Below are 56533 nucleotides of genomic sequence, written 5' to 3'. Positions count from 1 at the left end.
GTGACGCGGGGGCTTTCGTTCATGGGGGCAAGGGTCGCCATGGAAATCGTCTCCTTGAGATGCAGAGCGACAGGCGCTTCACCGCCCCTGTCACATCCCCGCCCCTCACCTCCCCTTCCCTTCGCGTGCCGCGATATCGGTTTCACGAGACCCCGACCGGCGGCGGCAGGTACGACGGCGACTTGTATGTTTTACAAATTGGCGTATATGTTCAACGAAAGGAGGCCGTGATGGCGACGAAGCACGAGGATCATCTGTCCCAGCGACATGGAGCGGTCGTGGCCGCTGCCAAGGCGGCGGGTTTGCTGTCGGGCACGAACAGCGCGGTCGGCGCCCGCGTGCCACGCGAACTCATCGATCGCGCCAAGATGCGCAGCGGCATCGCCTCGACCACAGATCTCGTCGAATATGCGCTCGCAAAAGTGGCGCTCGAAGATGATTTTGGAGCCAGGCTTGTGCGCCGAAAGGGCACGATCCCTGCGGATATTGCGCTTGGGATTTGATCGTAAGGCCTCCTTGCGCAGGATCAGGCCGCAGCGATCTGGCGCCAGGCTGTCGCGACGGCCCGAAAAGGAATTGCCGCTGGTTCACAAGGCCGCTGTCATAGGCCGCGAACTTCTGCTCGACACGTGCGTCTATATTGACGTGCTTCAGGGTAAGACACCGGTTGAAGTAGACTGTTTGCTGGAAAACCGGATCGTCAATCATTCCTGCGTGGCGCTTGCCGAAATGACCCATTTGATGGGCGCGCTCGATCCTGCCGACAAGCGCACGGCGTCGGTCCTCAAGACGCTGGGACGGACCATCGACGATATCCCGGAGCATCGCCTCAGCGCGCCCTCCTCCCGCATGTTCGGAGAGGCCGGTATGCTGGCAGGCATGGTCACACGGCTTTGCGGCCAACCCCATTCGATCGCCCTGCTCAACGATGCGCTGCTGTTTCTGCAGGCTGCGGCGACCGGCTGTGACCTGCTGACCGGCAACCGGCGCGATTTCGATTTTTTCGATCAGATCATTCCTGGGACGGGCGTCATCCTGTATTGACCCGTCACATAGGCACGGGAAACCGACCATGATCTCGACCGCCAGGATCGGTCAGGCAACATGCCAGCAGCACCAGCGTTCAGCCGCCTGCCGTGGACTGAGCAGGCCATGATTGCCGGCGCACCATGAACGAAAAGAAGGATCGAGCGCGAGTCCCGGATCGGCGAGCCGGTCGATGACGTCCTGCATGTAGCGATCGACTGGAGCGATGGCGGCCCCGGCTCGAACGTGAGCGACCGCAGCCTGAAGCTGCGTCACCATTTTCTCGGCTTCATCGATCGAAATATCCTCGACGGCGCGCATGCCGCCGCGCGGTCCGCAAATGGCCAATGTTATGATTGCCGTGCCAGACGGAATCCGGCCCAGAGCGTCGATATGGACATGTCGGGACATGCCAATCTCCTATGATGTGAGGCGCGAGAATGTCAGAAGAGGCTCAACTGTCGCGGCATCGATCGCTGCGATGCCCCTGGTTCGTGCGATGGCGGAACGGCGCCTTGCGATGGTGATGTCGCGGCGGTGACGGTGGTCGCGCGTTGGGCGGTCTCAGCCACGGGTTCATGACGTTGGCGAAGGGAGAGCCGAGCGGTCCATCCCCCCAATATATGCGCCGGGGTGAACCAATTGTCCTGCATCTCGCCTGATAGGGAGTTTCCGACCATGAGATGTGCTGGAATATGAAGCAATGAGAGTTGAACATAGGCCATGTGGATCGCACGCGGATCGATATCGATCGCCGTCACATGAAGGTGCCGCTGATAGTTATGCCCGATATCGCGCATGGCCTCGGCAAGCGCGATCACCATAGATCCAGCGCCGCATGCGGGCTCCATGGCGGTCACGAAGCCGTGCTGCGCGATCATCGCTTCCACATTTTCGCGACTCCCCAGAGTGGCCTGCGCCATGCAGCGGCTGAGCGCATAGGGTGTGAAATATTGCCCGCGCGCCTTGCTGTGAAGGTCAAGCTCGTGGAACAGGCTGCCGAGCACGTCGCCAGGCCCGGCCTCGAGAGCCCGGACCAGTTCGGCGAGAAGTTGCGGGAACAATTCGAGGATTTCGCGCGGGTAGCGCCCGACAATATCCAGATAACGAGCCTCGCGCGGTGCGCGAGCGCGCAGGTCGATACTGTTCGCCATGGCGATCGCGATCGCCTCCATACAGTCACCAAAGACGGTATAGAGGTCATAGCGCGGCTGGCTACGGCGCAAGAGCGCCGCCATGGCTTTGACATGCGGCTTGTGCATGAATGCCTCCGCAATTGACGATGAGATGGAACGGCGCCGAAAGGCCGAACAGCGACGGGCTTTCTTCTCAAGCCCTGTTTGCGTCCGACCGGCGTTTCGGCGGAGAGGAAATGGCGCTCAGGAAGCCCTTAGCCATTCGTAGAGAAGATGATCGTCAGGACCATATTGCGAGCCGATGGCGATCCGGATCAGACGGCCGTCGCAGGCGAAGGCAGAGGCCCTGGGAAAGGACAGGTAGGAACGACCTTCGAGGATCAGGTCGCCCGAGCGCACTTTGGTGATGTCGCGGGTCGTACCAAGCAGTCGATGACCAGACGGTGCGTCCAGAAGCTTCAGCCGATCACCTGCTTTTACGCGCTTCTTGAACGCCGCTAATGATAGGACCGTATCGACGGGATTGCGGATACCCTGACGTTTTGCCAATGCCGCCCAATAGGCCTGGCCGATGCGCGCTTCGCTGTAGAAACTGCATGACCAGAAATCCTGCACGGGATTGGTCCGCGTAAAGCCGAACCGTTCCATCTGATCGCGCACCTCGCCAATAAAAGCGTCCTGCGCTTCACGGCGGGTGAGGTCGTCAGGTGTATCGAGGATTTCCGCGATGACCTTGCGTCCGCCCGCAAATGTCTCGGTGCGGATCGCAAAGCTGGTGCCGGTAAAATGCTGGGCGAGATGGCGTTCAATCCGGGAGGCGAGCGATGGCAACGCTTCGCCAGCGCTGTATAGGTCGCCTTCATAATGGAAATTGCCGCGTTCGTCATGGTCGGTCTGGCTATACAGGCGCGCGGACGCGCCCGGCGCGTTAGCGTCGGTCATGATGTCATCCTTATGGCTCGATCAGATTTGGAGGGGCGGGTGCGTCAGGCCGACGGCACTTCCTTTGAAGGAGGCACGCTGTGGTCGGCCTCAGTTCGGGCAAGAGCCCAGTCGAGATAGCCAAGACGCGTGTCGCCGTTGGCGACTTCGGTCTGCCAATCGGCCGAGGGATATTGTGGATAGTCGATCCATGGATCAGGCGGTTCCACCGGTGGCGTCACTGCAGATCGGCCCAACCGACGCGCCAGTTCCTCCTGGGTGCTGGCAAATTCGACATGATCGGCAAATATCGCGCACCATCCTCCGCCAAAGGCGTCGCGACGTGGGCGCGAACAGCCATAGCTCCAGTCGAACCCGACAGGCGCGGTTTGCAAGCTCTCCTGGCAACAGCGTCGGATGAGTTCTGCAATCGGACCAGGCTGGAAGTCGGTCGTGCCATAAATGGCGACAATGCACTCGGCTGCTCCCGCAATCTCGATCTCAGCCCCGAAATGCGGGAAGTCCGGATCATCGAAGATTTCAAGCAAGCCGTTGAACGGATTAGCGAGATCGGTCGGCATGAAGGCGGCGAGGAATTCAGCGCTCGGTTCCCCCGGGGCAAAATCACCCAATAGATCGGACGCGTGCTGCCACGCCTCCTCGATCAGCGCGCTTTCACGGGCCGTGCAGGTGAACGCAAAGGAAGCTTGAACATAATGGTCAGCCATGGACCGGCTCCATCATTGCTTCATCGATCTGTTCTTCATCGATGAGCACCAGCGGCGGCGGGTTCTGGCGTGCAAGCTGATAGTCATTTTCGATTGCCGCGATGCTTCCCAGTTCTCGAATGCGTTCGATCGAGAAGATCTGCTGGTCATCTTCGGTCGTCAGATAGTGTCGTGGTTCGCCATGGCCCTTGTAAATGACGCGGACAGAGGGGAAGCTTCCCGCATATCCGCCTGACCATCGGACGTAGGGAAGGCCAAGACGTCGACAGCATGATTCGATTCTCCCGAAGCATCCATTGGCCACTTCGTGATCCATCAAGGTGAGAGGGTTATTTGCGGGAATATTGGCGGGATCGAAGGGCGTTCCGTCCCAATCGACAGCCGCATTGTCGTTGCCGATCGCCTGAACGAGAACGGAATATTGCGCGCGGGAGAGCACACCGCCTATCATGATATGCGCGGACACACGGTCGGCCATGACATGCCTTTCGTAGTTACTGGACTCCAGTCGGTCTCTCCATCCTCACCCCCTCCCCTTTACCGGACCGTATGACCGTCACTCATTCCCGTCTTGCATGAGCTGCAGATTCCCGCTTAGCTACAGCGCAGTTCCAGTCCGGCGATAACCGGCATCCTCCATTCGTTTCTCAACCAGGAGTCCTTTCGTGGCCGATACCGAGCAGCCTGATTTCACCGCAATGACGGTGCAGTTACTGAGCGCCTATTTCTCCAACAATCAGGTTCCGGCGGGCGACATCGCCGGCATCATCGAAGCGACCCGCGGCGCGCTCGAACGGAAGGCCGACGTGGAAGTGCCAGCGGCACCCGAGCATGTTCCTGCTGTATCGATCCGCAAGAGCCTTGGCTCACGCGAACACATCATCAGCATGCTTGATGGAAAACCGTACAAGACCCTCAAGCGGCATCTGGCAGTCAACGGGCTGACACCCGCCGAATATCGCGAGCGCTATAATCTTCCCAAGGATTATCCCATGGTCGCGCCTGCCTATTCGGAACAGCGGCGCGCCGTCGCGGAAAAGCTCGGCCTTGGACGGCGGGTTGGCGCGAAAGCACAGGATGCAGCTCCGGTGGTGGAAGCATCACCCGTTGTAGAGACGGCACCAGTTGTCGAAGTCGCGCCGGTAAGTACAACTGAGGCAAACCCCAAGCGCGGCCGTGGCAAGTCGGCCGCTGCCAAACCCAGCGTTCAAGCAGAAATCGTATCGTCCGAACCAAAGCCTGAACCTGCGACTGTACCCGCAAAAGCGGAGGCCGCGGCAATAAAGCCTGCCAGGAAGAAGCTGGGCGTACAAACCGCACCGCGAACTGCGAAGGCCCCGACAGCATCCGTGAAGGAGCCTTTGGAACCCGCAGTAGCAGAGCCCGCAAAGGCCAAACCTGCCAAGCCAGCCAACGGGAAAAGGACAGTTGGAAAGACCGCAACGCCAACAGCTGCGGCATCCACGAAGCCGAAAGGTGCAGGGCGGCGGGTATCCGGTGTAAAGCAGAAGAAAGCGCCTGTTCCAGCACCGACATCTACGGAATAATGGTCACCGACGAGATATGGGTTTATCCAACCCATATCTCGTCTGACCGCTGACCTTGCGAGCATCATCGGTCGCGCGATGGGGCGCACCGCGGCGAAGACTAGCTCCGCTCTGCCATAATCCTGGCAAGGATGTCGCCCGCACGGTCAGGAGGCAGGAAAATCCTGGTCTTGAAGGCGACGACCTCACTGAACGCTCCGCAAGCCTTCAACCAGGTCCGATCCTCGGGTCGATAGTCTCGTATTTCGAGGCGTGCACTGTCGTTGACATGAACCCGGGCAAGTCTGGCCGGACCAAGACCTGGGATCGATACTCCGCCCACCGAACGCGCACCATCGATGATTTCGTCGGGACCAAGAGCTGTCGCGCCATCGAGGCCGAATTCACTTTGAATCCGTTCCACGGCTGCTGGATGGATGATGCGACCCAGGATTGAACCGCCAGCGCCATCGTCGATCCGCCAGACGCGCACGTCATCTTCCGGCAATTTATGCCATATGGGCAGCAGCAGCCCGGTTGCCATGGTGATCGTTTCGACCATGAGATTTTTCATCGCTTCGGCCACTTCCCGCTCCCAAAAGACCTGGAAAGCATCGGGCTCGATCTCGCTCCAATGGCTGGCTTTTAGGGCCGCTCTATCCATGCGTAGCTGACCGCTGGGACGAATGAGATAGCAGCGTTCGATCCATTTGCCATCGTCGTCCTGTCCCGGCCATGTCGGCATGCGCAGTGCGACCCGGCCGGACCGGGCATTGCGGAGCCAGGCAGTATTGTCCGTGTTCTTGCAAATAAGCTGCAACGCAGCCCAGTTGGTAATCGGTGGCCGCCGGTGCAGTTCCAGACGCAAAAGCCGTGTCTCGGCGCCGATTACAGGATCGGTGCGCAGCAGACTGTCGGAAAGCAGAACCACTTTCTCGGCGCGGATGGTTTCAATGCCCAGGTCAAGCGTGCCGGCAGCGCGCGCAGCTTCGACGCGGTCCTCGACCAACCCCAGAAACTCCTCGAATATGCTGTTCTGCGTTGCGATCCGCAGTGCCAATATGCGGTTGAGCCAGCGATGAATGGGCGGCAAACGTTCCAGAAGTTCCCCGCCTTCGTCGCAAAGCTCGAGGCCCGTCATCTCCTGGAAATCAGCGAGCGAGACGCTGCGGAGTTTGCCCTCATAGAGGAGATGGAACCATTGAACGAGCGCATCGTGGGCATAGTCGGATTCCAGATTGTCGGAAGGATCGAACAGGTTTTGCGATCCGGTCTGGCGTTGCCCCCTGGTCAATGCGCCCAACGCTTCCAGACCGCAGATGATGGTGCTGAGGAAGCGCCGCTCCCCCCGGCAATCGGTGGTGAGCGGGCGATAGACGGGCGGCGTCAGCTGGTTCGTCCGATGGCTACGACCAAAGCCCTGTACCGCCGAGAGGATGCGGAACCCAAGTTCCAGCAGAAAATGCGCGCGGCGCCTGTGCGCGCTGGCACAGTTCCGATCGGAATGCATGGATCGTCCGGTACTCCCGGCCAGGGAAAAGGCGGCGATGTGCTTGCGGCCATCCTGAAAGGCCTGAACCTCGAACAGATTGGCCCGAGCGCTGCGCCGCTCAACCTTTTGTCGTCCGTTGATGTCGGGCACGATACGCCGCGAGCGCCCCGTAATCTCGGCGACCTGGTCGGTTCCGAAATGCGCGATAAGTGCGTCAAGCGCGGTCGGAATCGCGGGCAGTGCGCACAGCTCCTCGATCAATTCGTCGCGTGCGGCGATCGCCTGGCGGGAAAGCACCGGATTGCCCTCAGCATCGACCATCGGTTCAGCACGCATCGCGCCATCGTCGGCTCGAAAGACCCGCATCTGACGCACAGGAAAGCCGTTTTTCAAATAGTCGATCAAGGTTTCCTTTGGAGAAACCTCAATGTCCATCGTCGCCCGTTCCTGGGCGGAAAGTTCGGATAGACGCCGATCCATCATGGCCTCGCCCGTGCTGGCGAGTTGCACCAGCACTACATTGTCCGACGCCAGCTCCTGCTCGATCGCGTTGATGAGCGAGGGCATTTTCATGCTGACAAGAAGGCTGGAAAAGAAGCGCAATTTCGCAGATTCAAAGGTGCTCAGAGCTGACCCGCGCGCCCGAGCGTTCTGGGTCTTGCCCGACATTCTATCGACGATGCCGATCTCGGCCAGCACGTCGTGCAATCCGCGATGAATGATGCTCCAGCTATCTGCGTAGGCATCGTAGATCGAAATCTGATCTGGCGTCAGCGCATGTTCCAACGGCTCATATTCGACGCCCGCAAAGCTCAACGCCCGGGCCGTGTAGAGGCCCATAGCCTTGAGATCCCGGCACACGACCTCAAGGGCTGCGATACCACCCTCTTCCATCGCCTTCATGAACATGTCGCGCGTGGCAAAGGCAGTGCCCGGTCCCCAGAGCCCCAGGCGAACAGCATAGGAGAGATTGTCCGGCCTGGCCGCGCCGGTCGCGGACATGTAGAGAATGCGAGCGCGCGGAAGCGCATTTTGCAATCGAACGCCGGCAAGCCCCTGTTCCGAGCCTTGCGCTTTGCCAAAATCCGTCTCGGTCCCGCCTGCGTGCGCCATCGCGTGAGACTCGTCGAAGACGATTACGCCGACGAAATCCTCGCCAGTCCAGTCCAGTAGTTGTTGCAGGCGGGAGGCTGTATCGTGGCGCGCGGAGCGCAAGGCGGCGTAAGTGAGGAAGATAATGCCGCTTTCCATCGTGATCGACGTACCCAGGGGAAAGTTTGAAATCGGCTGAATATCGATGGCAAGCCCGCCCAGCGCCGTCCAGTCGCGGCGGGCGTCCTCGATGAGGTCGGCCATGGAAATCCAGATCGCGCGGCGATTGGCCCGGTTCCATTGATCAAGGATGATGCCCGCCGCCTCGCGACCCTTGCCCACACCAGTACCGTCAGCGATGAAAAAGCCGGTCCGATAGGCTTTGCCTTCCCTGTCCTCGATCAGGCGATCGCCGGCGAGGTTAGATGAAAAGCGGCCGACAAGATCGCGCGTATGCGCTTCCCCGGCATAAATGACGGTTTCAAGCTGCGCCTCTGACAGCGCCTTGGCCGCGCGGTCCTGGAGCAGGGGTTGATAGCGCGGCACCGGCAGGGACACCGAGGCCATGGCAATGGATTCGACAAGAACATCGGGATGCCCGGAGGCAGCATCGATGGAGATCCGTGCGGGCCGCCAGGCAGAATAGATGCCCACGGTCTCGCCGGGAGCAAGCGGCGCCTCCCGAACCACATATGTGATTGGCCGCGCGTCCTTTGCCACCGCTGCAACGCGCGACGGCGGCGCAAGCCTTTGCCCGCTCATATGCGCAAAGAGGTTTCCTCGCGCGACATTAGTGGCTGGTCGCGAAGGCAAAAGACCAACGGCGGGCGGCGCAAGGAAAGGTGGAGGCTGCAGGGGATCCAGCCGATCAGGGATGGCGAGGACGAGGTCCAGTGCTGCCTCGATGTCGCGGGCGACGTGACGCTCCGGCACGCCGATCCATCCCTTGTCGAAGATCAGCAGACGCACATCGATCCCCGTTCCATGTTTGGCATAGGGGCTGCCCGATATGGCGATTTCGATGCGGGGCGGCACAAGCTCCGCGACTAGATTGTAGCCAAGCGCGGCCGAACCTTCTGGCGAGAAGCTTGTCGGCATGATGGCGACGCATCGCCCGCTTTGTGCGAGAGATGCAAGCGCGCCGCGCAGGTGGCGCGCGCCGGCATGGCGATCGATCCCGCGGCCAACGCTCCGACTGAAGGGAGGATTGATCAGCACCAGCGTGGGAATCTGCTCGGTGGTCAGCATATCCTGAATATGTTCGGCATCATGGCGTGTCACGATCTCGCCCAAGCTTCGGGACAGCAGGTCGGCGCGGGCGGGATCATGCTCGTTAAGCAGCAGCCGCGCGCCTGCGCGTGCGCCATGGACCGCCAGCATGCCGGTGCCGGCCGAGGGCTCGAGCAGGATATCGTCCGAACGACAGCGTGCCGCCATGGCTGCGAGCCAGGCGAGGCTGAGGGGCGTGCTGAACTGCTGGAGCTCGACCTGCTTTTCCGAGCGGTAGGTCTGCGTGGGCAATCCGCGCTCAAATTGCCGCAGTCGTTGGAAGATGTCGGCAGGTGTTCCTGCCAGAAGCGCGCATTGCGGATCGGCGAGGTGCAGGACCTGCGCGGTTTCCAGCGCATCATATGCATCGCGCATCGACCATGCACCGCCGGCATCATCTTCGCCGAACGCCTGGGCCATCATGCGCTTGAGTGACTGGCGATTGACCATGCCGCCATTGCGCAGGCGGTGGGCAAGAGACTGGGCAACCTCGAACAGGCGTGCGGGCGCGTCGTGGGTTTGCGACAAAGCGAGTTGGGGCAAGGTCATGGGCACCTCATGCGAGAATAGGACAATCCGGCTTTCCCTTTCCCGCTCTCCTTCATTCCGGCCCCTGACTGTTCAGGACGGATAGATCAGACCCGGTGACGGGGGATCGGCTCGAGGCTATGGAAGAGCATGGCTATTCCACTCGACTATCTCGGCGAACTCGATCGGCTGCTGCTTGATCAGGGCGAGGATTGCATGCTGCTGTCGCAGCTCGACGGCTTCCTCACCGGAATCCTCGTCAGCCCCGATCTGCTTGCACCCAGCCAATGGCTGAAGAAGATCTGGGCTGGTGATGACGGCACGGGCATGCTGCAGTTTAGTGAAATGGGCGATTTCCAGCATTTCACAGACCTCATCATGCACCATTATCACGTCATCCTGGCCTGCCTGGGTCAGCCGGGCAGCTTCGAACCGGTGTTCGAAATCGACACGCGAACGGACGAGACATTGTGGGAGATGTGGATCGAGGGTTTCGGACAGGCAATGGATCTCGCCCTTTCGGGCTGGCAGCGTGTCCTCAATGACGATGATCCCGGTTGCCGCGCCGCGATCGAGGGTATTCGCGAACTTCGCGCGTTTGCCGATGGGACGAAAAAGCTGACTCTCACTGCGGAAGACCAATGGGATCGGGAAGCACCTGACCTGATCCCGATCTGGATCGAGATGCTGCACCAGTGGCGGATTGAAAATGACCCCTACCGACCGGTCACCATCAAGCGCGAAAAGACGGGGCGTAACGATCCATGTCCCTGCGGGTCGGATACCAAGTACAAGAAGTGCTGCGGCTTGAACTAAATGATCGCGGACAACTGCGGGCGCGGCATGACCGTCAGATGGGTCTTCCTCTGCGCGCTTCCAAACCCGTCAACCCGATGAAGTTAAACGGCGATCGACATCCGCCCCGACTGAAATCGTCTCCGACAAAAGCAGCAGACACGTTCGCTCTTTCACGTGCCGACCGCAATCATCCGGGCATGCCCTCATCGCCATAAAGTAAAGTCCTGGCTATTTGCCGCATTGGGGCCAGTTGTCGTCTTGGCTGTGGCGGCCAAGCGCATCTCTTCCAGCAAAACGAGGCGGCTGGCCCTGTCAGTAGGCATATTGACCGGAACAAGACGGACAGCAGCGTGCCCCTCACGGGTCAGGATGATTTCTTCCCCCGCTTCCGAGCGCCGAACAAAGGTCGATGAGTTGGCCTGCCGCATCAGATATGGAAATATGCATGGGCCATTATCCCTGGCGATTAAGAGCAGCGGCTCATTTTAGACCGTTGCACAGTTCCATCCAAGGCCGAAACCGGGGGCGGTGACTAAGCCCTGCCCCCGGCCATGTTCAGGCGGCTTGCGCGAAGCTTTGGTCGCCTTCGTTGCCACCTTCCTTGTTCACCATGTCCGCCAGGTCGTGCCCGCTATTGTCGGGCGAGGTCGGCTCTTCGCCGTTTTCCGGGGCAGCGAACCGCATTTCGTCGGGTAGCCAGAGGAGCGCCCGTTCCTGGATTTCGGGCTCGATGATGACATCGCCACCAAATAGCCGCTCGGCCGACGCGGCCAGATCGTGCTTCTTCGACCCGGAATAACGCATGCGAAGTTCCAGTCCGCCAATCTTTTCGAACAAGGCGAGGATGCCTGGCTTGGTCAGCTTGTCGAAGTAGGTGAGCGCCGTCGGCCGCCACCAGGCCGCGACATCGATCCCGAGCTTGCGGCCCAGATGATCGAGAAAGCCTGCCTCGCGTCGTCCGGCAGGAACGGCATGAAGCGTGCGCGCGATCGCCCATCCGAGCCAGGCCGCACGTGCATCGTCGGGCAGCGCACAGAAGGCATCATAACGATCTGGAACGGCCTGGTGGTGGAGCCAGCTCCGATCGAGTGCCTCGTCGAGCTTCGTCCATTCACCCGCCGCCGCCGTTTCCGGCTTGAAGTCGGGCAAGAGACGGGAAGGCACCGAAGCCCGCAGATCGCTCGGCATGTCGAAGGACGCCAGGCGGGATTCACGATCGACCATGATGAAGGTGCCCAGATCTAGCGCGAATGCGGGATCACTGGCGACGTGGACCGCAAGAAGTTCAGTCTTCATCATCGCCAACATTTCGCGAAGGCGCTGGCTCATCACCGGGCGAGCGTCATCGGCGGTATCGTTCTCCTGCGTTTCAACGCTGGCATTATCGTCGCCCTCGTCGCCGTCATCATCGGCCTCGCCGCTCTCTTCATCAGACACCGGCGCGACATAGAGTTGATGATGGATTTGCGGCGTGCCGTCTTGGCCGAGCACCACATAGCCAAGAGCGGTCGCTTTCTGCTCAGGATCGATCACAACCTCGCGCTCAATGATCGCCGTGAGTTCCGCCTGGAGGGCAGCATAGCGCTGTTCCTCATCCTCTTCCGGCTCATAGGCCTCGTTTTCGGCAAGCAGTTCAATCTCGGCAATCTCCTCCTCAATCTCCTGTTTACGCGCTTCCTGCTCCTGCGTGAGCGGTTCGGCCACGCCGGTCAGCGGCTGCAGCGCATAGGTCTCCATATAGGGGATTCGCGCGCCGGTGACGATGCGCACTTCCCCCAGGCCTTCGCGCTCACGCATTGCCTCGGCCTGCGCGGCGAGTTTCGTCTCCGCCAGATCATCGAGAATATGGGTGTCGATCCAGCGCTCGTCGGCTGCAGTGGAGAACAGGTCCGCGTCCTCGACACGGCCACCTGCCGCGATATAGGAATCCCGCCCGACCAGCAGGGCCTTTGGGTCGGTTGCGCGATAGCTGTAGCCATTGAGCGCCCGTCGGATTTCATTCACATTGTCGCGGGAATAGCTGCCTCTCAGCGATTCCCATATCGCCGTTTGACGGGCGGTGTCCGCGGTCGTCGCATAGGCCTTGGCCACATCGAGCGTGATTTCGTCAGCCTCGAGCGCATCGAAGATCGGCTGGGCGAGGTTCGCGAGACGCAAGCGCCCGACGACAAAGCGTTCCTCGATGCCGAAGCGCTTGGCGATCTCCGCCGTGCTGCGGCCCTCGACCTCGATCAGATCGCGAAATGCCAGACAATCTTCGGCAGGCGACATCTGCAGCCGGTCATAATTTTCAGCAAGGCTGATTTCGCGGCCGTCCTTCGCTTTGGCAAGAACAAGGACGGGGACATCATAATCGGCAGGCAGCGTTCCCTTCTCGATCAGGCGATGGATCGCATCAAGGCGGCGGCCACCGGCCGTGATGCGATAATGACCTTTCTTACGGGAGACCGGCACGCCAACGAGATTCTGGATGAGCCCATGTCCGGCGATGCTGGCTTCGAGTTCAGCGTCAGCGCGCGGATCAGTCCGCTTGCGCACATTGACGGGCGACTTGGTGAGATGGGTTGCCGGGATGAGGATGGATGGTTTGGTCATGCAACAAACTCCGCAAAAGCCGCGGCCCGCACATCGAACCGCGCATTCGCCACCCTCCCCCTCTCCTTTCGTTTGCGCCGTTTTGAGGCGTGACGGCAGGGTGCCGTGCCGCTAGACACGGCAGCTGCATAATTTCAGGAGGACGTTTATGAACAATTCCGAGCTGGCTGAAGCGCTCAGCGCCGATCATGGACTGACCAAGGCTGATGCACGCAAACTCGTCGATGCCCTGTTTGGGGTCATTGCCGACGCAGCGGCCAAAGGGGACGAGATTTCCCTGAACGGCTTCGGCAAGTTCAAGGTCAAGGACGTCGCGGCACGCGAGGGCCGCAATCCGGCGACCGGCGAAACTATCGCGATCAAGGCGTCCAAGAAGCTGACGTTCACGCCCGCCAAGGCGATCAAGGACCGTCTTAACGGCTGACCTATATCGCTGCTCTGCTGCCAACAGGTGCAGGGCAGCGGAGCCGCATCATGGTAATCAGGCAGCGCGTGACTGCCCTTCCAGTACATCCGCCCAATCATTATTGGGCGGCGGCGGCCACGCGCTGATGATCTCAAGGCCAGGACGCTCATAGGCGAGGCGCGCATTTTTGTTGGCTTTCCATCCAGCCTCATCCCGGTCGAACAGCAGAACGAGGCGTTCGAGACTGTCGGGTAGCAGGATATGGCCGGCCCGTTCTGTCCCGAGGATCGCCCATACCGGGATCTTGTGCAGTTGCATCGCCGCCAGCGCGGTCTCGATGCCTTCGGCGAGGCCGAGCACCGAAGCGGGAGGCATGAGTTGTACCGCGCCGCGCCCCGGACGTCCGAGCATCATGCGGGGATCGGCCAAATCCTTTGCCTTGGTGGCGGTTGCGGCATCAAGAAAGGTGCGGTGGACGGCAACGATCTGCCGCCGCTCCCGTACGGCGGCAATCATGGCGGGCCGGAACAGCGCGCGGTTGCCTCGTCCCAGCGGCGTTCGTAGATGATAGCGCAGATCATGCCAGGGCGGCGTGAGCAGGCGCCCAGACAGGTAGCTTTGCGCAGGCGTGCCCACGAGGGCTGCGGAGGCGTTCCATATGCGTAGGGCTGGCCCTGCACCCGCGTGAGGCGAGGGCACGTTGCGCGACAAATCGGAAATGTGGCGGTCCGCAAAAGGCAGGCGTAAATGCCGGATTGCTCGCAGGACGTCTCTCGTGTCGCAACCGGCAAAGCATTTAAAGAGCAGCGCGCGCCTGCCAACACGGATAGAGAGGCTTGGATTATGGTCATCATGGGCCGGACACAGGCACAGGCCGCGATCTTGCTGCCATGTTCCGCCCAGCTTCTTGCAGAGGGTTGCGCCTTCAAATTCCAGTTTGAGAGATTTCATCGTCATAGTCTCGCCTAGGTTCATTTCCCCTCTCAGCCTCCCCTCCAGTGCGATCGATCCTTTTGCACTTGCGAACCAGGCGGACTTCCGAATTGATTGGGTCTCGAGCGTTATCAGGAATCAGACGGGATGATGCTGTTCGATCTCTTCATAATCGAGCAGCAGAATTTGGATGAAGTACTGAGGCAATTTTTGCCCAATGCCGCCGATACGAGACAAGCGGGTGTCTATCGCAGGACCATCGAAATGTTGGGTGATGATCTACTTGATCGCATTCTCCATCCCCGTGATCGCATGCGAATTTTCATCAGGTTGTCGGGCCGGACGCGGGCAGAAATGGCCAAGGTGATGCATAGTCTTGCGACACCGCTGCTTGAATGAGTGCCCAGATGACCTGCCCCCCGTCAGTCCCTCGATCATAACGAGGCTCTTGCGGTTAAATACGATGGCCCCTGCGGCTGCACAAGCGCGTCGGGCGTGATGCTCTCGTCTTGCTCGAACGCCCGGCGCGTTTGTGCAGGCGTCCGATTTCCCAACGACGAGTGGGACCGAACATTGTTGTAATCGTAGCGCCAGATGGCCAGCTTCCGGCGGGCATCGGCCAGGCTGTCAAACAACTCCTCGCTGAGCAGTTCATCGTGCAGCGAGCCGTTGCAGCACTCGATGAACCCATTCTGCTGAGGCTTGCCCAGGTCGATGTTATGCCACTCGACCTTATTCTTGCCAGCCCATTCCAGGATCGCCCGACTGGTGAACTCGGTTCCGTTATCGCTGACAATGTAAGCCGGTTTGCCATAGAGCCGTACCAGCGTATCGAGTTCACGCGCCACTTGGGCACCCGAGATGCTGGTGTGGCCGACCAAGCATAGTTTCTCCCGGCGGGAGTCGACCAAAGCCAGTCGTTCACTCCACCGCCTGTGAACGTCCAGTATTGCCGGAAGCTGACGATCGCACGGGTCAAGCGCGCGATCGTCAACGCGCCTTATTTCGATTGACCGGTTGGCCGGCCACCAATTCCGAAAGCGCATTCAGTAGATGCTATCACTCGCGCAAACAGGGTCCGAAGGCTTCAGGCAGGAGCACGGACATGATCTGCAACCGCTAGCGATGGCGCACCCACTGCGCTACAACAGCCCCGATGTACGCGTAAGTAATTGTTTGGCGTTAAACGAAGGGCAATACCAGTTGCAGACCGAACGATCGTCTTTCCGGTTCGGTGAGTTCGAATTGATCCCGGATCGTCAGGCGCTGCTGCACCGCGGAGAACCTATCAGCCTGGGCGGACGGGCGTTCGACATTTTGACGCTACTCGTTCGCCGCGCTGGCGAAATAGTCAGCAAAGCCGAACTGTTCGCTCACGTCTGGCCCGGCTATCTGGTGCATGAGCATAATCTGAAGGTGAACGTCGGCAATCTGCGGCGCGCTCTGGCGGCTTGCGATCCGGCAACCGACTACGTCGCCACAATCGCGGGCCGGGGCTATAAATTCGTCGCAGCATTGGACTCGGCCAAAGAGATACACTTGGCACCTTCAGCCGGACCTGACGGGCCGCGCCTGTCGCCTCCACCCAGCGCGCCTCACCTCTACGGGCGCGAAGATGCGATTCACCAAATTGCCGAGCGCATGCGGCAGAATGGCTATGTCACGATCGTCGGTCCCGGAGGCGCGGGCAAAACATCGATCGCGGTCACTGCCGCACAGTATTGCCGGACCGCCGGTCAGCCTGTCGCCTTCGTCGATCTGTCGACCCTTAACAGCGCCCAGTTCGTGATTCCGGCGATGGCGGCGGCGCTCGGTATTTCACTGGGCATCGACGACCCGATCGCCGGTGTCATCGCTCTGCTGCGTGCCGAGCGTCCGATCCTTATTATTGACAATTGCGAGCATGTGATCGCCACGACAGCAGCCCTGCTGGAGCGGATTTCCCACGCTGTGCCCGATGCCCAGATCGTCGCAACAAGTCGTGAGCCACTGCGCACCCGGCACGAACAGGTGCTTCACCTGGCCAAACTCGGTTTTCCCGAACCAGGCACGGCCACGAGCTTTGAGGAGGCTTTGCAGTATCCTGCCGTTCGCCTGTTCCTTGCCAAGGCAGGGCGCGCCGAGGATGCGGACCTCGATCCTGCCTATGTGCAAGCCGTGGCGGCAATCTGCGCGCGGCTCGATGGACTCGCTTTGGCGATCGAACTCGCTGCAGGGACTGCAGGTGGCTTCGACGCCGATGCGCTGACAGACCTTTTCCGGGACGGCTTTGGCGCGATGCACCGCGGGCCGCGTGATACTCCGCTGCGACACCAGACACTCGAGGCCGCGCTGGACTGGAGTTACCGCCTTTTGCCGGAACACGAAGCGGTGCTCCTGGAACTGCTGTCGGTGTTTGCCGGCCGGTTCAGCGCTGAGGACGCGGAAAGCATTTATGCCGCAGGCGGGCTCGATTCGATGGCGGGGCGTGACGGGCTCGGCCAGTTAGTCGCCAAGTCCTTGGTTTCCGCGGACGTGATTGCGGGCACGCTGCGCTATCGCCTCGTCGAAAGCACCTGGATTTACGCCTCGCAGCGTTTGCTGGGATCACACCATATCGATGTGGCGAAACGACTGTTCGCGGCCCGTGTCCTGGCTCGTATGCAGCAGGCGGAACGCGAATGGTCCTACCAGAGCTCCCGCGAATGGCTGGGTCGGTACGGAGAGCAGATGGATGATCTGCGCGCTGCGATCCGCTGGGCCTTCGGTCCTGGTGGCGACGCGCGCATCGGCATCGACCTGGTCGCCGCCGCGCTGCCGCTGTGGCAGGAACTGTCGGCTTTCCAGGAGATGCTGGCCGCGATCGAGCAGGCCCTGGTGTCTGGCGGCGACGGCGACCTGTCGCTGCGGAGTCGTGCCCGAATGCTTATGGCGCAGGCCTGGGCCATGACACTTGCCAGTCAAGTACATCCACGGACGGGTGAGGTCTGGCGCGAAAGCATTAGGTGTGCCGACGCCGCGCGGGACGGTGATCTTGCCCTCCAAGCCGTATGCGGCGAGGCCGTCTACCTCGCCTATTCCGGCCGGCCGATGAAGGCGCTGCGCAGCATGCTGGACTTTGCCAAGTCGGCTGATGTCGATTGGACGAAGGCGCCGGGCGGAATGAGATTTCTCGCGCACGACGAAATCTATATCGGGCGCCTGGCTTCGGCGGACTCCCGCTTGCAGTTCCTGCAGCAAGCCTGGGGAGAGGCAGGAGACGAGCAAGGCCTGTCGCGCTTCCAGGTCGACCTGCCCGTCGCGATCGACCTGTCCTCGTCACTTCTCGCTTGGCTGCAAGGCCGTAGCGCGGCATCGGCCGAACTCGCAGATCGCGCCGTCGCGAGGGCGAGCAGCCTCGACCACATGATTTCACTTGGCAACGCCATCTGCCTGGCGGGGCTGCCGACAGCCTTCCTTGATGGACAGTTGGCGCGGGCCGAAGATCTACAACGCAGGCTGGCCGAGGTGGCACGGCGCGAGAGCGTCGGCATCTACGAGGGAACTGCGCGCTTCTTCGCTGGGGCAATCGCGGCGGCGCGAGGTCACGGCGATGGGCTGGAGACGATGGCAAACAGTATCGATGCGCTGTGGGCTAGCGGATGGCGCTTGCGCACGAGTCTCTATCGCAGCCTCCTCGCCGAGGCTTGGCTGCGCGCTGGCGACTGCGAGCGCGCGGCGCGGGCTCTGCGACCCGTCCTCGAATGGCGTGATGTCCGCCAGGAACGCTGGTCGCACCGAGAACTGTGGCGCGTCGCGGCGCTTATCGCGGCCCAATCAGGGAAAAGGGACGTCGCCGGGCGGTACTTTCGCCGGGGCTTTTCCCGGTCTGCGTCCATGGGAACCGCGGCGTTTACCCGTCGGATCGAAGCATCGATTGCGGAGTCAGGGATCCGACCTGATTAATCTTCAAAGTCCTCAGACAGCCCAGCATCCACAACCGAACACGCCCCAGAACGACTGCGTGTCTGCCGCGGGGACGTTGGCTCCTAAAGCGGCCGCATGATCATGCCCGTGGATGCCGCACGATGACGCGCATCCGCAGGCCGACGCCATTTTACGCGCGGTTTCGCTCGCACGGTGATAACCGCCAAAGGTCGCCACTGGCGACCAGTCAGGCATCGGCAACGGCAGCGTGGGCGCGAGCGCGCCGAAATCGCCGTCACCGTGGACCACCGTGCCGCCGAGCATCGTCAGGACGGCTCGCAAGTGGACGATCTCGCTTTCGGGTACGGAGAAGTAGTCGTCCGACAGCAACGCCAGGTCAGCGAGTTGGCCCTTCTTGATCTGGCCTTTTTTGCCGACCTCGTTCGAGAACCAGCTGTTCTTCTCGGTCCACAGCCGCAGCGCCGTCTCGCGGTCGAGCCGGTTCCGCGCGGGATAGAGCGTGAGCCCGCCGACGGTCTTTGATGTGACCAACCACGACAGCGAGACCCAGGGGTTGTAGCTGGCCACGCGGGTAGCGTCGGTGCCTGCGCCCACCGGCAGGCCGGCGTCCATCATCCGCTTGATCGGCGGTGTCGCCTCGGCCGCCTTGGTGCCGTAGCGCTCGACGAAGTATTCGCCCTGGAAGGCCATGCGGTGCTGCACGGCGATTCCACCGCCCAGCGCGGCAATCCGATCGATATTGCGCTCGCTGATCGTCTCGGCATGATCGAAGAACCAGTTGAGCCCCTGGAGAGGAATGTCGCGGTTGACCTTCTCGAACACGTCGAGCGCACGCGATATCGTCTGATCGTAGGTCGCGTGCAGCCGCCAGGGCCAGCGGCGCTCGGCGAGCAGGCGGATCACCGGCTCGAGATCGCCTTCCATTTCGGGTGGCATGTCAGGGCGAGCGACGCGAAAATCTTCGAAGTCGGCCGCGGAGTAGACGAGCATCTCGCCGGCGCCGTTGTGACGATAGGTGTCGTCCCCCTGCCCCGGCTTCACCTGGGTGGACCAGGTCGCGAAGTCCTTCAGCTCCTCCTTCGGCTTTTGGGTGAACAGGTTGTAGGCGATTCGCAAGGTCAGCTCGCCGTCGGCGTGCAGCTTCGCGATGATCTGGTAGTCGTCGGGATAGTTCTGAAAGCCGCCGCCCGCGTCGATCACGCTGGTGACGCCAAGCGAATTCAATTCGCGCATGAAATGACGGGTCGAGTTGAGCTGGTAATCTTCGCGCAACTTAGGGCCCTTGGCGAGGGTCGCATAGAGTATCGCCGCATTGGGCTGGGCCAGCAGCAGTCCGGTCGGATTGCCGGCCGCGTCGCGAACGATCTCGCCGCCAGGTGGGTTCGGGGTATCCTTGGTGTAGCCGACCACTCTCAGCGCCGCGGCGTTGAGCAAGGCGCGGTCGTAGAGGTGGAGGATGAACACCGGCGTTTCGGGCGCAGCGGCGTTGATCTCGTCGAGCGTGGGCAGGCGCTTTTCAGCGAACTGGTGCTCGGTGAAGCCGCCGACCACGCGCACCCACTGTGGCGGCGGGGTGTTCTCGGCCTGGCGCTTGAGCATAGCCATCGCTTCCGAAAGACTGGGCACGCCCTCCCACCGCAGCTCCATGTTGTAGTTCAGCCCGCCGCGGATGACGTGGATGTGGCTGTCGATCAGACCCGGGATCAAGCGGCGGCCCCTCGCGTCGATTACCTGTGCACCCGGCGCGGCCGCGGCGCGGACCTCGGGCTCGGAGCCGACGGCCAGGAACGTGCCGTTCCGGATCGCCACCGCCGTAGCCACCGGATTCTCGCGGTCGAGCGTGGTCACCTTGGCGTTGACGATGATGGTGTCGGAAGCGGTCATGGCGAAGCTTTCTGTCACGGAAAGAAGAGCGGTGGTTGCGGCGCTCGCAAGCGCCTGGCGGCGGGTCAGGTTCATGCGTTGCGCTCCCCCTTGGCGGGCAGTTTGCCCAGCACGTGGTGGGCGCAACCGGTGCAGATGAATCGGGTGAGTTCGACTCGGTCGACGAGCCGGCGGGCGATCGGGGTCACTTGTTCGCCGAGCAGGATTCCGGCCAGTCCGACCAGCGCGATGATCGGCGGCGCCGGCGATCGCACGCCGAGCAGGCTGTAGACCACTCCCACCAGCAGGCCGGCGCCGAGCGAAAAGAGATAGGGTTTCATAGGTCAGCTTCCTTCGGCAAGGGGTGTCATGTCGCGTCCGTCGAGACGCGCGCGCAAATGCTGGTTTTCGGTTTCGAGTGCGGCGAGCCGGTCGCGCAGTATCTGCGTCCCAGCCGCAACCTCCGCCTCGGTAAACCGCGGCACGATGTGCTGCGGGCAGTTCCAGTCGAACGCCTTGAGGTGGATGCGGAAAAACCGTTCCACTCTGGCGCCATAGGCTTCGTCCGCTACCGCTGCGGACAGGTCCGGATCCGCATCGAGCGCCACCGTCTCCGCGGTCGCGTAGATCTTCAGCCGCGCCTTGCGCGGATAATCCATCAGGAACAGGCAGACCCGGTCTTCCGCCGCGACATTTCCGGTGGTGATGTACTGACGGTTGCCGCGATAGTCGGCGAAGGCGAGGGTCCGGTCGTCAAGTACCTTAAGAAAGCCGGCGGGGCCGCCGCGGTGCTGCACGTAGGGCCAACCCGTTTCGGAAACCGAGGCCATGTAGAAGCTGTCGCGCCGCGCGATGAACTCTTGCTCGCGCGGACCGAAGAGGCCGAATTCCCGGTGCCCCGCGAAGCCGGACCAGAGGTGATCGGCACCCATTTCGGCTTGCGCCCGGCGAACGCTGGGAGTGATCGCGATGTCCATGAAGCCATAGGGCATTTTCGTTTCTCGCTTTCTATCGGTTCGCGTTCGCCGGGCGGTATTGCCCGATCGTGGTCAATTAGACTGCCGAGCCGCCTGCTGCGCGCGGGCATAACTTTCCGCCACGGCGGCATAGTTTGGCGCGACCAAGCCGTAGAGCACGCCGAGCTCGGCCGCTTCGGGGCGGGCCCAGGTGCGATGGAGTTCGGACAGCAGAGCGTTGGTGGTCGTCGGGATCACGTCGCCCTGGACGAACCGGGCAAGAGAGGTGCGTGATGCCATCTCGCTCGGATCGCCCGAGGCATCGATCACGGCGTAGACGTCGTAGCCTGCGGCGCGGGCGTCGAGCGCCGGGAACATCACGCAGACGCTCGTCCACACGCCAGCCATGATCAGGGTCTTGCGTCCCGTGGCGGCGACAGTGCTGACGAAGTCGTTATTGTCCCAGGCGTTTACTTCGCCCTTGCGCGGCACATAGACCGCGTGCGGGGCATATTGCTCGATCTCGGGCATCAGCGGCCCATTGGTGCCATTCGGCTCAGAGGCGGTGGTGATCACCGGGATGTCGAGAAGGGTCGCAAGCCTCGCGATCATCTCGACGTTGCGGCGCAGATCGGCGACCGAGATGTCCTTGACGGTCTGAAACAGGCCCGATTGGTGATCGAGCAGCAGGATCAGCGCGTCGGATGGATCGAGCAGGGCAACGCCGCCGCCAGAGGGCAGGATGCTGGTCTTGGTGTGCTTGACGGTCATGGTCATTCTCCTTGGTTGGATTGGGGGCCGTTTGAGAGGGCTCGTGCGAGAAAATCGCGCAATACGGGGATCATTTCGTCCGCCCTCTCCTCAAGCGCGAAATGGCCGGTGTCGAATAGGCGAAGCTCGGCTGCGGGCAGGTCGCGCAGATAGGCCTGCGCGCCGGCCGTCAGGAAAATGGGATCATTGGCTCCCCACAGAATCAATGCGGGCGGCTGGTGCTGCCGGAAGTAGGCATGGATCGCCGGGTAGAGGGCCACGTTGGTCCGATAATCGTAGATGATGTCCAGCTGGATCTCGGCGGCGCCTGGTCGGTCGAGAAACAGCTGATCGTGCAGCCAGGCGGCCGGGTCGATCCTGGCCGGATCGCGCGCGCCGGTCAGGTACTGGAACTGTGTGCCTTCCAGCGAGAGAAATGGGCGCATGCCATCGCGATTGCCGGCACCGTTGTCGGCCCAATAGGCGCGCGTCTGATTCCAGAACGCGCCCATTCCATCTTCGTAGGCATTGCCGTTCTGGATGATGAGGGCGGATACGCTGTCAGGGTGCGCCAGGGCCAGCCTAAATCCCGTCGGCGCGCCATAATCCATCACGTAGAGCGCGTAGCGCGTCACTTCGAGTTGCTCGAGGAAGGCGGCGACGACTTCGGCAAAATTCGCGAAGGTGTAGGCAAACCGGTCGGGCAGCGGCATGGCCGACAGCCCGAACCCCGGCAGGTCTGGCGCGACGACGTGGTACCGGTCGGCCAGTTCCGGAATGAGGTTGCGGAACATGTGCGATGAGCTGGGAAAGCCATGCAGCAGGACGATGACCGGCGCCCCTTTCTCACCGGCTTCGCGGTAGAAAATCTCGGTCCCAGCGACGGAGACCGTGCGGTGGAAAGTGGCTGACCGGGTCATCGGTATCCTCCCCTCAGACCGACGCAGCGGCGGCGGCGATAAAGTCCGCAACCTTCGCCGGCTGCGAGAGCATGACGGCGTGGCTCGCCGTGACTTCGGTGATCGGCGCAGCGGCGCGCTGGGCCATCTGACGCTGGGCACGTGGCGGGATCATTTGGTCCGCGGCGGCGACAAGGTAGGTCGACGGCTTCGATCTCCAGGCCGCTGTCGCTAGGGGAGTGCCGACGGCTTCGAGACCCCAAGGCAGCTGCGCGGCGGCCATGAACCGGGTTGTCCGCGCTTCGACATCCGCGGCGAAGGCTTGCGGAAACCCAACCGGATCGACGATCAGGAATCCTTTGGAGGCGGGGATCACCGGAGCCGGGACCTCGCCGTCCTCCAGCGGCCCTGCCGTCAGCGTGCCGATCGACTCGCCGGCATCGGGAACGAATGCGGCGACATAGGCCAGCGCGGCGACTTTGGGATCGGTCCCGGCGACTGTGATGATCGCGCCGCCGTAGCTGTGTCCGACCAGTAAGACCGGTCCGCTGGCAGCGGCGATGGCCTGCTTGACCACCGCGACGTCGCCATCGAGCGACAGGGTCGGGTGCTGGGTGACCAGAACCTCGAAGCCGCGGGCGGAAAGATTGGTATAGACATCTTGCCAACCCGAAGCGTCGACGAACGCACCGTGGACGAGGACAATCGAAAGGGGCGGCGAGCCAATTGCCTGGCCGCCCGTTGCAGAGCCATTCATGGGATATTCCTTCAGGGTTTGTCCGGAGCCCGAAGGCTCCGGACGCGGGGGGTCACTTGCAGACCTTGCGGTCGAGGAAGCCGCGGATCAGCGGGGCCATCACGTCGAGCTTGTCCTCGAGCGCGAAATGGCCACTGTCGAGGATGTGCATCTCGGCCTCAGGCAGGTCGCGCAGGTAGGGAGGCGCACCGGCTTCGGGAAAGATCTTGTCGTTCTTGCCCCAGACGATCAGCGTCGGCGGCCGGAACTTGCGGAAGAACTCCTGGAATTGTGGGTAGAGCGGAACGTTCGACCCGTAGTCGCCGAGCATGTCGAGTTGGATGTCGCGATTGCCGGGGCGATCGAGCAGCGCCTGATCCTGCACCCAGTTGTCGGGACTGATGCGCGCGACATCGCCCATGCCGTCGGTGTACTGAAATTTCGTAATGGCGAGCGTGACCAGGCCATTCAGTGCGTCCCGATTCTTTTGCGAACGATCGTGCCAATAGACCTTGATCGGATCCCAGAACGGCGACTGCAGGCCTTCGTTGTAGGCGTTCCCGTTCTGCACGATCAGACCGCTGACGCGTTCGGGATGCTTGAGCGCCAGTCGGTAACCGATGGGGGCACCGTAATCCATGACGTACATGGCGTAACGCTGGGCGCCCAGCCTCGTCACAAGCTTGTCGACGATGTCGGCTTGGTTGGCGAAGGTGTACGAGAACGACTTGTGGTCGGGTGCGTCGCTCTGGCCATAGCCCGGATAATCGGGCGCGATCACCCGGTAGCGATCCGCAAGCAGCGGGATCAGGTTGCGAAACATGTGCGACGAGGTCGGGAAACCATGCAGCAGGAGGAGCACGGGGCCATCGGCCGGTCCGGCTTCGCGGTAGAACACTTTCACGCCGTCGATCGTGGTGCTCTTGTAGTGGATGACAGGCACCGATGCCGCAGCCTGGGCCGGAGCGCATTGCGCATGGACGGCAACCGGGGCCGTGGCTGCGAGGATGGCCAGCGCGCTGACGAGGTGTCGTTTTTTCATGATCCTTGCCTTTCGAACATGGTGCCGAGGGACATCAGCGCCGTGGACAAAGGGCTACTACCGAGCGGGTTCGAGGAAGGGATAAATAGGGGTAAATTTATGGAAATTAGCCGCTATCTATCTGAATACAGCTATTCTTTTATATCGGACTCATGGATCAGCCCACTTTGACTCAAATGAGATTGCGAGAACGGCTGATCCTACTGACACGCGATGGCGGATCTTCAAATTCGATCGCTCGCCGCGACACTGTGAACCGCGTGGTGTGGGAAGCTATCGGCGTTGAGTCGCTATCGCATCTCACCGCCCTGGTTCCGCCACTGGCAGACGGCTCACTCTTCGTCGTACCCCCGGGCCAGATGGACAAACATCGTGTGTCTGCTCCCGAAAAAACCTGCCCTCTGAGGCATGGACTGGGAACGACAGCAAAGTCCCAGAACGCGGCGATCGATTTGAACGAAGCCGACGACCCGGCATACTCAGCAGCAGGAGATCAACATACGCCTTTCTTTCGCCGAGCGCGAACGGCGCCTCTTCCAAAAATCTTCCGTTCGGGTCAGATAGATTTGCCGGTCCGCTCTTCCTGTCAGTGGCCACGAGTAGATACAAAAGGGTCCGGCGGCGTGCTGGTGGCTAGATTTGCTTTGGCACGAGCAACGCCAGAACTGCGAAGCTGGTGAGCCAGTGCTCTCCCATATAATTACCAGCCACATGCGGCAGCGTTGCATCAAGATGTTCGTCCGCCAAAAGCATCAGCGCCTTTTGCGTTCCCTCATCGTCAAGCGCATCTGCGATAATGCGAAGACACCAAGCGCGGCTGAGATTGAGACCATCGAGATGAGCGATCTTTCCATCGGTGCGGTCGGAGACGAGCGCAGGGCGGCATTCGTTCTCAAGCCAGCCATTGGCAATCACCAGGGCTCGGAACCAGGGAGCAAAAGTCCGCTTCGACCGAGTCTCGGTCATCAATAGTGCCGCAGTGAGAACGGGAGAGAGAAATTCGTCGCCACCCGGCTCCCAACCGCGATAATCGGCACGGTTACCAAAGGCTCGCTCTGCCCACGCGTCGATCAAGGTCACCATTGCCTCGTCGCGACCCAACGCCCAACGTCGTGCTAGGATCAGCGCAAAAGCCGTATTGAAATGTGTTCCCACGGTAATCGGGTAAGTCAGTATCCTAAGGTAATCGCAAAGGCGCGCCGCGAAAGCCAGTGCCAAGGGTTCAAGACGAACAGACCATTCGCGATCATCGTGCCGCTCAGCCTCAAGATGCAGATATAGCAGCCAACTCCATCCGTAGGGCCTCTCGAAGCCGCGCGACATCGGCCTGTCGAGATAGGCCAACTCCACCGCGAGCTTGGCATCGGTAAAGGTTTCGTCGGCTAGCGCCTCGATTGGCACAGCTTCGGCCATGCCGGGATATTGCCGCCTTAAAGTCAGCAAGGTCCACCAGCCGTGCACGCAGCTGTGCCAGTCAAAGCTGCCGAAGAAAACCGGGTGGGCCATGCGCGGGGCGCGGACGTCCTGGTCGCTCTCGAAGACATGGTCGTCCTTGTAGGGATAGGGCCGCGTCACATGGCCAAGCGCTATCCTTGCGAAATTGCGGGCAATATCTTCGGTCAATTCCACAACAGGAAAGCCCCTACATAAATGATGACAATATTGCAGACCAGCAGCGGAAGAGCGGTCCCGATCTGTTGGCGGATCACCCCATGCTGATCTTTCAGCGCAAGCAGCGCGGCGGGAACGATGTTGAAGTTAGCCGCCATCGGGGTCAACAGCGTTCCGCAAAAGCCGGCGAGCATGCCAACTGCGCCAATCACCGCTGGGTTGCCGCCATATTGCTGGACCAGGAGCGGAATTCCGATCGCCGCTGCCATGACCGGAAAGGCAGCAAAGGCATTGCCCATAATCACCGTGAACAACGCCATGCCCAGCGCAAAGACGACAACTGTCAGAAAAACGCTACCGCGAGGTATGATATCACCTGCAAGGCTACCAATAATTTCGCCAACGCCCGCCAGCGCGAACACCGCACCGAGCGCGGCCAACATCTGCGGCAGGATCGCCGCCCAGCCGATCGAATCGAGCAGCCGCCGCCCCTCCTCGGCCGGAGCGAGCAGCGGCGGGCGCAGCCACGCGATAGCGCTCATCAGCGCCGCCACTACGCCCACCCCGAACAGGATCAGCGTTTCGCGCCGCGCCTCGAACAATCCGGTCTCGCTAAAAGGCGTGTAATTGTAGAGCAGCGTCCCCGCGACAGCGATCAGCGGTACCACCAGGGCTGGCAGGAACAACCGGTTGCCAAGCCGCTCCGACAGCAGCTGCCGTTCCTGGGGCGTGGTCGTCGGCGGATCGCTCCGCGTCAGCCCGCCACCCCCCGCAATCGCCACCATCGCCAGCACCAATAGTCCGTTCATGAGATCGGAGACATGGCTGCCCAGCAGGAAGCTCGCGGCCAGCAGCGCCCAGAACCCGGCGTTGCCCCAGCGCCGTTCACGCACGCTGAGCAGCGCCCAAAGCGCGAAGGCCGCGCCCGCCAGCGCGTAAAGCCATTCGTAGGTGATCATGGGCGTGCCCTCCCCAACCGGCGGTCGAAAGCGAGGATGCGGCCGCCGTGGATCACAAAGGCGCAGATGGCCGTGGGGATTGCCCAGATGGAAAGTTGCAACGGGGTCATGGGGTAGCCCGCGCTCTCGAACACGCCCTGGATAAGCAGGATCGAGGCAATCGCGAAAAAAATGTCTTCGCCAAAAAACAGGCCTACATTGTCGGTCGCAGCCGCCATGGCCTTGATCTTGTCGCGGTCCTCCTCAGATAGATCGCCATGGTTCTTGATCGCCGCCGCCTCCGCCATAGGTGCCACCAAGGGGCGCACGGCCTGCGGATGCCCGCCAATATCCTTCATGCCGAGCGCTGAGGTGAGTTGGCGAAGGGCAAGATAAGCGACCAGCAACCGGCCCATGGTCGCGCCACGCATTCCTTCGATCACCGCGCGGGCGCGTTGCTGCAACCCATTCCGTTCCAGCAGGCCTATCACCGGAAGAATGATCCATGTGACAGTGATGTAGCGATTGTCATTAAAGGCTTTGCCCAGCGCTTTGATCACAGCAACAAGATCGAACCCGGCGAGCACACCAGTCGCCAGCGCCGCACCCACCACCACCATCAGCGGATTGAACCGCAACGCAAAACCAACAACGACGATCGCAATTCCAAGGAGTGGCCAATAGCTCATTGAGACACCTTCCCAAATCCGCCGCCACCGGGGGTGAGAATTACAAAACAATCACCCGGTTGCATATGCGCCGACGCTGTCGCCCCGAGCTCCTCACGCGATCCGTCCGCCCTCTCCACCCAGTTCCGGCCAGCCAGTGCATCTTCGCCTCCGCATATCCCGCTTGGCGCAATCCGGCGGCGATTGGCAAGTATGTTGGCACGCATCGGTTCAAGGAAGGTCACGCGCCGTTCGACACCGTCGCCGCCGCAATGCAAACCCACCCCGCCCGAACCATGGCGGATTGCAAACCGCTCGATCCGCACGGGCAGCCGCGTTTCCAGTATCTCCGGGTCGGTAAGACGGCTGTTGGTCATATGCGTCTGCACCGCGCTCGTCCCGTCGTGATCGGGACCCGCGCCCGAACCGCCACAGATCGTCTCGTAATATTGGTGATATTCATTACCGAACGTGAAGTTGTTCATCGTCCCCTGACTCGGCGCAAGGCGGCGGCAAGCGGCGAACAGTGCATCGGTGACCACCTGACTGGTTTCCACATTCCCGGCGACCACGGCTGCGCCGGGCTTCGGGTTCAACATCGAGCCTTCTGGCACAATCAGTTCGACCGGGCGCAGGCAGCCATCGTTCATCGGAATCGCATCGTCGATCAGCGTGCGCAGCACGTAGAGCGCGGCAGCGCGGGTAATCGCGTGCGGCGCATTGAAATTGTCCGGCAATTGGTTGCTGGTGCCAGTAAAGTCGAACACCGCCGAGCGGCTTGCGCGGTCGATGCGGATGGCGACCTTCACTGTCCCGCCATTGTCCATTTCATAGGCAAAGCTGCCATCTTCAAGCCGATCGATCAGCCGCCGCACGCTTTCTTCGGCATTGGCCAGAACATGATCCATATAGGCCGCCATCACGTCTGGACCATGATCCGCTGCTGCGCCCTGCAGCAGCTCCGCGCCACGCGTGCAGGCGGCAAGCTGGGCGCGCAGATCGGACAGGTTGCGGTCGGGATTGCGGGCCGGGAATGTCGCTGCCGCCAGCAATTTGCGCATTTCCGCTTCGCAAAACTGCCCTTCGTCAACCAGCAAGCCATTGTCGATCAGGACACCCTCTTCCTCAATTGTCCGACTTTCCGGCGGCATGGATCCGGGCGCGATCCCGCCAATATCGGCATGGTGCCCGCGCGCTGCAACAAAAGCATCGGGTTCGCTCGCCTCTTCGCTGTAGAACACGGGCACGATCACCGTGATATCGGGTAGGTGCGTGCCGCCACGATAGGGATCATTGAGCACATAAGCATCGCCGCGCCGAAACCCGCGCCTGTCGCGCCCGCTCCCACGCGCATCGATCACCCGCACAATGCTTTCGCCCATGCTGCCAAGATGCACCGGAATGTGCGGCGCATTGGCGATCAACGCCCCACTGCGATCGAAAAGCGCGCAGGAGAAATCAAGCCGTTCCTTGATGTTGACCGAGGTGGCGGTGGATTGCAGTACCACGCCCATTTCCTCGGCGATGGCCATGAACAGGTTGTTGAAAATCTCGAGCCGGACCGGATTGACATCCGTTCCCGCTGCGCGCTCGCGCTCCAGCGGCGCGCAGCGGGTCAGGATCAGGCTGCCATCATCGGCCAACCGCGCCTGCCAGCCTTCCTCGACCACAGTGGTTGACCCAGGGTCGATGACCAGCAGTGGCCCCGCCTCGCATTTTCCTGCATCGAAGGCGCGACGCGAAAGAGCCCTCCAAGCTCCGGGCATTATGGCATCGACATGCGCCAAAGTGTGGGGCAGCTCAACCAATGTTGTCAGCCCACCCGCCTGCCCGCTGGCCTCGACGCTCAGTGCCTCCACCATGATTGTCGCCTCCGCGTCGGAATAACCGAAGCGTTGGCGGTGCAACTTGCGGAAGGCTCCATCCATAGCCTCTGGATCGGCGCACGCTATGGCTAGCTGACTGTCACTGCCAGCAAAGCGCAGCCTTGCGCGGCTGTCGATCCGGATCGCGTCGGCAGCGATGCCCTGATCAAGGAGCTCCTGCCGCGCCTGTTCCTCAAGCGCAGCCAGTTCACGAGCGAAGCTTTCGTCCAGCGGCCGCACGAGGCTGACCTCGCGGATGACCTTCACCGGCGCAAGTCCTATGCCATAGGCCGAGAGCATCCCTGCAAGCGGATGGACCAACACCGTCTCCATCCCCAGCGCATCGGCGACCTTGCAGGCATGCTGTCCGCCCGCTCCGCCAAAGCAAGCGAGCGCATAGGCCGTCACATCATGCCCGCGCGCGACCGAGATTTTGCGGATGGCGTTGGCCATATTGTCCACCGCGATGGCAAGGAAGCCCTCGGCAATCACTTCAAGCGGCTTTGGTTCGGACAGCATTGCGGCAACCTCTTCCAGCCGCCCTCGTGCCGCCACCGAATCAAGCGGGGCATCGCCCTGTGGACCGAACACGGCCGGGAAGAACGCAGGATCGAGGCGACCCAGGAAAAGATTACAGTCGGTCACGGTTAGCGGTCCGCCCTTGCGGTAGCAGGCAGGGCCAGGGTCCGCCCCGGCGCTTTCCGGCCCGACCCTGAAGCGAGCGCCGTCAAAGCGGCAGATCGACCCGCCACCCGCCGCGACTGTGTGGATCTGCATCATCGGTGCCGCGACCCGCACCCCCGCAACCACGCTGTCGCCGGTCAGTTCATATTCGCCGGCATAATGTGCAACATCGGTGCTCGTGCCGCCCATGTCGAAGCCAATCAGCCGGGTATGGCCCAGTGGTGCGCTCGCCGCGATCATGCCGACCACGCCGCCAGCGGGGCCGGACAGGATAGCATCCTTGCCGCGAAACGCGCCCACTTCCGCTAGCCCGCCGTTCGACTGCATGAAACGCAGGCTCCCGGTCGCGGGGAGGCTGGCCTCGAGCACATCGGTGTAGCGCCGCAGCACCGGCGAAAGATAGGCATCGACCACCGTCGTATCGCCGCGCGGGATGAGACGGATGAGCGGTGCCACCTCGTGACTGACGCTAACTTGCGTAAAGCCGATATCGCGCGCCATCCACGCAAGCCGCGCCTCGTGGTCCCGGTGCTTCCACCCGTGCATCAGGATAATCGCAAGAGTATCGAAGCCGTCGGCACGCAGGGCGTCAAGTTGCTGCCGAACCTGCGCGTCGTCGAGCGGCCGCAGAACTTTGCCATCAACCCCGACCCGCTCATCGATCTCGACCACCCTGGCAGGCAGTTGCTCGGGCAGCATAATGTGACGGGCAAAAATATCGGGTCGCGCCTGCGTGGCGATCTGCAATGCATCACCGAAGCCGCGCGTGATGGCCAGCGCCAACCGTTCCCCCTTCCGTTCGAGCAGCGCATTGGTCGCCACCGTTGTGCCGATACGCAGCTCAGCAATCGGTCCTTTGCCATACCGCAGCATCAGGCGCCGCACGCCTTCGCTGGCGGCATCTGAATAAAATCCCGGGTTTTGGGACAGCAGCTTCTCGGTCACTAGCTTCCCTTCAGGGGTCGTCGCAACGATATCGGTGAAAGTACCGCCACGATCTACCGCAAAGCGCCAAGCCTTCATTCTGCTACTCTCTCTCAATCATGGCCTACGAACTAGGCCGCCGCCATCAGCTTTGTCCAGACTTGGGGCGTCTAGTGGATGTCCGCTTCAGGTGTCGCAATTGCCGGAATCGGCCTTTAAAATCGCCAAAGTCACGGGACTTGCCGTTCGGCAAACGGCCCAGAAGGCGTCACACAAGTCGATGTGGCTTTGCATCGCACGTGCGGGCAAGGCGGGCGTGGAATTAGGTGCAAGACAAGGAGCAGCGGCAGACGTCAAAGAGTTGACGACCGGTGGTGGGCAAATGGGGGTATTCTGCCTCGCTTTCCCATCCGCATCCGGCTAGCTTTGTTTTCAACAAGAAGGCGGCTGACAAGCCTGCCCGTTCATTCGAGACGCCATGGAGCACATGATGCGGGCCCTTATCCTTTCATTGCTGCTAGCAAGCGGTGCCGCAGGAGCAGTTGCGGCGCAAACCCCTCGTCCTGAGGACATTGTCAAGGCCGAGCCAGTTTCGCTCGCGCCAACACAAGATGGCAAATTCGACATCACCCGTTTCCTGCTTGTACGGAGCCCGCGCGGTGCAGTCCTCTCCGCGGAAGGGACCCACATTGCCTGGATCAGCGACATCACCGGTTCGCCCCAGATCTGGACGATGCCGGTAAGCGGCGGCTTTCCAGACCAACTCACCTACGGATCGGGCGTAGACTGGCTGGAGCCCGGCCCCTCCGGGCATTGGCTGTACGGCGCTGATACCGATGGAGACGAGCGCGTCGGCATGCACCTGCTCACCATCGACGGAAACAAAGAGCGGACAATCGTTGAGAAATCGCCAGCGTTCCGCAGCTTTGGGGCTTGGAGCCGCGACAGGCGCCGCTTCGCCTATTCCTCGACCGAGCGCAACGGTACCGACTTCGACATCTATGTGACGGACGTCGAGACCGGCCAAAGTCGGCGCGTTTATGATGGAAAGGGCGGTTTCTACGCCGCCGCATGGCAGCCAGGTGGTGATTTGATCGCGGTTAGCGAGACCCGCGGGGGTGGTAATAACCTTCACCTGCTCAACGCCGCAACCGGCGAGATGGCAACCGTTTTCGAGCCGAAGACTATCGCTGAATACAGCTCTATCGCATGGAAGCCCGATGGCAGCGGTTTCTATCTTTCGACCAACCAATCCTCAGACTATCACGAGATCGCTTTTTATGATGTAGGCCGGGGTCGGCTCCAAACGATCATCAAGCCAGGCTTCGATATCGGTCAGATCGCGCTCAGCCCCGATGGCCGCTATCTGGTCTGGACCACGATCGAGACTGGGTTCAGCCGTCTGCACGCGCGCGACTTAAGCACCGGCCACGACATCCCTGTGCCAAAACTGCCCTCAGGCACTATGTCTGTCCAGTTCGCTGGGGAGCGGCCAATGCTCCTGATCAGCGCGAACAGCCCGACTACGGCGGGCGAAGTGCTTTCGTGGGATCTGTCCGCAAAGGATGTCGCCGCCCGTGTTCTGGTGCCGACCGATGCGCCCGGGCTCGACCTGTCGCAGATGGTGGTCCCAGAGCCAGTCCGCTTCGCCGCGCGTGACGGGGCACCGCTCACGGGGCTCCTGTATTTGCCGACGACATCGCCCGACGGCCGCAAGCCGCCAGTGTTCATGCGTATCCATGGCGGCCCCAGTGCTTATGCGACGCCAAGCTTTTCGGCGGACATCCAATATTATGTCGCCCGCGGCATTGCGGTACTCGACTTCAACTATCGCGGTTCGACGGGCCAAGGGAAGACGTTCGAGCAGTTGAATGACCGTGAGAAGAAGGTCGACGAGGTCGGAGATCTGGCCGACGCGGCGGAATGGTTGCGCAAGTCGGGTCAGGTCGATGGCACCCGTATCGCGGTCGGTGGCGGCTCTTATGGCGGCTATCTCACCAACCAGGCGCTTGGCACATATCCCGACATGTTCGTGGCCGGCGTTTCTATCGTGGGTGTATCGGACTGGGTAACAGCGCTTGAGCAAGCCAGCCCCGGACTGAAGGCCGCTGACAAGCTTGAATTCGGTGACATCGCAGATCCCAAGGTCCGCGCCTTCTTTGCCAAGCTGTCGCCGATCAATAACGTAGCCAAGATTACCACGCCGATGCTGGTCATGCACGGAGCGAACGACCCGCGAGATCCGGTCGCCGAGAGCGACCGTTTGGTGGAGGGCATTCGAGCAAGTGGTGGAACCGTCACCTATCTGCGCTTCCCGGACGAAGGACATGGTATCGCCCGCCTTGCCAATCGCGTTCACGGGTATCGCCGCATCGCCGCCTTCCTTGAAGATCGCTTCGGTTTGAGTCGCTGATCAGCCAGTGACAATTTTGCGCTGCCGCCGCCAAGCAGAAAAGCGTCTTGCTTGGCTTGGACACGGCGCAGCAGCCTCCTTGCGGCCCGGCGCTCGTTACGATGCAGTCCCCTTACCCTCAACCGCAAGAGTACCTATCCGTTCGGCCACTTTGCGCGGTGCGCGCTCACCATGCTGCTTCATCAGCATGGACACCGCCCCCCACAAAAGCTGGTCGTGCGTCATGCCAGGGTGATCCGTTCGACCGCAATCAGATCAAAACCATCGCGCACGCCGATGATGGCAACGCGCTTGCCCAACAGAGGTCGCCAGGCCTTGGTGATCTCCAGTCGCCACTCGCCTCCATCGGCTACACGCAGCACCGGATAGAAGTCGCCTTCCAGAAGAAGGCCGGTCAGTTCATGGCGCGTTCCTCTCGGCATCAGCGGCACTGCCCGCGTGCATAACGATCCCATCGCAGGACAGTGCCGGACCTGATCATGGCGCAGCTTATGTCGCCCGTGCCTGGCAGCGTACACCATGCCGCCGTGCGACCGCCCCGCGCCGATCCATTCGACACGCAGCGCATGGCCGACGCCGATACAAGAATATGGCCGGTCCGCGCCTTGCCTTTCGCGCCGCCCAGCAGGCGCACCAGCCGGTCCCGTGCTGCAATAGCCGATGCCTTGGGACAGGGGTGCCCCTGTTTGCATGTGCCGTCCATCTCGCGTGCGGCGATACCGGCCAACCGTATCTTTGGACCTTCCGCACACCAGATTGGGCCGTCCCCGTCCCAGACATGGGTCGGCGTACAAGCAAAGGCCTGCCCGGATGCCAGAACGACTGCTGATAGGGCGGCAAGCATGAGCGTCGTTTCAGCCGTCGGCCAGGATGGTCATGACGCTGTCGAGGCTGCCTTTGACGACGAGATAATTTCCCTTCTCGAAATTGATCGCGCTAGTGCCGTTTTCACCGCGGTAGCGCCGAACGAAACTGACCCGATCGACATTGACGACGACAAAATCGCCGTCCACCGTTTCCAAACGTACAAATCCGTTCATATCTATTCCCGATCGCTCAAACCGAGACGCTAGCGTGGCGGTGCCGGATTGCACAGCCGCTATGCGGTCTATTGCTCAAGATCAGGAAATCGGCAGACTATTCAGCATGGCTGACCCTGTGCATCACGCGGATGTGCCGCAGGCTTTGCGTCACAGGGGCAGCGTCATCTGGCGGATGTCAGGAATATTCGGGGGATGCTCTATAGCTGCAATGACGCTTTGCGCCAATTCCACCGCAGCCTTCTCGCGCAAGCGCTCGTTGGGTGCGGTGAGGGCGACGCGTGCCCAGGCCGGGGCGTGAAGCAGGCTCTGGGCGAGCCAAAGAGAATCAGGGTGGATCATGGTTGCGATCGTAAAGAACATATCAGGAACGATGCAAGAGGCTTGCGATCAAATTGGCGATCGCTAGGCTCCCCGAATGTGCAATCATTATCGAACCGACCCCGACAAGATTCCCAGTTGGCGGGACTATGCAGGGTTCGATATTCGGCAACCCAACGCCGCGTTCGCCACCGACGTCTGGCCCAAAAAGCCTGGCATGATCGTCCGCAACGATGATGGTGTGATCCGAAGCGATGTCATGTCGTGGGGCGTGCCAGCCCACGTCAAAGGCAAGAGCGGAAAGTTGCTGGAAAAGCGCGTCACCAATGTGCGGAATCTCAGCAGCCCATTCTGGAAGTCAATGCTGGCCAATCCTCCGCAGCGTTGCCTCGTACCCTTTTCGACATTCGCAGAACCCAGGATCGGGGAAGGACGCGATGAGTGGTGGTTCAACGTGATCGACCAGCCGATCGCGGCGTTCGCTGGCATATGGCGGCAGAGCGACCATGGTCCGGTCTATGCGTTTCTGACCTGCCAACCCAATGCGCTGGTCGCGCCGCTGCATCCCAAAGCGATGCCGGTCATAGTTGAACCGGCCGACTATCAGGCATGGCTATCGACGGATTATGACCGTGCCTGTGCGATGGCGAGGGCATATCCTGCCGCGCGGATGACCGTTCAAGGGTAGAACATAAAAAGAACAAATGACCGTTTCGGACAATCAGGCTATGCCGGATCGGGTATCTGATTCGTGGCCTATTTGATGTTTGAACCCATACCCATTTGCCTTGCCATGCCCGATCTGCCGCTGCTGCTGGTCAGCCTTCCGGCAGGCTTTCCTTCGCCCGCGCAGGACGACATGGAGGAACCGATCAATCTGGCCGACTGGCTGGTGGAGCATCCGGCTGCAAGCTACATCATGCGCGTCGATGGCTATTCCATGACCGGGGCCGGGATTACCGATGGCGATCTGATCATCGTCAGCAGGGCAAAAAAGCCCATTTCAGGCCATATCGTTGTCGCTATGGTCCATGGCGATCGCACGTTGAAGCGGCTGAAGCGTCGCGACGGGCGCTTCTGGCTTGTTCCGGAAGCCGATGGCTTTCCTGACATCATCGTGGATGAATATGTCGAGATATGGGGCGTGGTCGTCGGACTGGCCCGCAAATACGGATGAGCGCGCCGGTCGCCCTGATTGACTGCAACAATTATTATGTGTCCTGCGAGAGAGCGTTCGATGCCAGCCTAGTTGGTGTCCCGGTCATTATCCTCTCCAACAATGACGGCTGTGCGATTGCCCGTTCGGGTGAAGCCAAGGCTCTGGGCGTCAAAATGGGAGATCCTGTCCATCTCATCCGCGACAAGATCAGGCAGCATGGCATTCGCGTCCTGTCGTCCAACTATGCCCTCTATGGCGATATGCAGCGGCGGGTCGTCGCGGCGATCGAACCATTTGCAAGGGATTTCGAGATTTACTCGATCGACGAGACCTTTGTCGATTTTGCAGGCTTCGAGCATCTGGATCTCGCCGCGCATAGCCGTGCCATGTGCGCGCAGGTCCGGCAGTGGACCACCATACCCACCTGTGTGGGCATCGCTTCGACCAAGACGCTCGCAAAGCTGGCGAATGCGGCGGCGAAGAAAAACCCGACATTTGATGGCGTCGCCGATCTGCGCGACGAAGACTTATGCCGTTGGGTGCTCGACCAGTTCGACGTGGACGATGTATGGGGCGTCGGCAGGGCGACGGCGGCCAAACTTGCAGGCCTGGATATCTGCACTGCCGGGCAGTTGCGCGACATGGCCCTCAAGCAGGCCCGCGCCATCGGCGGTGTCGTGCTGGAACGGCTGGTCGCTGAATTGCGCGGTGTTCCGGCGTGCGCCATCGAAACCGTTGAGCCTCAGCGCAAGGGCATGGCTGTCACCCGATCCTTTGGTACGCCTGTCACCGATATGGACATGCTGATGGGCGCCGTTGCCCAATATGCGATGCGGGCGGGAGAAAAGCTGCGGCAGCACGGCCTAGTAGCAGGACGCCTGACGGTATTTTTCCATACCAATCGGCATAAGCAGGACCAGCCGCAATATTCTGCGACGCGGACGCTCAGCATGCAGCCCATGACCAACGATGGCCTCATGCTTCTTGCCTACGCCCGGCGCGGCATAGAGAGCGCTTGGCGAGAGGGCTATGGCATCACCAAGGCGGGCGTCATGCTGGAAGACCTCATCGACGCTGATAGACGACCGCGAACGCTCTTCGAGGACGATAGCGGACGGCGTGATCGGTTGATGGTCGCCATGGATCAGGTCAATATGCGTTTCGGGACATTCGCGGCCGTTCCAGCCAGTCAGGGGTTCAAGCGCGAATGGGCGGCCAGATCGGACAGCAAGTCGCCCAACTACACCACCCGCATTGCCGAGGTGCCCGCCGTAAAGGCGAGATGAGCGAGGTTTGCTGCTGGGGATCCCTCCTTTTCCCGGTCAAGCACCAGCCCCAGCCCCGGCGTCATGATATTGGCCCACGCGACAGAGCCGGAACCACAGCCTTGTTCCAAGCGTCCATGGACCATGGCAACTCCCACTGTGATCGATATTCCCCACACTCTTGGCCGCGATGAGGCCAAACGGCGCATGGAGAGGGGCGTTGGCAAGCTGGCCTCGCACATCCCGGGCGGTGCCGCCACTGTGACCCATTCGTGGCTCAGCGCCGAGCGTCTTGCATTGACGGTCGCGACCATGGGTGTCGAAGTGCCTTGCACCGTCGATGCAGAAGACAATCGGCTGCGGGTAACGCTCCATCTTCCTGGCATGCTCAGCCTGATGTCAGGGCCGATCGCCGCCATAGTAGAGAAGCAGGGCGAACGGCTGATGCTGGCCGACAAGACCGACAGGACGATTTAAGTTCGCCCGCGGGGAGCGAAATGTCATCCGCAGCAATCCGTCTTTCCCTGAAGAGGAAATATCGCCAAGGAATAGCCATGCGCATATTCTCCCTTCTCGCCATCCCATTCCTTCTATGCACACCCGCACAGGCGTGGGGCCCTGTCGGGCATCGCATAACAGGTGCCATTGCCGATGAAAATCTGAGCGGTGTTGCACGTGCCCATGTCCGGCTTCTGCTTGGTGCCGAGGATCTTGCCGAGGCGGCGACCTGGCCCGATGACATGAAGTCCGACCCTGCCGAATATTGGCAGAAGAAGGCTGGCCCGTGGCACTATGTGACGGTGAGGCAAGGGGACAGCTATCAAAGCAAGGACGCGCCGCCAGAGGGCGATGCCATGAGCGCGCTGGATGGTTTTACGGCGACGTTGCGCAATCCCAAATCGTCGATCGAGGACAAGCGGCTGGCCCTCCGCTTCATTGTGCACATCATCGGCGATCTGCATCAGCCATTACACGCGGGCGGTGGGGATGACCGGGGCGGCAATGATGTCAAAGTGAACTGGTTCGGGCGCGCGACCAACCTTCATTCGGTGTGGGACTCAGCGATGATCGAGCAACGCGCCTTATCCTATTCCGAATATGCGCATTGGCTGTCGCGCTTGATCTCGCCCGAGCAGGTGATCGACTGGAGCGATCCTGCGCCTTCGGTCTGGGTTGGTGAGAGCATCGCGCTACGCAAGACGATCTACCCCGCCGACGCCAGCATATCCTGGGACTATGCCTACAAACATCGATCGGAGATGGACGATCGACTGAAGCGCGGAGGCATAAGGATCGCGGTCTACCTCAATTGGGTGTTCGACCCCGGAACCGGCACCGTTCCGGCCAAGCAAACTAAATGACACACCTCCACACATAGTGTGACTGTATCGATGCATCCAGCCAGCGGCTTTGTCATGTCCGACTTCGCCGGGTCTATGGCCGAGCTTGCTCCTGTCCGGCAGCAGTCAACTAATCCAGGTCATCCTACATTGAGCGGGCGCAAGTCCGTTATGTTGTTCGAACATTTCCATGCGCGCGGAGCCCTGCGTCTTCGCCTCTGGTAGCGATCGCTAACGCGGACTTGAGGCGTCGTGCAGAAGTGTATTGAAGGTTTCCACACGACTTCATACTAGCGCCGGATTGGTTTCTTCAATCGCTTCGCGCTCGGCAACCGTGCCCAGCCTCAAATATAAATGTAGATCGTCAAGCATTCGGGTCGCAATGAATTATCGCCATTCCTTCCATGCCGGCAACAGCGCCGATGTCGTCAAGCACAGCCTGCTGATCGCCCTCGTGCGGGCCTTGCAGCAAAAACAGAGCGCGCTGACCCTGATCGACACCCATGCCGGCTGCGGGCTTTACGACCTTGACGGGGAGGATGCCCAACGCACCGGCGAGTCCACGCAGGGCGTGCAGCGGGCTTTTGTCGACTCGAACGCCTTGCTGAACGACTACCGCGCCGTCCTACAAGCGGTAAATGTCGGGACCGAGGCACATTTCTACCCGGGCTCGCCGCGAATTCTGGCGCAGCTTCTTCGGCCGCAGGATTTCCTGATCCTGAACGAAAAACATCCCGAGGATGTCTATACCCTGCGCGGCATGATGCGCGGCACGACCGCTGCCGTACATGAGCGCGACGCTTACGAGCTTTGGCTGGCGATGGTGCCACCCCGCACCGCGCGCGGCGTGGTGCTGGTCGATCCGCCTTATGAGCAGGCAGACGAACGCGAACGCATCACAGCCACACTTGCCGCCGCACACCGCAAATGGGCGCATGGCGTGACGGTGATCTGGTATCCGCTGAAAGACCGCGCCACGCATTGGCGGTGGAGGGAGCAGTTACGCAAACTCGGCATTCCGAAATTGCTGCGGGTGGAGCATTGGTTATACGATGGCGACCAGCCCGGCTTATACAACGGCGCGGGCCTTTATATCGTCAATCCGCCCTACGCCTTCACGCAGGCGCTGCCGCCTCTGCTGGAAGCCCTGCGCGCCGCGCTGGCGCCGAAAGGGCATAGGGGCGAGATCACGACTGATTGGTTGGGCTAGTGGCCAGCCCTCTCGAGCTTTTCCGAGCCAGTCCGACAATGCGCCGGGCTTCTGAACATAGGTTGGGACGAGACTGTTTTTCAACGTCCTGATCGTCTCATTCGTTAATCGGCCCTTTGTCGGATTTGCTATGTCCAGAAGTCATGCCGCTATCTGAACGTCTGATCCGCTTGAGAAGCGGCTGCGATATTCGCCAGGTGCCAAGCCCAATATGCGATGGAACACGCGGCGAAAGGCGGTTGCATCCTCATAGCCGACTGCCCAGGCAATCTGGTCTACAGACCGCCTGGTAAATTCCAGCAGTTCGCGCGCCTTGCCGACGCGCAGGTTCTGCACATACTCAATCGGCTTCATGCCGGTCGCCGCCTTGAACCGGCGCAAGAAGGTGCGCTCCTCCAGCCCCGCCGTTCCTGCCATATCGCCAACGCTGACCGGCCGCTCCGCACGCCCCTGTAGCCAGTGCTGCACCTTCAATATCGCTTCGTCGCCATGCGTAAGGCGCGGCGCAAAGCTGGAAAAATGGCGCTGTTCCCGGCCAGATGCATCAATCAGCAGGAACTTGCCGGTCTCGATCATCACGGTGGGACCCAGCAACCGATCCACGATCCGCATGCCAAGGTCGGTCCAGGCCATGAGGCCACCCGCCGTGATGATATCCCCATCCTCGATCACCATCTTGGCCGTGTCGAGCCTGACGTCGGGAAAGCGATCGCGAAACTGGTCGGCAAACAGCCAGTGGGTTGTGGCGGGTCGGCCCGCCAGCAGGCCCGTGGCCGCGAGCAGGAACGTGCCCCCACAATTTGATGCCAGAACGGTGCCCTGCGCATGGCGGTCCAGCAACCAACGCGCATAGGGCGCTGCCTCGTGCGCGTCGGGCGGGCCCGACAGCCGGCCCGGGCTGATCAGGATCGTCGGCATGCCCGGCTGGTCGGGATGGGTGTCGAACGTCCGAGTGAAAGTGCCGGCCTCGTCGACTGACCAGTGGCTGACGCGCAACGCCTTGCCGCCCCGGTCCAGCGAAAATTGTGATGCGATCACGAATAGATCGGTGACGCCATACACCATGCCGATCTGGCACCCGGGATAAAGGACCAGCCCCACTTCGGCACCCAGGTCAACCGCCGTTCCCGCCCCCACCGCCATGCCTATGCTCCCTTTGTCGGTTTTGACCTGCTTAATGTCGGAACCGCCGCTCCTGGCTGCCGCGCAACGATCCTATTCCTCTGATCACAGGGCGCAACCGCCCCGTTCAACAGGGAGTGCCAACATGAGCAGGATTACGACCAAGGATGGAACCGGGCTCTTTTACAAGGACTGGGGATCGAAGGAGGCCCAGCCGATCCTCTTCTCGCATGGCTGGCCACTGAGCGCCGATGTCTGGGACACGCAGATGGTCTTTTTTGCCGATCAGGGTTTCCGCACGGTCGCCCATGATCGCCGCAGCCATGGTCGTTCGGACCAGGTGTGGGCCAACAACACCATGGATCAATATGCCGACGATTTGGCCGAGCTGATCCAGACGCTGGATCTGCACGACGTGATCCTGGTCGGCCATTCGACCGGCGGCGGGGAAGTGACCCGCTATATCGGCCGTCATGGGACGGCCCGTGTCGCCAAGGTGGCACTGATCGGCGCGGTGCCGCCATTGATGCTCATGACCGAGGCCAATCAGGGCGGTCTGCCGATCGATGCGTTCGATGGCATCCGCGCGGGCACGTTTAACAACCGCAGTCAGTTCTTCAGGGATCTGACGATCCCCTTTTATGGCTATAATCGCGAAGGTGCGGTGATATCCGATGGCATCCGCGATGAATTCTGGCGGCAGGGCATGATGGGCGGCCTCAAGGGACAACTCGACAGCATCCGGGCCTTTTCGGAGAGTGATTTCCATGCCGACTTGGCCAAATTCGATGTGCCAACGCTCGTCCTGCATGGCGACGATGACCAGATCGTGCCGATCGGCGCGTCCGCACTGGAAACGGTCAAAATCGTCAAGGATGCGGTGCTCAAAATCTATCCGGGTGCCGACCACGGCCTGACGCAGACCCATCAGGATCGGTTCAACGCCGATCTGCTCGCCTTCATCCGCAACTGACGCCTCCGTTTCGCACAAAGGATATTCGCCATGAACAATATGTTCCTCATCACCGGCGCTTCCGATGGCATTGGTGCCATCTATGCCGACCGGCTGGCCCGCCGCGGCCACGACCTGATCCTCGTTGCCCGCCGCGCGGACAAGCTGGCGGCCCTGGCGCAGCAGCTGACGTCGCAGACAGGCGTCGCAGTGGAGGTCATCAGCGCGGATCTGTCCAACGCGGACGATCTTGCCCGTATCGAAAACCGACTGCGAACAGACGACCGCATTGTTGGCCTGGTCAACAACGCCGGCATCGCGGGGGAAACCACGCTGGTGGAAGCAGATCCATCCTTCCTGACGGGCATGATCAACCTCAATGTGCTGGCTGTCACCCGCCTGACCGCCGCCATCGCGCCGCGCCTTGTCGGGTTGGGCAGCGGGACGATCATCAACATGACCTCCGTCACGGCGCTGATGCCCGAAGGTTTCACCGCGCTCTATCCAGCAACCAAGGCGTTCGTTCTCGCTTTTACCGAGGCATTGCAGAGCGAACTGGGATCGAAAGGCGTTCGCGTCCAGGCCGTGCTGCCGGGGATAACCCGCACCGCCATCTGGACTCAGGAGCAGCTTGCCAACATCCCGGCCGACATGGTGATGGAAGCCGACGAGATGGTCGACGCCGCTATGAGGGGCCTCGACCTGGGCGAAACGATCACCATTCCAGCCCTACCCGACAGCGCCGATCTTGATGCTTATCTGGCCGCACGCGCGGCGCTGCGGCCCAATCTCTCCCGCAACCATGCCGCCGCCCGCTACCGGGCTTGATGCGGCCCGTCCACAGAAGGGAATCTAGTCATGACCCAATCAAAGACCATTGTCCTCGTGCACGGTGCCTGGCTCAATGCCAGGAGCTGGAACGGCGTCAAGGCCCGCTACGAGGCGCGCGGCTACACCGTGATCGCCCCCGACTGGCCGCTCGACGATCGCGATCCGGCTGACCTGCGCGCGGCCCCTCATCCTGGCCTCCACAAAAGCGGCCAGCGGGAAATCGTCGCGCATTACGAAGCGATCATCCGCGCATTGCCGGAGCAGCCGATCCTGATCGGTCATTCGGTCGGCGGGGTGTTCGTCCAGCATTTGATGGACCGGGGAATGGGCGTTGCGGGCGTCGTGATCCATCCGGCGCCGACACCAGGGGTGCCGCTCTATCCCCATGCAATCGTCTCGGCGCTGCCCGTGTTTCTCGATCCGTTCAGCCGGAACAGGGTCAAGCATATGTCGCGCCGCTTCTTCGCACGTCGTTTCGCCCAGACCGTGCCAGCCGCACAAGCCGATGCGCTCTATGATCGCTATATCATCCCAACGCCCGGGCGGGTCTATTGGGACGGCGTCATCAATCCGATGAAGATCGACTGGCGCAATCCGGCGCGCGCGCCGATGCTGCTGATCGGCGGGGGCAAGGACCTGATCGCCGACGCAGCGATGACGCGCGCCATCTTCGCCAAACAGAAGAAAGCTCCTGCGCTGACCGAGTATCGCATATTCCCAAATCGTTCGCATTGGACATTGCTCGACGAAGGTTGGGAGGAAGTCGCCGACACAGCGCTGGATTGGGCAGAGCGTCATCAACGCGCTGTGACTGGCTGATCGTTACTGCCTGGACGGCAGAACTGCAGTTTGAACAATCTGCTGGATCCAGGCAGCTGCTATTGAAACCGAACCAGATTCGCCACTTAGCGTTTAATTTTTGATCCCGAAATGCCAATTGTCCGCCTATCGCCCCCTTTGTGACAGCCTGCTAAAGTTGCGAGCGTTCACGCTTGGTGTTTCGAACTATTTCCGCAACTTGGAGCGTTAATCGGTCTGGGTGGCAGCCATTCCCTGTCGGACTGCCAAGCTGAGCCAAGAAACGCAGTTGGCAATATCTTTTCCAGCGAAGCCTGTGGCTTTCGGAGCAAGGCGTCTTTAGATGTTGGCCTGAAGGCAATTGCCTTCGACCATGTCGGTGCCCATCGGGCTTAAAGGGGAAGATGGTGAGGCGTGTCGCGCCGATTCCATCGCTGTCCCTGCAACTGTAAGCGGCGAGTCGCCGGGCCATATGCCATTGGGAGCGATCCTGAGAAGGCGGCCTGGTCGGCCCTGACCCGCAAGCCAGGAGACCTGCCGACACGGGTCGCTCTTGCCCCGGCCCAGGGACTGGCCCGGACACGGTTTTTCCGTTCGAGCGGCATGAAAGCCCCCCGCGTGTCCATCTGGACGCGCGCATTCGACGTAAGGATCGCAGATGGACCATCAGGACGATATCAATGCACGCCACAACGCCAAGGCGAGGAAACGCCAGGCGTTCATGCAGGACAAGATTGCACGGAAAACCGAAGAAAAGGGCCTTTTGATCGTCCACACGGGCAAGGGCAAAGGCAAGTCCACCGCCGCGTTCGGCATGGCCTGCCGCGCGCTGGGCCATGGCATGAAGGTCGGCATCGTCCAGTTCATCAAGGGCGGATGGGCGACGGGCGAAAAGGCCGTCTATGCCGCCTTTCCGGGGCAGGTGGATCACAAGGTCATGGGCGAAGGCTTTACCTGGGACACGCAAGATCGCGCCCGCGACATCGAATGGGCGCGCGCGGGATGGGACGAGGTTAGGCGGATGATCGCCGATCCAAGCTATGCCCTCGTAATCGCCGACGAACTCAACATCGTGCTGCGCTACAACTATCTGCCGGTCGAAGAGGTGATCGCGGGCTTGATGGATCGTGACACCATGAAACATGTCATCGTCACGGGCCGCAATGCACCCGATGCCCTGATCGAAGCGGCCGATCTCGTCACGGAAATGGTGCAGATCAAGCATCATTTCCAGACGGGCGTGAAGGCACAGAAAGGTATCGAATTTTGACCGCCGCCGCAGGGCTGTCGCTTGGAGCGGGAATCGTCGTCGCAGCGCCTGCTTCGGGTGCGGGCAAAACCATAATCACCATTGGCCTCCAGCGAGCGCTGCGTGATCGGGGGCTGCGCATCCAGGGCGCGAAATGCGGGCCGGATTATCTCGATCCGGCCTTCCACGAAGTCGCGACCGGACGGCCGTCGATCAACCTGGATGGCTTTGCGATGGACGGACCGCTGCTGCGGGGACTGGCGGCGCAGGCGGCGAGTGAGAGTGATCTCGTCATTGCGGAAGGTGCCATGGGGCTGTTCGACGGCGCGCAGGCAGACGGCCGATCCGGCGCTTCGGCGGATGTCGCACGCTTGCTGGGATGGCCCGTGCTGCTGGTCGTCGATGCCCGCGCTGCGGCCCAGTCGGTCGCTGCCGTGGCGCATGGCTGCGCGACCTTTCCGGGTGCCCCGCCGATCGCGGGGTTCATCGTCAACCGCGTGGCGAGCGTGCGCCACGCCGCCATGGTCGAAGAGGGCTTTGCGCGCGCGGGCCTGCCCCTGCTCGGCATGGTCGGGGCGGAAAAGACCATGGAGATGCCCTCCCGCCATTTGGGCCTGGTGCAAGCCAGAGAGACGGGCGAACTGGACAGTCGCATCGCTTCAATCGCTGATCATGTGGGCAGCCAATGCGATCTGGACGCGATCGTCAAGGCAGCGGCCCCCGCCAAGGACGCGGCATGTCAGCCCGCCACCATTCGCCCACCTGGCCAGCGGATTGCGGTGGCGCGGGACAGCGCCTTCAGCTTCTTCTACCCGCATCTGGCGCAATGGTGGCGCGCGGCGGGCGCTGAACTCTGCTTCTTCTCGCCGCTTGCCGACGAAGCGCCCCCTGCCGACTGCGACGCTTGCTGGTTGCCGGGCGGCTATCCCGAGCTTCATGCCGGGCGGATTGCGACCAACGCGCGCTTCCTGTCGGGGCTGCGCGCGTTCGCTGCCGATCACCCGGTCCATGGAGAGTGTGGCGGCTATATGGTGCTTGGCCGATCGCTGGAAGATGCAGACGGCGTCGTCCATGCCATGGCCGGATTGCTGCCGGTGGAAACGAGCTTTGCCAAACGACGCATGACGCTGGGCTATCGCAAGGCCACCTTGCGTGAAGACACCCGCTTCGCGTCGGCGGGACAGTTGCTGCTCGGCCACGAGTTCCACTATGCGACGATACTGGCGGGCGAGGGCATACCCCTTGCCGACATGGCCGACGCCCAGGGCCATGCGTTGCCACCCGCCGGACATCGCAACGGCGACGTGACCGGCAGTTTCTTCCACTTGATTGCCTGATGCTTCCCGCCTAGAGGTCAGAAATTGCGACAGGTTCCCCGCAAGGGGATCAAAAGGGAACGGGGTTCAAGACCCCGGCTGCCCCTGCAACTGTGAGCGGTGAGCCATCGGCCAGATGCCATTGGAACCTTCAAGGTTCTGAGAAGGCGGCCGAACCGGCGTTGACCCGCAAGCCAGGAGACCTGCCCGTCGCAGTCGTTCTTCGTCCGGACAGGGTGTGCCGGTCGAACGAGGATATCCTCGCGCAACGACAGTTCGACCGTGCGTGTTCGCGCGGCGTGGTGTCGTGCGTTCTGCGCCCGTTCCTGCTCCGCGTCGTGCGCGCCCGGTCTTGTCAAAGACGGGGGAATAGTAATGCGTATAATCTTGCAAACCAGCTTGGCCGTACTGGTCGGCCTTCCTGTAGCCGCCCTGGCCGAGCCCTTGGCGGCAGTCGATGCCGGTAGCGTCATCATCGTGTCGGCGCTGCGCACGCCAACGCCTGTCGATACCGTCGCCTCCAGCCTCACAGTTCTTAACAAGAAGGCGATCGATGCATCGCAGGCACCTGTCGTGTCGGACCTGTTGGTCCGCACGCCAGGCATCAGCTTCACCCGCAATGGCGGCTATGGCACGGCGACATCCATCCGCATCCGCGGTGCCGAGGGCGACCAGACCGTGCTGGTCATCGACGGGGTGAAGCTGGCAGACCCGTCCTCGACCGGTGGCGGCTATAATTTCGCGACACTGATGACCGGCGACATCGACCAGATCGAAATATTGCGCGGGCCGCAGTCGATCCTGTGGGGCAGCCAGGCGATCGGTGGCGTGGTCAACATCGTGACGGCAACGCCCGATCGCGCGCTGGAGGCGTCCGCCGATATCGAAGCCGGATCGCGCGATACCGTCCATGCGCGGGCAGCCGTGGGCGGGCGCAGCGGCCCCGTTCACTGGCGCGTGGCAGGGGGGCGCTTCACAACCGACGGCATCTCCGCGATCAGCCCGCGCTTTGGCGGCAAGGAGCGGGACGGATATACCAACAGCACGCTCAACGGGCGGGTCAGCCTTGCCCTGTCGCCCGACGTGTCGATCGACATGCGGGGCTATTATGCCAAGGGGCGCGCCGACATCGACAGCGCCGGATCGGTCCCGGACAGCCCCGAATATTCGCTGGTCGAGGAGTGGACCGGTTATGCTGGCCTCAATGCCGATCTGTTCGACGGCGCGCTGCACAATCGGCTGGGGTTTAGCCGTAGCGAAACGGTGCGCGACAATATCAATCCGTTGAGATTGATACGGCCGGAAAGTTTCGCCGCAAAGGGGCAAACCGATCGTTACGAATATCAGGGTACGCTTGGCCTCGCTCAAGGCTGGACCATCGTCTTCGGTGCGGAACGCGAAGAACAGACGATGCGCTCTGCCTCTCCCCCCAACAGCCTGGCCAGCTATGCCACCATCCGGGCGTCGGCCGATATCGACAGCCAATATGCCCAGGTCAGGATCGAGCCGGTCGTCGGCCTCACGCTCAATGGCGGGCTTCGCCACGATCATCATTCGGCCTTTGGCGGCAATATGGTGTTTGGCGGCGGCGCGGTCTGGTCGCTGTTTGACGATCGCACGATCCTGCGCGCCAGCTATGGCGAGGGCTTCAAAGCCCCTACCCTTTATCAGTTGCACAGCGAATATGGGAACATTGCGCTGGACCCGGAAAAGTCGCGCGGTTGGGACGTCGGCGTCGAGCAGCATCTTTTCGACCGCAAGCTGATCCTGTCGGCCACCTGGTTCGAGCGGAACACGGACAATCTGATCACCTATAATGGCTGCCCAACGAGCAACCGCCCGCCGCTTTGCCTTGCGCCAGGAACGACCACGCCGCGCGCCGGCTATTATGCCAATATTCAGCGGAGCGAGGCGCATGGTTTGGAGATGGCAGGGCTTGCCCATATCGGCCGCCTGACCGTCGACGGCAATTATAGCTGGATCGTGGCGGAAGACCGGTCGCCGGGCCTGAATTTCAGCAACCAGCTTGCGCGCAGGCCGCGCCACGCCGCCAATGCGACGGCGCGCTATGCCTGGCCGTTCGGCCTCAACACGGCGGTCGCCATGCGATGGTCAGGCGAGACGATCGACACGGCGCGGACCAGTGCCACGGTGACGCCCTTCGTCAACCGCGCTTATACGATCATCGACTTGCGCGCGGAGATGCCGGTGACGCAGACCCTCACCCTGTTCGCGCGGGCCGAAAATCTGTTCGACGACTATTATGAAACCGCGCGTCGCTATGGCCAGCTTGGCCGCAGCATCTACGCCGGGTTCCGGGCGCGGCTGTGATGACCCGCCCCTATCCCCATCCCCGTAAAGCCAAGGAGTGCCTGTACATGCAGCCTATGTCCCCTGCCGCCGCCCGCAATCTGTGGATCGGATCGATGACCTTCGCCAGCATAGCGACGACGCTGGTGCTGGCCTGCGCCACGCCCTTTCCCGCTCTGGCTGCGCTCGCGACGCTCTATGTGCCGCGCACGGCGGGGATCATCCTCATGCTGGCCGCCTGGTCGGCGTCGCAGGCCGTCGGCTATTGCCTGTTGGACTATTCGCTGACGGCGCAGAATGCCGGATGGGCGTTCACCCTGGCGCTGGCCGCTATGGCCGCCTTGCTGGTGGCTGATCACGCGGTCAGCGCCTTGCCGGTCCGGTCCTCCTTTGCGCGGCTCGTCATCGCCTATATCGCTGCCTTCGTCGGGTTCAAGCTGGTCGTTCTGGTCGGTGCCGTGGCGATGAACGCAGGCTATGCAGCGTTCACGCCGGACATCCTGCTGCGGCAATTTGTCCGTTACGCCCTTATCCTGGGTGGCCTCCGCCTGTTCCAGCTTCTGCTGGAAAGCGGCGGGTTGCTGCGGCGCGATCTGCGGGCGGCGGCCTGACCATGTTGCAAGCGGTCAAGGATGGGCCTGCCATCGTCGCCTGCAACAGCTGTCGCTTCTCCCCCGAGGAGCGGCAGGACGCAAATGGCGTGTTCGGCGGAGGGAGGCTGGTGGAGGCACTGCACCAGGTCAAAGCGAGTTCCAACCGCTATGATGGCGTGGACGTCCAGGAGATGCCCTGCCTTTTTGCCTGCAAGGCGCATTGCACCATCCATCTGCGTGCGCCCGGCAAGATCAGCTATGTGCTTGGGCACTTCCTGCCCGACGAGGCGGCGGCGCGGGCTATCCTCGACTATGCCGTGCATTATGCCGAGAGCGAAGATGGGCGGGTAGCCTATGCGCAATGGCCCGACGGGGTGAAGGGCCATTTCATCACGCGCGCGCCGCCCGTTGGCTTTGTGGCGACATAAGCGTCCAGCTGAACGGGATAGCTTAGACTCGCACCGAAGTTCTGCGGGGTGATTTCGGCTGGGCTGAAGGCAAAGCTCTATCCCGTTTAGGTCGTTGGTCGTTGGTCGTTGATTTGTAAGTCCCCGTTCAGGAGAAAAACTGCCTACTCAATTCCGCGATCGAACCATTCCAGCCTGTCAAAGGGGAAGTCCTGATTCCCGCAATCGGGCGTTCTGCTCCGTTCTCGGGACAATGATTTTGTGCTCTCGGTTCGCACCGATCTTGATCAGGACCACGCTCCTTGCCTCCCTTGTTCCCGCATGGCCTCAATGAATACGCGAACCGCAGGCATAGCCGCCCGACCGGGATCGTAGAGCAAGCTTACCGGCATGGGGGTCGGGGCATGATCCGCCAGCACCTCCACTAACTGCCCGTTCGCGATGCGCGGGGCCGATTGGTAGCTCAGCACATTGGCGAATCCCACCCCCGCCTCAGCAGCGGCGATGGTCGCATCGATGCTGTTGACGATCAGGCGGGGGACTATATCCACGATATTGTCGCCCCCCCCCGTACACCCCGGAGATCAAGCACAGTCAGAAGGGCAAGCTGCCGACCTGTAAAGAATGGCGGACCTACCAGATGCCAGATCACTACCTCCTTCTTAGGTCAGCCTTCAAGGTAGACTTTGCGTCCGATTATTTGGAGGATCTGGAAAAGCCGTAATCCCGATCGGGTCAGCGCCTGCCAGATCGCTTCCCCTGAACGAGCAGTATCTGCACCTCAGCGCCGACACCCCCCTTGCAACGCTGTGTAGATTTGGCATTCTCACTTCCGGCGGGCAGATCCATGAGGACCATGGATCATGCTGAGACTAACCGCACGCGAACGTCTGGCCGAGCTTGAGACGAGACAGCGCAAATCGTCCAACGAGATCGACGCTGCGCGCATCTCCGTGCAATTGCGCTATGCTGCTGTTGTCCAGGATCTGTCGGTAGAAACACGGACTGAACGGGAGTTGCGCGAGCTGCGGCAGCTCTCAATCCAACGTGGTGGCGCAGCAGCCATTGCCGCCCTCAAGCCCCCGCTACCACCCAAAATGCCTGGCAAGAAGTCGAAGCCGCCAAGATAGGCGGTCGATCAGTGATGAGAATGCTGACCTAGCATTATCGCGAAGATCACTGCCTAAACCCATCGCCCAAATCGCAGCACCGTGCCTTGTGTATCGGGGCGGGCGGGCCCGTTGAGGCGCGCTTGCCGCCGATAGGATGTTGCGTCCAAGCCACGCCTTCGATGACAAATTTGTGAAAAGAACATTTCGGTTTAAAACCGACTTGGCGCTGACGTCGCCGCTGTTACTCTTCTCCCGTTCCGCTGAGCAAAGTGACCCCGGCTCTCCTCCACGGCCGGGATGGGCAGCAGCCCGGCAGTGAGCGGACCGATGCGCGAGGATCGCGTCGTCAATTTGGACAGTGTCGCCGACAGGCCAACCCATATGAGGAGAAAGTCATGTATATGTCACCGCGTCTCGCAACCTTTGTAGACGACTGCAGAGAAGTTAAGGACGAATTTGCGCTTAAGGCGCTGCTCGGCGAGGCAACGCCCTCGTTGGGTTTCGAGCAATTCGCCCTCGTTGATCATGTGGATCTGATCGGTCCGCCCCACGACACTATGGTGATCACCAGCTACCCTGAAGGCTGGATAGAGCGATCCCTGCTACGCAACTATTATGTCGACGACCCCGTGCATGCAGCCAGCACGAAAACGGTAACGGCCTTCCTGTGGAGCGTCATTCCCGCCATGATCAGGATGACGAAACGACAACGTCACATCCTCGAAGAGGCCAAGCCATTCGGTTTGCGCGAGGGCTTGACCATCCCGGTGCAGGCGGCCGGCGAATATAGGGGAAGCTGTTCGTTCGCAGGACGCGAGACTGTCAGGCCCACCGCCGACCTGTTAGGGGCCGCTCAAGTCATCGGCATGTTCGCGTTTGAAGCGGCGCGCCGTTTGCAGCGTGCGCGATGGGCACCTGGCACGAAAACGCCCGACATTCCCGCGCTCAGCCAGAGGGAGCTTGACTGCATTGCCCTGGTTGGATGCGGTAAGGGCAATGCCGAGATTGGGGGTATCCTCAATATTTCACCGAACACGGTCCGCCAATATATTGAGGATGCCATGCGCAAATATGATGTCTACAAGCGAACCGAGCTGGTCGTCCGCGCCCTGTTCGACGGACAGATTTGCTACCGCGCCCTCAATATCAGAAGGTAGATCTTCCAAAGCCGCACGCTTTGCGTGCGGCACTATCTTCGGTCCCCCACTCCCCGCCATCCCTCTTTTTGGAGGAATTGTTCCCCCGTCCCTGTTGCGCGACGCTGACTTGCCAACCGGACAAGGGAGCCGACATGATGCAAATCATTCGAGGCGGGAGCCTCCAGGAACAAACCGTTCTTCGATCCATGTATGAGGCGCGCAAGCGCGTCTTCATCGATCTGCTCCGCTGGGACATCCCCGTCCTGGCCGGACGCTATGAAATCGATCAGTTCGACGGTCCATCGACCATCTATCTGATTGCCGCCGAGCGCGACGGCACCCATCTGGGATCGATGCGGCTTCTGCCCACCAGCGGCCCCAACCTTCTTGGCGATATCTTCCCTGAACTGTGCGATCAGGCACCGCCCGCGAGTGCCACGATCTGGGAGATATCGCGCTTCTGCCTGTCTCGCGACTTGCGTGCGGCCGAGCGCCGTCAGGTCCGCGATCACCTTGTGACGATGGCGGCCAGCTTCGCGCTAAAGGAAGGCATCGAGAGCTATTGCTGCGTGGCCGACATGCCCTGGTTCAGCCAGATCCTGTCCTTCGGGTGGGAATGCCGTCCGCTTGGCCTTCCAAGGACGCTGGCCTGCGGCATGCTGGGTGCGATGCAGATCATCATCTCGGAAGACACGCCCGCGTTGATGCAAGCCGCCGGCGTCTGGCGCCCTGCGCCCGTTCAATTCGCCGCGGCTGCCGCCGCATAGGAGAAACGACCATGGCACATTTACCCGATACTCCATGTGCAGAGTTTCACGCCGATCTACTGCTCGACCAGGGCTATTGCATCATTCCGCAGGCCATATCCCCATGTGAGGTTACAGCCCTGGCGTGCGACCTCGCCGACGACTTTAGCGCCACCCCGCTTTCGGCGGGGCCATTTTACGGCGACGATACGAAACGCTTTGGCAGTCTGCTCAGGCGGTCAGACCGGACAAGGGATTTCGTCCAGCATCCCATAATCCTCGATATCGTGCAGAAGGTGCTGGGTCCCTGGTGTGATCATGTCTCGCTCAACCTTACGCAAGCGATTGAGCTAATGCCCGGTTCGCGGAAGCAGGTGCCGCATCGCGACCAGGATATGTGGCCATGCAGCCGCCTGGTCGATCCGGCGCTCGGGGTCGAGTTTCTGGTCAATGTGATGTGGCCGTTCACGTCCTACACCCAGGAGAATGGCACAACCCATGTCTGGCCGGGCAGCCATCGGCGCTGCAGTGAGGTGCTGATCGATCCGCACGAATCCATCGTCGCCGAGATGGAACCGGGCGCGGCGCTCCTGTTCCTGGGCTCCACGTTGCATGCCGGCGGGGCCAATCATTCGCTCGCGCCCCGCCGCGGCATGATTATCAGTTATACACTGGGATGGCTCAAGCCTTATGAACTGCAGTGGCTGGCCTACCCGCCCGAAGTCGCGCGCGCATTCGATGCCGATCTGACCGATTTGCTGGGCTACCGCATTCACCGACCTAATCTTGGCAACCACGAGGGACGCTGTCCTTCCCTTCTGTTGCGCGATCCGGGGCGGCAGGTTGGCGCGATCGACATGCTGGCCCCCGAGCAGCATGCTCTGATCGACGCTTTTCGGGCCGGCGAATTGTCGGCGCCGGTCACCGGCTGAACGGAAGCAGGGATAGATATTCGCGTGCATCGACAGGGGATAAAATGCGGCACAACGACGACGATCTGGAAGAGGCCGCAGCGAGGCGGCGGCATAAACGGCTGCAGACGTGCCGGGCACTGATCGAGGAACGTCGTCTGATCGAAAAGAGCCTGGGCACTCACCTGTGCACCAATCCCAACTGGGACATGTTGCTCCATCTGTACCAGGCCGAGCTGGAAGGTTTTGCGGTCTATCAGTCCGCCCTCTGCACGGTCGCCAACATCCCCCATTCAAGCGCGCATCGGTGGACCGCCAATTTGGCCGGGCGGAGGATATTGACGCGCCGTCCCGACCCGCGCGACAAGCGACGGATCACGGTTCGGCTGGCACCGCCTATCAAGGACGCCCTCGACCAAGTCATGGACGGTGCATATGCGGCAGCCGCCACATTCGTCCATCGTTGCGCCATCGATTCAGATGGCATATGATGCGCGATGCTCAATGCGTAAGGATAATGCGATGCGGACGACCCTGGTGATCGATGATGATGTCATGGCGGCGGCGCGTGCGATTGCCAATCATCAGCATAGTTCGATCGGGCGCGTCCTGTCGGATCTCGCCCGCAAGGCGCTCCGTGCGCCCGAAGCGACGCGCACGCGCAACGGGATCAGTCTCTTGCCGGCCAAGCCTGGGGTCGTGGTGACGCAGGATATCGTCAACGCCCTGCGTGATGAGGCGCCATGACCTATCTTCTGGACGTCAATGTTCTCGTTGCACTGATCGACCCCAACCATGTCGGTCATGAAGCAGCGCACCAATGGTTCGAAGCGGAAGGCAGAAAGGCTTGGGCGACTTGTCCTATCACCGAAAACGGCTTGATCCGGATCGTCGGCAATGTCCGCTATCCCGCAACGCCGGGTTCTCCAGCCGAGGTCGCGACGATCATGGCCCAGATGTGTAGGCTTCCTGGTCACAGTTTCTGGCCGGACGATATCAGCCTGCTGACCGCAGACCATGTCGATGCAAGCCAGATCCTGACGTCAGCGCAGGTGACCGACACCTATCTCCTTGCCCTTGCGGTCGCCAACAGAGGCAAGCTCGCGACGTTCGACCGCCGCCTGACGCCAAACGGGGTGGCCGGGGGCAAGGACGCGATCCACCTCATTGGACATCAGTGATGCGTACCGACCTTGACCACCTCCCAGCAGCCAAGCAGCGCGAACTCGAAGAGGTTGTGCGCATCTTGTTCGCCGAGTTTCGGGAGGCAACCGAGAATGCGACCGGCCGCAAGAAGTCGGCCCGCATCCTCAAGATCATCCTGTTCGGTTCCTATGCCCGGGGCGATTGGATCGATGCGCCCTTCGATGCCAATCAGTATAAATCCGACATGGATATCCTGGTCATCGTCAACCAGAAGGAACTGGCCGACGTCGCGGCCTATTGGTCGGTCGCAGAGCAGCGCCTCATCGACGCCTATCTGATCGAGAAGCGCATCAATACGCCAGTGCATTTCATCGTCCACTCACTCCAGCAAGTGAACCAGGGCCTCAGCCATGGCCGGGTCTTCTTCATGGAAATCGCCGAACAGGGCATCGCCCTCTACGAGGCCGACGATCGCGAACTGGCCAAGCCCAAGCCCAAGACGCCGTCGGAAGCAGCAACAGCCGCGCAGGACTATTTCGACGAATATTTTCCTGATGCGATGAGTAATTTTGAGCTGGCCAAAGTGGCAATCGAGCGAGACTTCAAAAAGCAAGCGGCCTTCTTACTCCATCGTACAGCCGAAGCTCTCTATCAGGCTATCCTTTTAACGCTGACATTTTACACCCCGTACGATCACAATATCGCCTTCCTCCGACTACAGGCCGAAGGTAGAAACCCCGCGCTTTTCGATGTTTGGCCTCGGGGCTTACGCAAGGAACGCGCAATGTTTCAGAAGCTGAAGGACGCCTATGTGAAGGCGCGCTATTCTAAGCATTATCAGATCGATCTGGAAGAACTGAACTGGCTGGCTGAGAGGGTAGAGATCCTCGGCCGGATGACACATTCCATATGCACAGCCCATGTCGCGAAACTTCGCGAAAAGGCAGCCCATTGACGCTCTTAGACTGTTATCTGCGCAAAGAATTCTACAGCGGAATGACCAAGGATGGGACATTCGCGACAGTCAGGTTCCGAGCACTGATAATGGGATAACGGACATTCCGGCTTGGAAATACCGATCGCCGCTGCCGCCAACAAAGCCGCCATTCAATCCGCTAGAACACGATCCCTGATAGCGGCCTTTCGTTCACCTCAGGATTGAGCGGGAAAGTTCAGCCAATCCGTCAGGGTCTAACCGCGCTGAAAGCGCATCTTTCTGCAGCAACCCTTCGGTAAGGTGGGGATGGAACTTCTCAAATAGCAGGTTCGGCGAATGGCCGAACAGATCTAAAGGCTTGCCGCTCGCCATTGCTGAAAGCGCCTCGATGAGCGGAGGCGTTTCGTCGTTTCCAAAGACTTCAAGTAAGCCATCGTGTGTCTGAATCGTAAATCCGCTAGCGCGCAGGGCAAGGGCCAGCGTTGTGGTACGAACCGAGCCTGTTTTCGTGGCGAGGACTGCGGCCTTGTCGCCAAGATGCGCAATGCGACCAGGATCGAAGCGCAGGTGGGCGTATTGACATTGGGCTTCCTCAAGTAATTCCAGCGCTGTTGCATCCATGTAAATCGGGCGGTGGCGGCTCTCGAGTATATCGAACATTCTTTCGATCACCCGGTCATGGATATTCCCCGGGTCCCCCCCGAAAAGCGGGGGGACCCCGGCTTTGGCCGGTGAAACCATGATGATGCGGTCTCGGTCGAGGACCTCCAGGATCAGCCAGCGGCGTCCTGAGAAGATGAGCAGCATTCCCGGAGTTATCAGATTGTCGATTGGCAAGGTGCCAAGCTCCTTCCCCCCGGATATCAGGCGGTACTCCTCGGGCGTCTGGAAGACCGCATAGAAGCTGTAATGCTCGACCAGCCT

The 56533-nt window shown here is 61.2% G+C and carries 57 protein-coding genes, 2 pseudogenes and 2 riboswitches (1 of these 61 cut by a window edge); of the genes and pseudogenes, 30 read left to right on the top strand and 29 right to left on the bottom strand.

Annotation, left to right across the window (positions count from 1 at the left end; translation table 11 throughout):
- Window positions 1-41 carry the 5' portion of a DUF932 domain-containing protein gene (locus HHL08_RS20215; protein WP_169574816.1) on the bottom strand. 1156 nt of this gene lie to the left of the window's left edge, so the window shows 41 of its 1197 coding nt (coding positions 1-41); its start codon is at window positions 39-41; its stop codon lies off the left edge, out of view.
- 237 nt (window positions 42-278) lie between these two features.
- Between HHL08_RS20215 and HHL08_RS20210 the strand changes: the two genes are divergently transcribed.
- Together HHL08_RS20210 and HHL08_RS20205 are read left to right on the top strand one after the other, a co-directional pair.
- The gene (locus tag HHL08_RS20210) at window positions 279-503 is read left to right on the top strand and encodes a hypothetical protein (RefSeq protein ID WP_328804706.1); all 225 of its coding nucleotides are present in this window, start codon (window positions 279-281) and stop codon (window positions 501-503) included.
- 226 nt (window positions 504-729) lie between these two features.
- On the top strand, window positions 730-1044 hold the full coding sequence (locus HHL08_RS20205) for a hypothetical protein (protein WP_235955185.1): 315 nt from the start codon (window positions 730-732) through the stop codon (window positions 1042-1044).
- Between the two features lie 51 nt (window positions 1045-1095).
- On the opposite strand, the gene HHL08_RS20200 is transcribed toward HHL08_RS20205, so the two are convergent.
- The 5 genes from HHL08_RS20200 to HHL08_RS20180 all read right to left on the bottom strand — a co-directional run bounded on the left by HHL08_RS20200 (window position 1096) and on the right by HHL08_RS20180 (window position 4289).
- The gene (locus HHL08_RS20200; RefSeq protein WP_169574814.1) at window positions 1096-1437 is read right to left on the bottom strand and encodes a hypothetical protein; all 342 of its coding nucleotides are present in this window, start codon (window positions 1435-1437) and stop codon (window positions 1096-1098) included.
- 32 nt (window positions 1438-1469) lie between these two features.
- Window positions 1470-2288, bottom strand: a complete 819-nt coding sequence (locus HHL08_RS20195; RefSeq protein WP_169574813.1) for an N-6 DNA methylase — start codon at window positions 2286-2288, stop codon at window positions 1470-1472.
- A 117-nt stretch (window positions 2289-2405) separates the two neighbouring features.
- Window positions 2406-3104 carry a hypothetical protein gene (locus HHL08_RS20190; protein WP_169574812.1) on the bottom strand — a complete coding sequence of 233 codons (699 nt, stop codon included), beginning with the start codon at window positions 3102-3104 and terminating at the stop codon, window positions 2406-2408.
- Between the two features lie 44 nt (window positions 3105-3148).
- Entirely contained in the window at window positions 3149-3811 is a 663-nt protein-coding gene (locus tag HHL08_RS20185; protein ID WP_169574811.1) for a hypothetical protein, read from the bottom strand.
- Window positions 3804-4289: a hypothetical protein gene (locus HHL08_RS20180; protein ID WP_169574810.1), complete on the bottom strand. Its 486-nt coding sequence runs from the start codon at window positions 4287-4289 to the stop codon at window positions 3804-3806. Before HHL08_RS20180 ends, HHL08_RS20185 begins: the two co-directional genes overlap by 8 nt.
- 187 nt (window positions 4290-4476) lie before the next feature.
- On the opposite strand from HHL08_RS20180, the gene HHL08_RS20175 reads away from it, so the two are divergent.
- Window positions 4477-5358, top strand: a complete 882-nt coding sequence (locus HHL08_RS20175) for a MucR family transcriptional regulator (RefSeq protein WP_169574809.1) — start codon at window positions 4477-4479, stop codon at window positions 5356-5358.
- A 100-nt stretch (window positions 5359-5458) separates the two neighbouring features.
- On the opposite strand, the gene HHL08_RS20170 is transcribed toward HHL08_RS20175, so the two are convergent.
- Window positions 5459-9739, bottom strand: a complete 4281-nt coding sequence (locus tag HHL08_RS20170; RefSeq protein WP_169574808.1) for a strawberry notch-like NTP hydrolase domain-containing protein — start codon at window positions 9737-9739, stop codon at window positions 5459-5461.
- A gap of 129 nt (window positions 9740-9868) precedes the next feature.
- Here HHL08_RS20170 and HHL08_RS20165 point away from each other — a divergent pair, with 129 nt between their 5' ends.
- Complete coding sequence (locus tag HHL08_RS20165; RefSeq protein ID WP_169574807.1) at window positions 9869-10534, top strand: UPF0149 family protein; 666 nt, start codon at window positions 9869-9871, stop codon at window positions 10532-10534.
- Window positions 10535-10719: 185 nt separating this feature from the next.
- Here HHL08_RS20165 and HHL08_RS20160 read toward each other — a convergent pair whose 3' ends face one another.
- Window positions 10720-10944, bottom strand: coding sequence for a type II toxin-antitoxin system Phd/YefM family antitoxin (locus tag HHL08_RS20160; RefSeq protein WP_235955184.1), 225 nt, complete (start codon window positions 10942-10944; stop codon window positions 10720-10722).
- 127 nt (window positions 10945-11071) lie between these two features.
- Complete coding sequence (locus HHL08_RS20155) at window positions 11072-13111, bottom strand: ParB/RepB/Spo0J family partition protein (protein WP_169574806.1); 2040 nt, start codon at window positions 13109-13111, stop codon at window positions 11072-11074.
- Between the two features lie 148 nt (window positions 13112-13259).
- Here HHL08_RS20155 and HHL08_RS20150 point away from each other — a divergent pair, with 148 nt between their 5' ends.
- Window positions 13260-13535: an HU family DNA-binding protein gene (locus tag HHL08_RS20150; protein ID WP_169574805.1), complete on the top strand. Its 276-nt coding sequence runs from the start codon at window positions 13260-13262 to the stop codon at window positions 13533-13535.
- A gap of 57 nt (window positions 13536-13592) precedes the next feature.
- Here the strand turns inward: HHL08_RS20150 and HHL08_RS26390 are convergent, their stop codons facing one another.
- A complete protein-coding gene (locus HHL08_RS26390) occupies window positions 13593-14468 on the bottom strand; it encodes a DUF7146 domain-containing protein (RefSeq protein WP_456242932.1) in 876 nt (291 codons plus the stop codon).
- A gap of 129 nt (window positions 14469-14597) precedes the next feature.
- Between HHL08_RS26390 and HHL08_RS20140 the strand changes: the two genes are divergently transcribed.
- Window positions 14598-14849 carry a hypothetical protein gene (locus HHL08_RS20140; protein ID WP_169574803.1) on the top strand — a complete coding sequence of 84 codons (252 nt, stop codon included), beginning with the start codon at window positions 14598-14600 and terminating at the stop codon, window positions 14847-14849.
- A gap of 35 nt (window positions 14850-14884) precedes the next feature.
- Here the strand turns inward: HHL08_RS20140 and HHL08_RS20135 are convergent.
- Window positions 14885-15367: pseudogene (locus tag HHL08_RS20135) on the bottom strand (integrase core domain-containing protein); the annotation flags it as partial.
- A gap of 286 nt (window positions 15368-15653) precedes the next feature.
- On the opposite strand from HHL08_RS20135, the gene HHL08_RS20130 reads away from it, so the two are divergent.
- Entirely contained in the window at window positions 15654-18374 is a 2721-nt protein-coding gene (locus HHL08_RS20130; protein ID WP_206378003.1) for an ATP-binding protein, read from the top strand.
- 12 nt (window positions 18375-18386) lie between these two features.
- Here HHL08_RS20130 and HHL08_RS20125 read toward each other — a convergent pair whose 3' ends face one another.
- The 11 genes from HHL08_RS20125 to HHL08_RS20075 all read right to left on the bottom strand — a co-directional run bounded on the left by HHL08_RS20125 (window position 18387) and on the right by HHL08_RS20075 (window position 31391).
- On the bottom strand, window positions 18387-20315 hold the full coding sequence (locus HHL08_RS20125) for an amidohydrolase (RefSeq protein ID WP_169574801.1): 1929 nt from the start codon (window positions 20313-20315) through the stop codon (window positions 18387-18389).
- Window positions 20312-20560, bottom strand: a complete 249-nt coding sequence (locus tag HHL08_RS20120; RefSeq protein ID WP_169574800.1) for a XapX domain-containing protein — start codon at window positions 20558-20560, stop codon at window positions 20312-20314. Before HHL08_RS20120 ends, HHL08_RS20125 begins: the two co-directional genes overlap by 4 nt.
- 3 nt (window positions 20561-20563) lie before the next feature.
- Window positions 20564-21211 carry a pyridoxamine 5'-phosphate oxidase family protein gene (locus HHL08_RS20115; RefSeq protein ID WP_169574799.1) on the bottom strand — a complete coding sequence of 216 codons (648 nt, stop codon included), beginning with the start codon at window positions 21209-21211 and terminating at the stop codon, window positions 20564-20566.
- Between the two features lie 57 nt (window positions 21212-21268).
- Window positions 21269-21946: an isochorismatase family protein gene (locus tag HHL08_RS20110; RefSeq protein ID WP_206378002.1), complete on the bottom strand. Its 678-nt coding sequence runs from the start codon at window positions 21944-21946 to the stop codon at window positions 21269-21271.
- A gap of 2 nt (window positions 21947-21948) precedes the next feature.
- Complete coding sequence (locus HHL08_RS20105) at window positions 21949-22845, bottom strand: alpha/beta fold hydrolase (protein WP_169574797.1); 897 nt, start codon at window positions 22843-22845, stop codon at window positions 21949-21951.
- Window positions 22846-22858: 13 nt separating this feature from the next.
- Complete coding sequence (locus HHL08_RS20100) at window positions 22859-23581, bottom strand: alpha/beta hydrolase (RefSeq protein ID WP_169574796.1); 723 nt, start codon at window positions 23579-23581, stop codon at window positions 22859-22861.
- Window positions 23582-23633: 52 nt separating this feature from the next.
- Entirely contained in the window at window positions 23634-24602 is a 969-nt protein-coding gene (locus tag HHL08_RS20095) for an alpha/beta fold hydrolase (protein WP_169574795.1), read from the bottom strand.
- A 633-nt stretch (window positions 24603-25235) separates the two neighbouring features.
- Entirely contained in the window at window positions 25236-26231 is a 996-nt protein-coding gene (locus HHL08_RS20090) for a DUF2891 domain-containing protein (protein WP_169574794.1), read from the bottom strand.
- Window positions 26222-27172: a DUF979 domain-containing protein gene (locus HHL08_RS20085; RefSeq protein ID WP_169574793.1), complete on the bottom strand. Its 951-nt coding sequence runs from the start codon at window positions 27170-27172 to the stop codon at window positions 26222-26224. The genes HHL08_RS20090 and HHL08_RS20085 overlap by 10 nt, the downstream gene beginning before the upstream one ends.
- Window positions 27169-27840 (bottom strand): DUF969 domain-containing protein, encoded by a 672-nt coding sequence (locus HHL08_RS20080; protein WP_169574792.1) that lies wholly within the window; start codon window positions 27838-27840, stop codon window positions 27169-27171. Before HHL08_RS20080 ends, HHL08_RS20085 begins: the two co-directional genes overlap by 4 nt.
- The gene (locus HHL08_RS20075; protein ID WP_169574791.1) at window positions 27837-31391 is read right to left on the bottom strand and encodes a hydantoinase B/oxoprolinase family protein; all 3555 of its coding nucleotides are present in this window, start codon (window positions 31389-31391) and stop codon (window positions 27837-27839) included. The genes HHL08_RS20080 and HHL08_RS20075 overlap by 4 nt, the downstream gene beginning before the upstream one ends.
- Window positions 31392-31770: 379 nt before the next feature.
- On the opposite strand from HHL08_RS20075, the gene HHL08_RS20070 reads away from it, so the two are divergent.
- Complete coding sequence (locus tag HHL08_RS20070; protein ID WP_169574790.1) at window positions 31771-33705, top strand: S9 family peptidase; 1935 nt, start codon at window positions 31771-31773, stop codon at window positions 33703-33705.
- A 221-nt stretch (window positions 33706-33926) separates the two neighbouring features.
- On the opposite strand, the gene HHL08_RS20065 is transcribed toward HHL08_RS20070, so the two are convergent.
- From HHL08_RS20065 to HHL08_RS20050, 4 genes are all read right to left on the bottom strand, one after another.
- Window positions 33927-34226: a DUF5818 domain-containing protein gene (locus HHL08_RS20065; protein ID WP_235955183.1), complete on the bottom strand. Its 300-nt coding sequence runs from the start codon at window positions 34224-34226 to the stop codon at window positions 33927-33929.
- Entirely contained in the window at window positions 34127-34549 is a 423-nt protein-coding gene (locus tag HHL08_RS25740; RefSeq protein WP_169574789.1) for a thermonuclease family protein, read from the bottom strand. Before HHL08_RS25740 ends, HHL08_RS20065 begins: the two co-directional genes overlap by 100 nt.
- 10 nt (window positions 34550-34559) lie before the next feature.
- Window positions 34560-34745, bottom strand: coding sequence for a hypothetical protein (locus HHL08_RS20055; RefSeq protein WP_169574788.1), 186 nt, complete (start codon window positions 34743-34745; stop codon window positions 34560-34562).
- Window positions 34746-34895: 150 nt separating this feature from the next.
- On the bottom strand, window positions 34896-35108 hold the full coding sequence (locus HHL08_RS20050; RefSeq protein WP_235955182.1) for a DUF6771 family protein: 213 nt from the start codon (window positions 35106-35108) through the stop codon (window positions 34896-34898).
- A 55-nt stretch (window positions 35109-35163) separates the two neighbouring features.
- Here HHL08_RS20050 and HHL08_RS20045 point away from each other — a divergent pair, with 55 nt between their 5' ends.
- From HHL08_RS20045 to HHL08_RS20020, 6 genes are all read left to right on the top strand, one after another.
- On the top strand, window positions 35164-35754 hold the full coding sequence (locus tag HHL08_RS20045; protein ID WP_169574787.1) for an SOS response-associated peptidase family protein: 591 nt from the start codon (window positions 35164-35166) through the stop codon (window positions 35752-35754).
- A 75-nt stretch (window positions 35755-35829) separates the two neighbouring features.
- Window positions 35830-36243: a LexA family protein gene (locus HHL08_RS20040; RefSeq protein ID WP_169574786.1), complete on the top strand. Its 414-nt coding sequence runs from the start codon at window positions 35830-35832 to the stop codon at window positions 36241-36243.
- The gene (locus tag HHL08_RS20035) at window positions 36240-37511 is read left to right on the top strand and encodes a Y-family DNA polymerase (protein ID WP_169574785.1); all 1272 of its coding nucleotides are present in this window, start codon (window positions 36240-36242) and stop codon (window positions 37509-37511) included. Before HHL08_RS20040 ends, HHL08_RS20035 begins: the two co-directional genes overlap by 4 nt.
- A gap of 138 nt (window positions 37512-37649) precedes the next feature.
- Window positions 37650-37967: a polyhydroxyalkanoic acid system family protein gene (locus HHL08_RS20030; RefSeq protein WP_169574784.1), complete on the top strand. Its 318-nt coding sequence runs from the start codon at window positions 37650-37652 to the stop codon at window positions 37965-37967.
- A gap of 77 nt (window positions 37968-38044) precedes the next feature.
- Window positions 38045-38851, top strand: coding sequence for a S1/P1 nuclease (locus HHL08_RS20025; protein ID WP_169574832.1), 807 nt, complete (start codon window positions 38045-38047; stop codon window positions 38849-38851).
- Window positions 38852-39212: 361 nt separating this feature from the next.
- Entirely contained in the window at window positions 39213-40040 is an 828-nt protein-coding gene (locus HHL08_RS20020) for a 23S rRNA (adenine(2030)-N(6))-methyltransferase RlmJ (RefSeq protein WP_169574783.1), read from the top strand.
- Between the two features lie 141 nt (window positions 40041-40181).
- Here the strand turns inward: HHL08_RS20020 and HHL08_RS20015 are convergent, their stop codons facing one another.
- The gene (locus HHL08_RS20015) at window positions 40182-41183 is read right to left on the bottom strand and encodes a GlxA family transcriptional regulator (protein WP_169574782.1); all 1002 of its coding nucleotides are present in this window, start codon (window positions 41181-41183) and stop codon (window positions 40182-40184) included.
- 124 nt (window positions 41184-41307) lie between these two features.
- Here HHL08_RS20015 and HHL08_RS20010 point away from each other — a divergent pair, with 124 nt between their 5' ends.
- The 8 genes from HHL08_RS20010 (at window position 41308) to HHL08_RS19975 (ending at window position 49639) form a co-directional block, all read left to right on the top strand.
- Complete coding sequence (locus tag HHL08_RS20010; protein WP_169574781.1) at window positions 41308-42135, top strand: alpha/beta fold hydrolase; 828 nt, start codon at window positions 41308-41310, stop codon at window positions 42133-42135.
- 30 nt (window positions 42136-42165) lie between these two features.
- A complete protein-coding gene (locus HHL08_RS20005; RefSeq protein WP_169574780.1) occupies window positions 42166-42942 on the top strand; it encodes an SDR family NAD(P)-dependent oxidoreductase in 777 nt (258 codons plus the stop codon).
- A 30-nt stretch (window positions 42943-42972) separates the two neighbouring features.
- Window positions 42973-43764 (top strand): alpha/beta hydrolase, encoded by a 792-nt coding sequence (locus HHL08_RS20000; protein WP_169574779.1) that lies wholly within the window; start codon window positions 42973-42975, stop codon window positions 43762-43764.
- Between the two features lie 340 nt (window positions 43765-44104).
- A riboswitch (cobalamin riboswitch) is annotated at window positions 44105-44299 on the top strand.
- A 102-nt stretch (window positions 44300-44401) separates the two neighbouring features.
- Window positions 44402-45013: a cob(I)yrinic acid a,c-diamide adenosyltransferase gene (gene cobO / locus HHL08_RS19995; RefSeq protein WP_169574778.1), complete on the top strand. Its 612-nt coding sequence runs from the start codon at window positions 44402-44404 to the stop codon at window positions 45011-45013.
- Window positions 45010-46329, top strand: coding sequence for a cobyrinate a,c-diamide synthase (locus HHL08_RS19990; protein ID WP_235955181.1), 1320 nt, complete (start codon window positions 45010-45012; stop codon window positions 46327-46329). The genes cobO and HHL08_RS19990 overlap by 4 nt, the downstream gene beginning before the upstream one ends.
- Before the next feature lie 14 nt (window positions 46330-46343).
- A riboswitch (cobalamin riboswitch) is annotated at window positions 46344-46533 on the top strand.
- Window positions 46534-46695: 162 nt separating this feature from the next.
- Window positions 46696-48639 (top strand): TonB-dependent receptor plug domain-containing protein, encoded by a 1944-nt coding sequence (locus tag HHL08_RS19985; RefSeq protein ID WP_169574777.1) that lies wholly within the window; start codon window positions 46696-46698, stop codon window positions 48637-48639.
- 47 nt (window positions 48640-48686) lie between these two features.
- Window positions 48687-49229, top strand: a complete 543-nt coding sequence (locus HHL08_RS19980) for a hypothetical protein (protein WP_169574776.1) — start codon at window positions 48687-48689, stop codon at window positions 49227-49229.
- A gap of 2 nt (window positions 49230-49231) precedes the next feature.
- On the top strand, window positions 49232-49639 hold the full coding sequence (locus tag HHL08_RS19975; RefSeq protein WP_169574775.1) for a DUF1636 domain-containing protein: 408 nt from the start codon (window positions 49232-49234) through the stop codon (window positions 49637-49639).
- A gap of 266 nt (window positions 49640-49905) precedes the next feature.
- On the opposite strand, the gene HHL08_RS19970 is transcribed toward HHL08_RS19975, so the two are convergent.
- Window positions 49906-50169: a LysR substrate-binding domain-containing protein gene (locus HHL08_RS19970; protein ID WP_328804703.1), complete on the bottom strand. Its 264-nt coding sequence runs from the start codon at window positions 50167-50169 to the stop codon at window positions 49906-49908.
- Window positions 50170-50481: 312 nt separating this feature from the next.
- Between HHL08_RS19970 and HHL08_RS19965 the strand changes: the two genes are divergently transcribed.
- The 8 genes from HHL08_RS19965 (at window position 50482) to HHL08_RS19930 (ending at window position 55627) form a co-directional block, all read left to right on the top strand.
- A complete protein-coding gene (locus HHL08_RS19965; RefSeq protein WP_169574774.1) occupies window positions 50482-50748 on the top strand; it encodes a hypothetical protein in 267 nt (88 codons plus the stop codon).
- 377 nt (window positions 50749-51125) lie between these two features.
- Window positions 51126-51887, top strand: a complete 762-nt coding sequence (locus tag HHL08_RS19960) for a LuxR family transcriptional regulator (protein WP_169574773.1) — start codon at window positions 51126-51128, stop codon at window positions 51885-51887.
- Between the two features lie 134 nt (window positions 51888-52021).
- The gene (locus HHL08_RS19955) at window positions 52022-52636 is read left to right on the top strand and encodes an acyl-homoserine-lactone synthase (protein ID WP_169574772.1); all 615 of its coding nucleotides are present in this window, start codon (window positions 52022-52024) and stop codon (window positions 52634-52636) included.
- Between the two features lie 11 nt (window positions 52637-52647).
- The gene (locus HHL08_RS19950) at window positions 52648-53547 is read left to right on the top strand and encodes a phytanoyl-CoA dioxygenase family protein (protein ID WP_169574771.1); all 900 of its coding nucleotides are present in this window, start codon (window positions 52648-52650) and stop codon (window positions 53545-53547) included.
- A gap of 44 nt (window positions 53548-53591) precedes the next feature.
- Entirely contained in the window at window positions 53592-54017 is a 426-nt protein-coding gene (locus HHL08_RS19945) for a MarR family transcriptional regulator (protein WP_169574770.1), read from the top strand.
- Between the two features lie 31 nt (window positions 54018-54048).
- On the top strand, window positions 54049-54273 hold the full coding sequence (locus HHL08_RS19940; protein WP_206378001.1) for a hypothetical protein: 225 nt from the start codon (window positions 54049-54051) through the stop codon (window positions 54271-54273).
- A complete protein-coding gene (locus HHL08_RS19935; protein WP_169574768.1) occupies window positions 54270-54707 on the top strand; it encodes a TA system VapC family ribonuclease toxin in 438 nt (145 codons plus the stop codon). Before HHL08_RS19940 ends, HHL08_RS19935 begins: the two co-directional genes overlap by 4 nt.
- Entirely contained in the window at window positions 54707-55627 is a 921-nt protein-coding gene (locus HHL08_RS19930; RefSeq protein WP_043151692.1) for a nucleotidyltransferase and HEPN domain-containing protein, read from the top strand. The genes HHL08_RS19935 and HHL08_RS19930 overlap by 1 nt, the downstream gene beginning before the upstream one ends.
- A gap of 192 nt (window positions 55628-55819) precedes the next feature.
- On the opposite strand, the pseudogene HHL08_RS19925 reads toward HHL08_RS19930, so the two are convergent.
- Window positions 55820-56533, bottom strand: a pseudogene (locus tag HHL08_RS19925) (DEAD/DEAH box helicase); the annotation flags it as partial.

Source organism: Sphingobium psychrophilum (assembly GCF_012927105.1).
Classification (GTDB): domain Bacteria; phylum Pseudomonadota; class Alphaproteobacteria; order Sphingomonadales; family Sphingomonadaceae; genus Sphingobium; species Sphingobium psychrophilum.
Note: the sequence above shows the minus strand (reverse complement) of the source record. Positions and strands in the feature narration are given on the sequence as shown.

Coding starts and splice junctions, on each gene's coding strand:
- HHL08_RS20205 (WP_235955185.1), top strand. CDS start 730: ATGACCCATTTGATGGGCGCGCTCGATCCTGCCGACAAGCGCACGGCG.
- HHL08_RS20200 (WP_169574814.1), bottom strand. CDS start 1,437: ATGTCCCGACATGTCCATATCGACGCTCTGGGCCGGATTCCGTCTGGC.
- HHL08_RS20195 (WP_169574813.1), bottom strand. CDS start 2,288: ATGCACAAGCCGCATGTCAAAGCCATGGCGGCGCTCTTGCGCCGTAGC.
- HHL08_RS20190 (WP_169574812.1), bottom strand. CDS start 3,104: ATGACCGACGCTAACGCGCCGGGCGCGTCCGCGCGCCTGTATAGCCAG.
- HHL08_RS20185 (WP_169574811.1), bottom strand. CDS start 3,811: ATGGCTGACCATTATGTTCAAGCTTCCTTTGCGTTCACCTGCACGGCC.
- HHL08_RS20180 (WP_169574810.1), bottom strand. CDS start 4,289: ATGGCCGACCGTGTGTCCGCGCATATCATGATAGGCGGTGTGCTCTCC.
- HHL08_RS20170 (WP_169574808.1), bottom strand. CDS start 9,739: ATGACCTTGCCCCAACTCGCTTTGTCGCAAACCCACGACGCGCCCGCA.
- HHL08_RS20165 (WP_169574807.1), top strand. CDS start 9,869: ATGGCTATTCCACTCGACTATCTCGGCGAACTCGATCGGCTGCTGCTT.
- HHL08_RS20160 (WP_235955184.1), bottom strand. CDS start 10,944: ATGCGGCAGGCCAACTCATCGACCTTTGTTCGGCGCTCGGAAGCGGGG.
- HHL08_RS20155 (WP_169574806.1), bottom strand. CDS start 13,111: ATGACCAAACCATCCATCCTCATCCCGGCAACCCATCTCACCAAGTCG.
- HHL08_RS20150 (WP_169574805.1), top strand. CDS start 13,260: ATGAACAATTCCGAGCTGGCTGAAGCGCTCAGCGCCGATCATGGACTG.
- HHL08_RS26390 (WP_456242932.1), bottom strand. CDS start 14,468: ATGAAATCTCTCAAACTGGAATTTGAAGGCGCAACCCTCTGCAAGAAG.
- HHL08_RS20140 (WP_169574803.1), top strand. CDS start 14,598: ATGATGCTGTTCGATCTCTTCATAATCGAGCAGCAGAATTTGGATGAA.
- HHL08_RS20125 (WP_169574801.1), bottom strand. CDS start 20,315: ATGAACCTGACCCGCCGCCAGGCGCTTGCGAGCGCCGCAACCACCGCT.
- HHL08_RS20120 (WP_169574800.1), bottom strand. CDS start 20,560: ATGAAACCCTATCTCTTTTCGCTCGGCGCCGGCCTGCTGGTGGGAGTG.
- HHL08_RS20115 (WP_169574799.1), bottom strand. CDS start 21,211: ATGCCCTATGGCTTCATGGACATCGCGATCACTCCCAGCGTTCGCCGG.
- HHL08_RS20110 (WP_206378002.1), bottom strand. CDS start 21,946: ATGACCGTCAAGCACACCAAGACCAGCATCCTGCCCTCTGGCGGCGGC.
- HHL08_RS20105 (WP_169574797.1), bottom strand. CDS start 22,845: ATGACCCGGTCAGCCACTTTCCACCGCACGGTCTCCGTCGCTGGGACC.
- HHL08_RS20100 (WP_169574796.1), bottom strand. CDS start 23,581: ATGAATGGCTCTGCAACGGGCGGCCAGGCAATTGGCTCGCCGCCCCTT.
- HHL08_RS20095 (WP_169574795.1), bottom strand. CDS start 24,602: ATGAAAAAACGACACCTCGTCAGCGCGCTGGCCATCCTCGCAGCCACG.
- HHL08_RS20085 (WP_169574793.1), bottom strand. CDS start 27,172: ATGATCACCTACGAATGGCTTTACGCGCTGGCGGGCGCGGCCTTCGCG.
- HHL08_RS20080 (WP_169574792.1), bottom strand. CDS start 27,840: ATGAGCTATTGGCCACTCCTTGGAATTGCGATCGTCGTTGTTGGTTTT.
- HHL08_RS20075 (WP_169574791.1), bottom strand. CDS start 31,391: ATGAAGGCTTGGCGCTTTGCGGTAGATCGTGGCGGTACTTTCACCGAT.
- HHL08_RS20070 (WP_169574790.1), top strand. CDS start 31,771: ATGGAGCACATGATGCGGGCCCTTATCCTTTCATTGCTGCTAGCAAGC.
- HHL08_RS20065 (WP_235955183.1), bottom strand. CDS start 34,226: ATGGTGTACGCTGCCAGGCACGGGCGACATAAGCTGCGCCATGATCAG.
- HHL08_RS25740 (WP_169574789.1), bottom strand. CDS start 34,549: ATGCTTGCCGCCCTATCAGCAGTCGTTCTGGCATCCGGGCAGGCCTTT.
- HHL08_RS20055 (WP_169574788.1), bottom strand. CDS start 34,745: ATGAACGGATTTGTACGTTTGGAAACGGTGGACGGCGATTTTGTCGTC.
- HHL08_RS20050 (WP_235955182.1), bottom strand. CDS start 35,108: ATGTTCTTTACGATCGCAACCATGATCCACCCTGATTCTCTTTGGCTC.
- HHL08_RS20045 (WP_169574787.1), top strand. CDS start 35,164: ATGTGCAATCATTATCGAACCGACCCCGACAAGATTCCCAGTTGGCGG.
- HHL08_RS20040 (WP_169574786.1), top strand. CDS start 35,830: ATGTTTGAACCCATACCCATTTGCCTTGCCATGCCCGATCTGCCGCTG.
- HHL08_RS20035 (WP_169574785.1), top strand. CDS start 36,240: ATGAGCGCGCCGGTCGCCCTGATTGACTGCAACAATTATTATGTGTCC.
- HHL08_RS20025 (WP_169574832.1), top strand. CDS start 38,045: ATGCGCATATTCTCCCTTCTCGCCATCCCATTCCTTCTATGCACACCC.
- HHL08_RS20020 (WP_169574783.1), top strand. CDS start 39,213: ATGAATTATCGCCATTCCTTCCATGCCGGCAACAGCGCCGATGTCGTC.
- HHL08_RS20015 (WP_169574782.1), bottom strand. CDS start 41,183: ATGGCGGTGGGGGCGGGAACGGCGGTTGACCTGGGTGCCGAAGTGGGG.
- HHL08_RS20010 (WP_169574781.1), top strand. CDS start 41,308: ATGAGCAGGATTACGACCAAGGATGGAACCGGGCTCTTTTACAAGGAC.
- HHL08_RS20005 (WP_169574780.1), top strand. CDS start 42,166: ATGAACAATATGTTCCTCATCACCGGCGCTTCCGATGGCATTGGTGCC.
- HHL08_RS20000 (WP_169574779.1), top strand. CDS start 42,973: ATGACCCAATCAAAGACCATTGTCCTCGTGCACGGTGCCTGGCTCAAT.
- cobO (WP_169574778.1), top strand. CDS start 44,402: ATGGACCATCAGGACGATATCAATGCACGCCACAACGCCAAGGCGAGG.
- HHL08_RS19980 (WP_169574776.1), top strand. CDS start 48,687: ATGCAGCCTATGTCCCCTGCCGCCGCCCGCAATCTGTGGATCGGATCG.
- HHL08_RS19975 (WP_169574775.1), top strand. CDS start 49,232: ATGTTGCAAGCGGTCAAGGATGGGCCTGCCATCGTCGCCTGCAACAGC.
- HHL08_RS19965 (WP_169574774.1), top strand. CDS start 50,482: ATGCTGAGACTAACCGCACGCGAACGTCTGGCCGAGCTTGAGACGAGA.
- HHL08_RS19960 (WP_169574773.1), top strand. CDS start 51,126: ATGTATATGTCACCGCGTCTCGCAACCTTTGTAGACGACTGCAGAGAA.
- HHL08_RS19955 (WP_169574772.1), top strand. CDS start 52,022: ATGATGCAAATCATTCGAGGCGGGAGCCTCCAGGAACAAACCGTTCTT.
- HHL08_RS19950 (WP_169574771.1), top strand. CDS start 52,648: ATGGCACATTTACCCGATACTCCATGTGCAGAGTTTCACGCCGATCTA.
- HHL08_RS19945 (WP_169574770.1), top strand. CDS start 53,592: ATGCGGCACAACGACGACGATCTGGAAGAGGCCGCAGCGAGGCGGCGG.
- HHL08_RS19940 (WP_206378001.1), top strand. CDS start 54,049: ATGCGGACGACCCTGGTGATCGATGATGATGTCATGGCGGCGGCGCGT.
- HHL08_RS19935 (WP_169574768.1), top strand. CDS start 54,270: ATGACCTATCTTCTGGACGTCAATGTTCTCGTTGCACTGATCGACCCC.
- HHL08_RS19930 (WP_043151692.1), top strand. CDS start 54,707: ATGCGTACCGACCTTGACCACCTCCCAGCAGCCAAGCAGCGCGAACTC.